The 56,993-nt window shown below is 60.5% G+C and carries 54 protein-coding genes (1 of these 54 only partly in view); 31 read left to right on the top strand and 23 right to left on the bottom strand.

Features of this window, described 5'->3' with window-relative positions; all coding sequences use genetic code 11:
- The 3 genes in view from flgA to D2N39_RS15265 are tightly spaced (at most 27 nt apart) and all read left to right on the top strand, a layout consistent with a single transcriptional unit that may run on beyond the window.
- A protein-coding gene (gene flgA, locus D2N39_RS15275) for a flagellar basal body P-ring formation chaperone FlgA (RefSeq protein WP_119135643.1) crosses the window boundary here: on the top strand, positions 1–178 show its final stretch. Its footprint begins 233 nt before the window's first position; the window shows 178 of its 411 coding nt (coding positions 234–411); the start codon falls outside the window, past its left edge; its stop codon occupies positions 176–178.
- Between the two features lie 8 nt (positions 179–186).
- On the top strand, positions 187–906 hold the full coding sequence (gene flgH, locus D2N39_RS15270; protein WP_119135642.1) for a flagellar basal body L-ring protein FlgH: 720 nt from the start codon (positions 187–189) through the stop codon (positions 904–906).
- Positions 907–933: 27 nt separating this feature from the next.
- Positions 934–1,410 carry a flagellar basal body-associated FliL family protein gene (locus tag D2N39_RS15265; RefSeq protein ID WP_407645583.1) on the top strand — a complete coding sequence of 159 codons (477 nt, stop codon included), beginning with the start codon at positions 934–936 and terminating at the stop codon, positions 1,408–1,410.
- A 41-nt stretch (positions 1,411–1,451) separates the two neighbouring features.
- Here D2N39_RS15265 and pnp read toward each other — a convergent pair whose 3' ends face one another.
- The 3 genes from pnp to D2N39_RS15250 form a co-directional block, all read right to left on the bottom strand.
- The gene (gene pnp, locus D2N39_RS15260; protein ID WP_119135640.1) at positions 1,452–3,602 is read right to left on the bottom strand and encodes a polyribonucleotide nucleotidyltransferase; all 2,151 of its coding nucleotides are present in this window, start codon (positions 3,600–3,602) and stop codon (positions 1,452–1,454) included.
- A 216-nt stretch (positions 3,603–3,818) separates the two neighbouring features.
- Positions 3,819–4,373 (bottom strand): ActR/PrrA/RegA family redox response regulator transcription factor, encoded by a 555-nt coding sequence (locus D2N39_RS15255; RefSeq protein ID WP_119135639.1) that lies wholly within the window; start codon positions 4,371–4,373, stop codon positions 3,819–3,821.
- 56 nt (positions 4,374–4,429) lie between these two features.
- Complete coding sequence (locus D2N39_RS15250; protein ID WP_119135638.1) at positions 4,430–5,062, bottom strand: SCO family protein; 633 nt, start codon at positions 5,060–5,062, stop codon at positions 4,430–4,432.
- 87 nt (positions 5,063–5,149) lie between these two features.
- Between D2N39_RS15250 and regB the strand changes: the two genes are divergently transcribed.
- The 7 genes from regB (at position 5,150) to addA (ending at position 16,631) form a co-directional block, all read left to right on the top strand.
- Positions 5,150–6,508 carry a sensor histidine kinase RegB gene (gene regB / locus D2N39_RS15245; RefSeq protein ID WP_119135637.1) on the top strand — a complete coding sequence of 453 codons (1,359 nt, stop codon included), beginning with the start codon at positions 5,150–5,152 and terminating at the stop codon, positions 6,506–6,508.
- Between the two features lie 97 nt (positions 6,509–6,605).
- Positions 6,606–8,180: a PAS-domain containing protein gene (locus D2N39_RS15240; RefSeq protein ID WP_119135636.1), complete on the top strand. Its 1,575-nt coding sequence runs from the start codon at positions 6,606–6,608 to the stop codon at positions 8,178–8,180.
- Positions 8,181–8,221: 41 nt separating this feature from the next.
- Positions 8,222–8,695, top strand: a complete 474-nt coding sequence (gene tsaE / locus D2N39_RS15235) for a tRNA (adenosine(37)-N6)-threonylcarbamoyltransferase complex ATPase subunit type 1 TsaE (protein ID WP_119135635.1) — start codon at positions 8,222–8,224, stop codon at positions 8,693–8,695.
- 29 nt (positions 8,696–8,724) lie between these two features.
- Positions 8,725–9,711 (top strand): aminoglycoside phosphotransferase family protein, encoded by a 987-nt coding sequence (locus D2N39_RS15230; protein WP_233557196.1) that lies wholly within the window; start codon positions 8,725–8,727, stop codon positions 9,709–9,711.
- Positions 9,687–10,394, top strand: coding sequence for a nucleotidyltransferase family protein (locus tag D2N39_RS15225; protein WP_119135633.1), 708 nt, complete (start codon positions 9,687–9,689; stop codon positions 10,392–10,394). Before D2N39_RS15230 ends, D2N39_RS15225 begins: the two co-directional genes overlap by 25 nt.
- A complete protein-coding gene (gene addB / locus D2N39_RS15220) occupies positions 10,387–13,314 on the top strand; it encodes a double-strand break repair protein AddB (protein ID WP_119135723.1) in 2,928 nt (975 codons plus the stop codon). Before D2N39_RS15225 ends, addB begins: the two co-directional genes overlap by 8 nt.
- Entirely contained in the window at positions 13,311–16,631 is a 3,321-nt protein-coding gene (addA, locus tag D2N39_RS15215) for a double-strand break repair helicase AddA (protein WP_119135632.1), read from the top strand. The genes addB and addA overlap by 4 nt, the downstream gene beginning before the upstream one ends.
- On the opposite strand, the gene D2N39_RS15210 is transcribed toward addA, so the two are convergent.
- Positions 16,628–17,497: a ribokinase gene (locus D2N39_RS15210; RefSeq protein ID WP_119135631.1), complete on the bottom strand. Its 870-nt coding sequence runs from the start codon at positions 17,495–17,497 to the stop codon at positions 16,628–16,630. The two genes, addA and D2N39_RS15210, sit on opposite strands and share 4 nt — an antisense overlap.
- Positions 17,498–17,513: 16 nt before the next feature.
- Positions 17,514–19,769, bottom strand: a complete 2,256-nt coding sequence (locus D2N39_RS15205) for an NADP-dependent malic enzyme (protein ID WP_119135630.1) — start codon at positions 19,767–19,769, stop codon at positions 17,514–17,516.
- A 129-nt stretch (positions 19,770–19,898) separates the two neighbouring features.
- On the opposite strand from D2N39_RS15205, the gene mutS reads away from it, so the two are divergent.
- Entirely contained in the window at positions 19,899–22,538 is a 2,640-nt protein-coding gene (gene mutS / locus D2N39_RS15200) for a DNA mismatch repair protein MutS (RefSeq protein WP_119135629.1), read from the top strand.
- 36 nt (positions 22,539–22,574) lie between these two features.
- Here the strand turns inward: mutS and D2N39_RS15195 are convergent, their stop codons facing one another.
- Both D2N39_RS15195 and hrcA read right to left on the bottom strand, forming a co-directional pair.
- Entirely contained in the window at positions 22,575–23,108 is a 534-nt protein-coding gene (locus D2N39_RS15195; RefSeq protein WP_119135722.1) for a nucleotide exchange factor GrpE, read from the bottom strand.
- A 20-nt stretch (positions 23,109–23,128) separates the two neighbouring features.
- Positions 23,129–24,202: a heat-inducible transcriptional repressor HrcA gene (gene hrcA, locus D2N39_RS15190; RefSeq protein ID WP_119135721.1), complete on the bottom strand. Its 1,074-nt coding sequence runs from the start codon at positions 24,200–24,202 to the stop codon at positions 23,129–23,131.
- A gap of 118 nt (positions 24,203–24,320) precedes the next feature.
- On the opposite strand from hrcA, the gene rph reads away from it, so the two are divergent.
- The 4 genes from rph to D2N39_RS15170 are packed head-to-tail and all read left to right on the top strand — an operon-like array spanning position 24,321 to position 27,192.
- A complete protein-coding gene (gene rph / locus D2N39_RS15185) occupies positions 24,321–25,034 on the top strand; it encodes a ribonuclease PH (protein WP_119135628.1) in 714 nt (237 codons plus the stop codon).
- The gene (gene rdgB, locus D2N39_RS15180) at positions 25,034–25,639 is read left to right on the top strand and encodes an RdgB/HAM1 family non-canonical purine NTP pyrophosphatase (RefSeq protein ID WP_119135627.1); all 606 of its coding nucleotides are present in this window, start codon (positions 25,034–25,036) and stop codon (positions 25,637–25,639) included. Before rph ends, rdgB begins: the two co-directional genes overlap by 1 nt.
- A complete protein-coding gene (gene hemW / locus D2N39_RS15175; RefSeq protein ID WP_119135720.1) occupies positions 25,636–26,838 on the top strand; it encodes a radical SAM family heme chaperone HemW in 1,203 nt (400 codons plus the stop codon). The genes rdgB and hemW overlap by 4 nt, the downstream gene beginning before the upstream one ends.
- Complete coding sequence (locus tag D2N39_RS15170) at positions 26,839–27,192, top strand: YbaN family protein (RefSeq protein ID WP_119135626.1); 354 nt, start codon at positions 26,839–26,841, stop codon at positions 27,190–27,192.
- On the opposite strand, the gene D2N39_RS15165 is transcribed toward D2N39_RS15170, so the two are convergent.
- From D2N39_RS15165 to hemJ, 7 genes are all read right to left on the bottom strand, one after another.
- Positions 27,167–28,060: a ParB/RepB/Spo0J family partition protein gene (locus D2N39_RS15165; protein ID WP_119135625.1), complete on the bottom strand. Its 894-nt coding sequence runs from the start codon at positions 28,058–28,060 to the stop codon at positions 27,167–27,169. The genes D2N39_RS15170 and D2N39_RS15165 overlap by 26 nt on opposite strands.
- Positions 28,061–28,062: 2 nt before the next feature.
- Positions 28,063–28,878, bottom strand: coding sequence for a ParA family protein (locus D2N39_RS15160; RefSeq protein ID WP_119135624.1), 816 nt, complete (start codon positions 28,876–28,878; stop codon positions 28,063–28,065).
- A complete protein-coding gene (gene rsmG / locus D2N39_RS15155; RefSeq protein ID WP_267899582.1) occupies positions 28,871–29,488 on the bottom strand; it encodes a 16S rRNA (guanine(527)-N(7))-methyltransferase RsmG in 618 nt (205 codons plus the stop codon). Before rsmG ends, D2N39_RS15160 begins: the two co-directional genes overlap by 8 nt.
- Complete coding sequence (mnmG, locus tag D2N39_RS15150) at positions 29,485–31,350, bottom strand: tRNA uridine-5-carboxymethylaminomethyl(34) synthesis enzyme MnmG (RefSeq protein ID WP_119135719.1); 1,866 nt, start codon at positions 31,348–31,350, stop codon at positions 29,485–29,487. Before mnmG ends, rsmG begins: the two co-directional genes overlap by 4 nt.
- 11 nt (positions 31,351–31,361) lie before the next feature.
- Positions 31,362–32,654, bottom strand: a complete 1,293-nt coding sequence (gene mnmE / locus D2N39_RS15145; protein WP_119135622.1) for a tRNA uridine-5-carboxymethylaminomethyl(34) synthesis GTPase MnmE — start codon at positions 32,652–32,654, stop codon at positions 31,362–31,364.
- Between the two features lie 24 nt (positions 32,655–32,678).
- Positions 32,679–33,950, bottom strand: a complete 1,272-nt coding sequence (gene rho, locus D2N39_RS15140; RefSeq protein ID WP_119135621.1) for a transcription termination factor Rho — start codon at positions 33,948–33,950, stop codon at positions 32,679–32,681.
- A 126-nt stretch (positions 33,951–34,076) separates the two neighbouring features.
- Complete coding sequence (hemJ, locus tag D2N39_RS15135; protein WP_119135620.1) at positions 34,077–34,526, bottom strand: protoporphyrinogen oxidase HemJ; 450 nt, start codon at positions 34,524–34,526, stop codon at positions 34,077–34,079.
- 402 nt (positions 34,527–34,928) lie between these two features.
- On the opposite strand from hemJ, the gene D2N39_RS15130 reads away from it, so the two are divergent.
- Genes D2N39_RS15130 through dnaQ form a run of 4 tightly spaced genes read left to right on the top strand, consistent with a single transcriptional unit; the run spans position 34,929 to position 37,645 of the window.
- Complete coding sequence (locus D2N39_RS15130; RefSeq protein WP_119135619.1) at positions 34,929–35,528, top strand: Maf family protein; 600 nt, start codon at positions 34,929–34,931, stop codon at positions 35,526–35,528.
- Positions 35,525–36,364 (top strand): shikimate dehydrogenase, encoded by an 840-nt coding sequence (locus tag D2N39_RS15125; RefSeq protein WP_119135618.1) that lies wholly within the window; start codon positions 35,525–35,527, stop codon positions 36,362–36,364. The genes D2N39_RS15130 and D2N39_RS15125 overlap by 4 nt, the downstream gene beginning before the upstream one ends.
- Positions 36,361–36,954 (top strand): dephospho-CoA kinase, encoded by a 594-nt coding sequence (gene coaE / locus D2N39_RS15120; protein ID WP_119135617.1) that lies wholly within the window; start codon positions 36,361–36,363, stop codon positions 36,952–36,954. The genes D2N39_RS15125 and coaE overlap by 4 nt, the downstream gene beginning before the upstream one ends.
- The gene (gene dnaQ / locus D2N39_RS15115; protein ID WP_119135616.1) at positions 36,947–37,645 is read left to right on the top strand and encodes a DNA polymerase III subunit epsilon; all 699 of its coding nucleotides are present in this window, start codon (positions 36,947–36,949) and stop codon (positions 37,643–37,645) included. The genes coaE and dnaQ overlap by 8 nt, the downstream gene beginning before the upstream one ends.
- On the opposite strand, the gene secB is transcribed toward dnaQ, so the two are convergent.
- Both secB and D2N39_RS15105 read right to left on the bottom strand, forming a co-directional pair.
- On the bottom strand, positions 37,646–38,164 hold the full coding sequence (gene secB / locus D2N39_RS15110; RefSeq protein ID WP_119135615.1) for a protein-export chaperone SecB: 519 nt from the start codon (positions 38,162–38,164) through the stop codon (positions 37,646–37,648).
- 73 nt (positions 38,165–38,237) lie between these two features.
- Positions 38,238–38,711: an FxsA family protein gene (locus D2N39_RS15105; protein WP_119135718.1), complete on the bottom strand. Its 474-nt coding sequence runs from the start codon at positions 38,709–38,711 to the stop codon at positions 38,238–38,240.
- Positions 38,712–38,832: 121 nt separating this feature from the next.
- Between D2N39_RS15105 and D2N39_RS15100 the strand changes: the two genes are divergently transcribed.
- The 3 genes from D2N39_RS15100 to D2N39_RS15090 are packed head-to-tail and all read left to right on the top strand — an operon-like array spanning position 38,833 to position 41,132.
- Positions 38,833–39,498, top strand: a complete 666-nt coding sequence (locus D2N39_RS15100; protein ID WP_119135614.1) for a Tim44/TimA family putative adaptor protein — start codon at positions 38,833–38,835, stop codon at positions 39,496–39,498.
- Positions 39,498–40,526, top strand: a complete 1,029-nt coding sequence (gene mltA / locus D2N39_RS15095) for a murein transglycosylase A (protein WP_119135613.1) — start codon at positions 39,498–39,500, stop codon at positions 40,524–40,526. Before D2N39_RS15100 ends, mltA begins: the two co-directional genes overlap by 1 nt.
- A 3-nt stretch (positions 40,527–40,529) precedes the next feature.
- Positions 40,530–41,132: a Smr/MutS family protein gene (locus D2N39_RS15090; RefSeq protein ID WP_119135612.1), complete on the top strand. Its 603-nt coding sequence runs from the start codon at positions 40,530–40,532 to the stop codon at positions 41,130–41,132.
- Here the strand turns inward: D2N39_RS15090 and D2N39_RS15085 are convergent.
- Together D2N39_RS15085 and hslU are read right to left on the bottom strand one after the other, a co-directional pair.
- Positions 41,129–42,253, bottom strand: a complete 1,125-nt coding sequence (locus D2N39_RS15085) for an alpha/beta hydrolase (protein ID WP_119135611.1) — start codon at positions 42,251–42,253, stop codon at positions 41,129–41,131. The two genes, D2N39_RS15090 and D2N39_RS15085, sit on opposite strands and share 4 nt — an antisense overlap.
- 57 nt (positions 42,254–42,310) lie before the next feature.
- Positions 42,311–43,609 carry an ATP-dependent protease ATPase subunit HslU gene (gene hslU, locus D2N39_RS15080; protein WP_119135610.1) on the bottom strand — a complete coding sequence of 433 codons (1,299 nt, stop codon included), beginning with the start codon at positions 43,607–43,609 and terminating at the stop codon, positions 42,311–42,313.
- 124 nt (positions 43,610–43,733) lie between these two features.
- Here hslU and D2N39_RS15075 point away from each other — a divergent pair, with 124 nt between their 5' ends.
- On the top strand, positions 43,734–44,318 hold the full coding sequence (locus tag D2N39_RS15075; protein ID WP_158589850.1) for a WYL domain-containing protein: 585 nt from the start codon (positions 43,734–43,736) through the stop codon (positions 44,316–44,318).
- Positions 44,319–44,321: 3 nt separating this feature from the next.
- On the opposite strand, the gene hslV is transcribed toward D2N39_RS15075, so the two are convergent.
- Entirely contained in the window at positions 44,322–44,879 is a 558-nt protein-coding gene (hslV, locus tag D2N39_RS15070) for an ATP-dependent protease subunit HslV (protein ID WP_119135608.1), read from the bottom strand.
- 122 nt (positions 44,880–45,001) lie between these two features.
- Here hslV and D2N39_RS15065 point away from each other — a divergent pair, with 122 nt between their 5' ends.
- Positions 45,002–45,988: a glycosyltransferase gene (locus D2N39_RS15065; protein WP_119135607.1), complete on the top strand. Its 987-nt coding sequence runs from the start codon at positions 45,002–45,004 to the stop codon at positions 45,986–45,988.
- On the opposite strand, the gene nagA is transcribed toward D2N39_RS15065, so the two are convergent.
- From nagA to D2N39_RS15045, 4 genes are read right to left on the bottom strand one after another with little or no spacing between them, the layout of a single operon-like run.
- Positions 45,985–47,112 carry an N-acetylglucosamine-6-phosphate deacetylase gene (gene nagA / locus D2N39_RS15060; protein ID WP_119135606.1) on the bottom strand — a complete coding sequence of 376 codons (1,128 nt, stop codon included), beginning with the start codon at positions 47,110–47,112 and terminating at the stop codon, positions 45,985–45,987. The genes D2N39_RS15065 and nagA overlap by 4 nt on opposite strands.
- Positions 47,112–48,137: an SIS domain-containing protein gene (locus tag D2N39_RS15055; RefSeq protein WP_119135605.1), complete on the bottom strand. Its 1,026-nt coding sequence runs from the start codon at positions 48,135–48,137 to the stop codon at positions 47,112–47,114. The genes nagA and D2N39_RS15055 overlap by 1 nt, the downstream gene beginning before the upstream one ends.
- The gene (locus D2N39_RS15050) at positions 48,134–48,904 is read right to left on the bottom strand and encodes a GntR family transcriptional regulator (protein ID WP_119135604.1); all 771 of its coding nucleotides are present in this window, start codon (positions 48,902–48,904) and stop codon (positions 48,134–48,136) included. The genes D2N39_RS15055 and D2N39_RS15050 overlap by 4 nt, the downstream gene beginning before the upstream one ends.
- Positions 48,904–49,734, bottom strand: a complete 831-nt coding sequence (locus D2N39_RS15045; protein WP_119135603.1) for a BadF/BadG/BcrA/BcrD ATPase family protein — start codon at positions 49,732–49,734, stop codon at positions 48,904–48,906. The genes D2N39_RS15050 and D2N39_RS15045 overlap by 1 nt, the downstream gene beginning before the upstream one ends.
- A 153-nt stretch (positions 49,735–49,887) precedes the next feature.
- Between D2N39_RS15045 and D2N39_RS15040 the strand changes: the two genes are divergently transcribed.
- The 7 genes from D2N39_RS15040 to D2N39_RS23690 all read left to right on the top strand — a co-directional run.
- Positions 49,888–50,772 (top strand): N-acetylmuramic acid 6-phosphate etherase, encoded by an 885-nt coding sequence (locus tag D2N39_RS15040; protein WP_119135602.1) that lies wholly within the window; start codon positions 49,888–49,890, stop codon positions 50,770–50,772.
- A 42-nt stretch (positions 50,773–50,814) separates the two neighbouring features.
- Entirely contained in the window at positions 50,815–52,065 is a 1,251-nt protein-coding gene (locus D2N39_RS15035) for an ABC transporter substrate-binding protein (RefSeq protein WP_407645580.1), read from the top strand.
- An 88-nt stretch (positions 52,066–52,153) separates the two neighbouring features.
- Complete coding sequence (locus D2N39_RS15030; protein WP_119135600.1) at positions 52,154–53,074, top strand: carbohydrate ABC transporter permease; 921 nt, start codon at positions 52,154–52,156, stop codon at positions 53,072–53,074.
- A 10-nt stretch (positions 53,075–53,084) separates the two neighbouring features.
- Positions 53,085–53,924 (top strand): carbohydrate ABC transporter permease, encoded by an 840-nt coding sequence (locus D2N39_RS15025; protein WP_119135599.1) that lies wholly within the window; start codon positions 53,085–53,087, stop codon positions 53,922–53,924.
- The gene (locus D2N39_RS15020; protein WP_199725264.1) at positions 53,921–54,943 is read left to right on the top strand and encodes a Gfo/Idh/MocA family protein; all 1,023 of its coding nucleotides are present in this window, start codon (positions 53,921–53,923) and stop codon (positions 54,941–54,943) included. Before D2N39_RS15025 ends, D2N39_RS15020 begins: the two co-directional genes overlap by 4 nt.
- Positions 54,944–54,954: 11 nt before the next feature.
- Positions 54,955–55,953 carry an ABC transporter ATP-binding protein gene (locus D2N39_RS15015; protein ID WP_119135598.1) on the top strand — a complete coding sequence of 333 codons (999 nt, stop codon included), beginning with the start codon at positions 54,955–54,957 and terminating at the stop codon, positions 55,951–55,953.
- A gap of 232 nt (positions 55,954–56,185) precedes the next feature.
- Positions 56,186–56,993: BapA/Bap/LapF family prefix-like domain-containing protein (locus D2N39_RS23690; RefSeq protein WP_407645587.1), on the top strand; the 808-nt coding region annotated here is incomplete at its 3' end.

Genomic DNA, 56,993 nt, shown 5'->3' with positions numbered 1-56,993 from the left:
CAATCAGGTCGTGACCGTCGGATTCTCGTCCGGCCCACTGCGTATCCTGACCGAAGGGCGCGCATTGGAACGCGCCGGTCTGGGCGAGCCTGTGCGCGTAATGAACCTCGCCTCCCGCACCACTGTCACCGGACGCGTCCGCGCGGACGGCATCGTCATCGTCGGTCCGCAGCCCTGAGGAGCGCCATGAACCGCCTGATCCTTCTGACCCTGTGCTTCGCCGCCTGCTCCAGAATGGCCGCCGTGGGAAAGGCCCCCGATTTCTCGCCGCTGGAGGGCAGCTATCAGCACCATGCGATGTATTCTACTCCGCTACCGCATGACATCCCGGCTGCGACCCCTGCCGATGCTTCCTCGCTTTGGTCGGCCAACCGCGAGTCGCTGTTCGGTGAACGGCGGGCGGCTCGGCGGGGTGATATCCTGACTGTCGTGATCGAGATTGATGACGGCGCCGAGATTTCCAACTCCTCGGGACGCAGCCGCGCGGGCAGCGACAAGATGGGAATGCCCTCGCTGTTCGGGGTTCCTGAGCGACTGAACGAAAAACTGCCTGAAGGCGCCAGCATGGGGGATGCGGTCGATACGCATTCAAGTTCTGCTTACCAGGGCCAAGGATCTGTGTCCCGCAAAGAAAAACTGACATTGCGCGTTGCTGCCACGGTGGTGGAGGAACTGGCCAATGGCGTGCTGCGGATCGAGGGGCAGCAGGAGGTGCGGGTGAACTATGAACTGCGCGAACTGATCGTGACAGGCTATGTGCGTCCCGCCGACATCTCTCGCCAGAATGAAATCACCTACGACAAGATTGCGGGCGCGCGCATTTCCTATGGCGGCCGCGGTCAGATCACCGATGTGCAGCAGCCCCGCTATGGCCAGCAGATCGCCGATGTCCTCTTGCCGTTCTGACACGCCATGAAACGCGTCCTTCTTCCCGTGATCCTTGCCCTGGCCGGCCTGCTTGGGGGTCTTGCCGGTGGCTATTTTCTCCGTCCGGCGGAGCCCCTGCATCCAGAGGCTGTGTCGGACGCTCAGGCCGAAACCACGCATGAGGCGGTTCCTCAGCACCCTGATGACAATCACGCCATTGGGCCGGAATATCTGAAATTGAGCAGCCAGTTCATCGTGCCGATAGTCGAGGATGGGCGCATTACCTCGGTTGTCGTGCTGTTTCTGAGCCTGGAAATCACTGCCGGGACGCAGGAGACCGTTTACGCCCGCGAGCCAAAACTGCGCGACAGTTTCCTACAGATACTGTTCGATCACGCCAACAGCGGTGGTTTTCGCGGCACTTTTACCGAAGGCACAACCCTTGCCCCCTTGCGCCGCGCCCTGCTGGAGGCCGCTCAATCCATTTTGCAGGGCACGGTCACCGATGTGCTGATCACCGACATTACCCGGCAGGATGCCTGAAAATGAAAAGGCCCCGGACACTGCCGGGGCCTTTGGGAAGATCAGCCTTCGGAGGCTTCTTCCTTTTCCTTCTTTTCGGGCACGATCTCGGCCCCGGTCTCCTGATCGACCATCTTCATGCCAAGGCGCACCTTGCCGCGGTCGTCGAAGCCCAGAAGCTTCACCTTCACCTCTTGACCCTCTTTCAGGATCTCGTTCGGGTGGTTCAGGCGCTTGTTGGCGATCTGAGACACATGGACCAGACCGTCACGCTTGCCGAAGAAGTTCACGAAGGCGCCGAAATCGACCAGCTTCACCACCTTGCCGGTGTAGATCTGGCCTTCCTCCGGCTCTGCCACGATCGACCAGATCATGTCATAGGCCTTCTTAATGGCATCGGCCGACGAGGAAGCGATCTTGATCACGCCGTCATCATTGATGTCAACCTTGGCGCCCGAGGTTTCCACGATCTCGCGGATGACCTTGCCGCCCGATCCGATCACTTCGCGGATCTTGTCGGTGGGGATCGAGAGGGTCTCGATCTTTGGGGCGTATTCGCTGAAGCCCTGCGGGGCCGACAGCGCCTTGTTCATCTCGCCCAGAATGTGCATCCGGCCGTCCTTGGCTTGCGCCAGGGCCTGCTCCATGATCTCGGGCGTGATGCCCGCGACCTTGATGTCCATTTGCAGCGAGGTGATGCCCGCATCGGTGCCCGCAACCTTGAAGTCCATGTCGCCGAGGTGATCCTCGTCGCCAAGGATGTCTGTCAGCACGGCCCATTTGCCGTCATCTTCCAGGATGAGACCCATCGCCACACCGGCGACCGGCGCTTTCAGCGGAACGCCCGCATCCATCATCGACAGCGAACCACCACAGACCGAGGCCATCGAGGAGGAACCATTCGATTCGGTGATTTCCGACACCACGCGGATGGTGTAGGGGAAATCGGTCGGCGCAGGCAGCACGGCTTGCAGCGCGCGCCATGCCAGCTTGCCATGGCCGATCTCGCGGCGGCCGGGCGAACCCACGCGGCCCACTTCACCAACCGAATAGGGCGGGAAGTTGTAATGCAGCAGGAAGTTCGAGCGGTAGTTGCCGTTCAGCGCGTCGATGATCTGCTCGTCCTCGCCGGTGCCCAGCGTGGTGACGACCAAACCCTGCGTTTCACCACGGGTGAACAGGGCCGACCCATGGGCGCGCGGCAGGATGCCGGTTTCCGATACGATCGGACGCACGGTCTTGGTGTCACGGCCATCGATCCGGGCGCCACCGTTGATGATGTCGCCGCGCAGGATCGCACTTTCCAGCTTCTTGATCGCCGAGCCGAGGTTGATGTCGGCCTGATCTTCCTCCGACAGCGACGCGGTGATCGCCGCGACGGCGGCGGAGATGGCGTTGGTGCGTTCCTGCTTGTCCTTCAGCGCAAAGGCAGCGCGCATCTGCGCTTCACCCGCAGCTTTGACCTTGCCGTAAAGATCGGCAATATCGGGCGGCGAAAAGTCGAAGGGCTCTTTCGCGGAGGTTTCGGCCAGCGAGATGATCAGGTCGATCACCGGCTGCATCGCCTCGTGACCGAACTTCACGGCGCCCAGCATTTCTTCTTCGGACAGTTCGTAAGCTTCAGATTCCACCATCATAACGGCGGTCTTGGTGCCCGCGACCACGAGATCCAGACGCTGCTCCGGCTTGGTGCGGAGCTGGGTCATGTCGTCCATCGCCGGGTTCAGCACATATTTGCCATCGACGAAGCCGACGCGCGCGGCGCCGATCGGACCCATGAAGGGCACGCCCGACAGAGTCAGGGCAGCCGAAGCCGCGATCATCGCCACGATGTCGGGGTCGTTGACCAGGTCACAGGACAGAACGGTGGCCATCACCAGCACTTCGTTCTTGAAACCCTCGACGAACAGCGGGCGGCACGGGCGGTCGATCAAACGGGAAACCAGCGTCTCTTTTTCGGACGGCCGGGCCTCACGTTTGAAGAAGCCGCCGGGGATCTTGCCGGCGGCGTAATATTTTTCTTGGTAGTGAACGGTCAGCGGGAAGAAGTCTTGACCGGGTTTCGCCTTCTTGGCGAAGGTCACGTTGGCCATGACGCTGGTTTCGCCCAGCGTCGCGATGACCGAACCATCGGCCTGCCGCGCAACCTTCCCGGTTTCCAGCGTGAGCGTTTCACCGCCCCACTGGATCGACTTTTTCGTGATATTGAACATCTGTCATCCTATCCTGAGAGCCCGACCGGGCGCATCCCGGAGTCTCCCGATGTCTGGCGGCCCCATTGCCGCCGCCCCCAATCCTCACGCATGCGGCCCGGGGCATGGCCACACGTCTCAGATGGGCGCCCCATTAGCGCAAAACCGGCGGTTTGGAAAGCATTCGTTCTGGGTGCACAGAATTGCCCGGCGACAGACAACCGAGGCCCCAACAGGTTATTTGGGGCTGCGCTTGGCCAGAATGCGCTGGAGTGTGCGGCGGTGCATGTTCAGCCGCCGCGCGGTTTCCGAGACATTGCGATCGCACATTTCGTAGACACGCTGGATATGTTCCCACCGCACGCGGTCCGCCGACATCGGATTTTCCGGCGGGGCGGGCAGCAAATCGCCGCGCGCCAAAAGTGCGTTCGTGACTTCGTTCGCATCGGCGGGCTTGGCGAGATAGTCGATGGCACCGATCTTCACTGCCGCAACCGCAGTAGCGATGGCGCCATAGCCGGTCAGCACCACGACGCGGCAATCAGGGCGGCGTTCGCGCAGCGCCTCGACCACATCGAGGCCATTGCCGTCTTCCAGCCGCAGATCGACCACGGCGAAAGCGGGCGGGCGGCTTTGCGCGATGGCCTTGCCCTCGGCCACAGTTTCGGCGGTTTCGGGGATAAAGCCCCGCTTTTCCATCGCCTTGGCAAGGCGCTTCACGAAGGATTCGTCATCATCCACCAAAAGAAGCGAACGGTCCGGCCCGATTTCGGCGCTCAGATCCTCTGCCATGGCGATGCTCTCCGTCGTGAAAATCCTACCGAACCTAGGGCGGATTCACAGGAAGGTCAATTTTGCCCGGCGGCTTTTGCGGCATCGACGAAACAGGCCACGCTGTCGGCCATCTGCTCGGGTGTCGCCTCGCGCTTGTAGAACTCGGCAAAGCCGCTTCCCGGCAGCATGAGGTAAGTAAAGGTCGAGTGATCAACGAGATAGAATTCGTCCTCGGCCTCCTGCTTCTTGAAATAGGTCTTGTAGGCCAACGACGCCGCCTTCACCTGTTCGGCTGACCCGGTCAGACCAATCATCCGCGGATGAAGGTTCGCTGCGAAATCCTTCACCACTTCGGGCGTGTCACGCTCCGGGTCAATCGAGATGAACACCGGCTGCACGTCATAGCCACGGTCCACCAGAAGGTCGATTGCCTCCGCATTGCGGGCATTGTCGAAGGGACAGACATCAGGACAGAAAGTATAGCCGAAATAGACCAGCGAGGGTTTGGTGAGGACATCCTTGTCGGTTACCGTGCGGCCATCGCCATCGACCAGCGTGAAGGGACCGCCGATTTCACCGCCGCCAACCGCCCCGGCGCGGCATTGGGCGAAGGGATCGGACGCCTTGTTCGACATGACCCAGAGCGCGCTGCCACCCACCAGACCAACAACAACCGCCACCGCGAGACCTGCATAAAGCTTGGACATGGTTTTCCCCTTCTTTGCGTGGCGCATTGATCCCGCATCACGGGGCTTTTAACAATGCCAAAACACCCCTCTGCGACAGCAAGGACCATGGCCCAACAGCCCGATCTTACCGAAGACACCCCGTTTCCGGGCAGTCAGGCCCCCGGTGACCTGCTGCGCCTTGGCACACTGAACCTGTTGCGCTGGGTCGCAATTGGCGGCCAGATCATCGCGCTTCTGGCCGCGCAGTTCTGGCTGGAAATCCGGCTGCCGCTGGGGCTTTGCCTGCTGGTGGTGGGCGCATCCGTCATCGTCAACCTGATCTCGGTCTTCATATTTCCCGAAAGCACCCGCCTGACCGAACGGCAGGTGTTCTTCACCCTGCTGTTTGATCTGACGCAGCTTGCAACACTGCTGATGCTGACAGGCGGGCTGACAAACCCCTTCGCGCTGCTGTTTCTGGCGCCGGTCACGATTTCCGCAACGGCGCTGGAGGGACGGGCGACGCTGGTTCTGGGCACCGTGGCGCTGGTGCTGGTGTCGGTGGTTGCCCTTTTCGCCGTGCCAATGAGCATGGGGGACGGGACGATCTTCGCCCTGCCCCGATTGTTTTCCTTCGGCTTCTGGCTAGCCATTGTCATCGGCATCGTCTTCCTCGGGATCTATGCACACCGCGTCGCGGCGGAAATCCATGCGATGCAGGATGCGCTGCTGGCGACGCAAATGGCGCTGGCGCGGGCGCAGAAACTGACCGATCTGGGCGGTGTGGTGGCGGCGGCGGCGCATGAGTTGGGCACACCACTGGCGACGATCAAACTGGTCAGCGCCGAGCTGATGGAGGAACTCGAAGATCAGCCCGACCTGCGCGACGATGCGCAGCTCATCCGCGATCAGGCAGACCGTTGCCGCGACATCCTGCGGTCCATGGGTCAGGCGGGCAAGGATGACCGGCTGATGCGTCAGGGACCGCTGAGCCTTGTGCTGCGCGAAGCTGCCGATCCGCATCTGAAGCGCGGCAAGAATGTGCATTTCAGCCTGCCGGAAAGCGACCCTCTGGTGCAAAGGCAGCCCGAAATCCTGCATGGCCTGCGGAATCTGATTCAGAATGCGGTGGATTTTGCCGCGGCAAATGTCTGGGTCGATGCGGAATGGCGTGCCGACCGATTGGTGCTGCGCATCGTGGATGACGGACCGGGCTATCCGACGCATCTTCTGGGCCGCGTAGGCGAACCTTTCCTTCGCAACCGCAAGGCCGAACCGTCACAGCGGCCGGGGTATGAGGGCATGGGTCTTGGCATGTTCATCGCAAAGACCTTGCTGGAACGGACAGGCGCGCGCCTGTCTTTTGCCAATGCACAGCCCGAAGCGACATCGGACCAACATGGGGCGATTGTCGAAGTGATCTGGCCGGCAAACCGCATCCTGGCCGAAACCGGCGCACTGGGAGACAACCCGTTGAACACCTGAGGTGCCCTGGCGCTTTTGTGTCACCCCCTAAGCCTTAACCAAGCCTTAACCATCGCCCGCCATGGTTGCGAAAAGGCCTGTTATCTTGGGGAATTTGATGGCGTTTGACTGGGCTTTGGCCTTCATGATGCTCGTCGTATCGACGCTTGCCGCTGCGGGCGGCCTGTTTGCCGTCGCTGTTTTCGATCCGCAATCGGGCCGGGGTCAGCGTTCCATCTTCGCTGACAAAAGCGGGGGAACGCGCTTTCTGTTCGATGGCGAAACCCTTGTCGATGCGACACCCGCAGCCCGCGCATTGATCGCCCAAAGCCCACTTCGGGGGCCGCCGTGGCTGCGGCTCCGGTCTTATCTGGGGGCACGCTTCCCCGATTTCGAGGATCGCTTCACCAAACTGGCTGAGGAAGGTGCGCTGGCCCTAAGCTCCTGTGATTCCAACGGTGCGCCGATTCTGCTACGCGCGGAGTTAAGCGGCGGTCTGACCCGGATCAGCCTTGAAGACCCGGAACAGCAGGCCACCCTACCCATTCAGGATTCGTTGACCCGGAAAGCCACCGAAGATGAACTGGCGCAATTGCGTAACACGCTGGCGCTGGCCCCGATGCCGGTCTGGCGCGAAACGACGCAGGGCAAGCTTTTGTGGGCGAATGCCGCCTATCTGCACCGCGTCGCAGATGGCCTGCCCCCCGGACAGGATTTGAGTTGGCCCCTGCCGCGCCTGTTTGAGCAGGATGTCGCCGCGGTCGGCACCCCGTTACGGCACCGGCTGGTCCAGCAGGGGCAGCAAGAAAAGTGGTTCGAACTTCATCCCTATCAGGATGGGGCCGACCGGCTGATCTTTGCCTTTCCCGTCGATACACTTGTGCAGGCAGAGGCTTCCTTGCGCGATTTCACGCAAACGCTGGTGAAGACCTTCGCGCATTTGCCAATCGGGCTTGCGATCTTTGACCGGCAACGCCAGTTGGTGCTGTTCAATCCCGCGCTGCTGGATCTGTCTGGCCTTCAACCAGACTTTCTGTCAATGCGCCCCACGCTGTTCGCGTTTCTGGACGCGATGCGCGAGCGCGACATGATCCCCGAGCCGAAGGATTATCGCACATGGCGGCGTCAGATGGTTGCGCTGGAAGAGGCTGCGTCCTCTGGTCTTTTTGAAGAAACCTGGAGCCTGCCCTCTGGCCTGACCTACAAGGTTGTCGGTCGCCCGCATCCCAATGGAGCACTGGCCCTGCTGATCGAGGATATTTCAACCGAAATCAGCCGGATTCGCCGCTATCGCGCGGATCTTGAACTCAGTCAGGCCGTGGTCGACTCAGTCGATCAGGCGCTCGCGGTCTTTTCGCCCGCCTCGGTGCTTGTGATGGCAAATGCGGCCTATTGCAGGCTTTGGGGGCACGATCCGGCCAGCACGCTTTCCGAAGGCAGCTTCGCGGTTCTTTGCGCGCATTGGCAAAGACAGAGCGCCCCAGGCACGTTCTGGGCCGAAGCCGAAGAATTTGTCGCAGCGCATGAACGCGACGCTACGGCCTTGAACGGTGAGGCAAGGCTTCTGGACGGGCGATTGGTCGAATGCCACATATCGGCTTTACCGGGGGGCGCCACCCTTGCCCGATTTGAAGTTGTCACCCGCGTTGAAGACATGCAAAGCGCCTTATCGACGGGGCGTCTGCGGGCCTGAGCCGGGTTGCAGCGGCCGCAAGGGCGGATAAAACTGCGGACATGACCAACGGCGCCCAACTTACCTTGTTTCTGCCCGACGATGCCGCCACGAACCATCTGGCACGGCAATTCGCGCACCACGCCTATCCGGGCATGGTATTGCTACTGGAAGGTGGTATCGGCGCGGGCAAGACCCACTTCGCGCGCGCATTCATCCGTGAAAGGCTGGGCGCCGAGATTGATGTGCCGTCGCCCACCTACACACTGGTGCAGACCTATGAAGATGACGCCGGCGACATCTGGCACGCCGATCTTTATCGCCTTGGCCACCCGGATGAGGTGGCAGAGTTGGGTCTGGTCTCGGCCTTCGAAACGGCGATTTGCCTGATCGAATGGCCTGACCGCCTTGGCAACCAGATCCCCCTTGGTGCAATCCGCATCACCCTGCGCCCCGAAGCCGAAGGCCGCAATGCCATACTGGACTTCGGGCCGAATGATGAATTGCGCGCGGAAATCGGGGCGACAGGCACATGACCGGTGATCGTGCATATCGGGCGGACCTCATGCTTGATCAGGCTGGCTGGAAAGCGGCCGTTCGGCAGCACCTTTCCGGCGATGCCTCGGATCGCAGCTATCTGCGGCTGATCCTGAACCAAAAAACTGCGATCCTCATGGATGCCCCCCCCGGAAAGGGTGACGATCCGCGTGATTTCGCCCGGATCGCCAGCCATCTGCGCGCGTTGGGCCTTTCGGCGCCAGAAGTGATTGCGGCCGATTTCGATCATGGTTTTCTGCTGCTGGAAGACTTGGGCGACGGCATCTTTGCCCGGCTTGTGGCTGAGGATCCTGCCCGCGAACTGCCCCTGTATCAGGCAGCATCAGGGGTTCTATTGCACCTTCAGTCCGCCCCCGCGCCAGAATCGCTGCCCGATCTTTCTGCGGCGGACTGGGCCGAAGCGGCAACCTTTGCGCTCGACTGGTATCGACGCGCTATTCTTGGCGATCCGGGCGATCGGGAGGCATTTATTCAATGTCTGACCGAAACACTGGTCCGGCTTGCCGACGGCCCGCGTGTGCTGATCCTGCGGGATTATCACGCGGAAAACCTGCTGTGGATGGATCAACGGACGGGTTTGGCACAAGTCGGACTGCTGGATTTCCAACTCGCCCAGATGGGCCAGCCCGTCTACGATCTGGTGTCGCTTTTGCAGGATGCCCGCCGTGATGTAGCGCCGGAAACCGAGGCGGCGGTCCGGGAGGAGTTCCGCAAGGCGCTCCACCTGCCCGCCGACAGCTTTGCCGCCGGATACGCCGCTTTGGGCGCGCAGCGCGCCTTGCGTATCCTCGGGATCTTCGCAAGGCTGTGCATGGTTGCAGGGAAACCCGGCTATCTGCGCCTCGTGCCCCGGGTCTGGGGCCAATTGCAGCGCAATCTTTCCCACCCGGAACTGGCGGAGCTTGCCCGGCTTTGTGCGCGGCTTTTGCCAGAACCGACACCTGAGGCCCTTGCAAGGATCGAAAGCCGATGCCCCGAACTCCCGAAGCCGTGATGCTGTTTGCTGCCGGGTTGGGTACGCGGATGGGCGCGTTGACAGCAGACCGGCCCAAACCGATGATCGAAGTTGCGGGCCGCCCGCTCATTGATCATGCGCTGGATCAGGTGGATGCGATCGCGGCAAAGCGGATCGTCGTCAACCTGCATTACCGGCCCGAAGCAATCCGCCGCCATCTGGCCGACCGTGCCAATATTGCCTTTTCCGACGAAAGCGGCAGCATTCTGGAAACTGGCGGCGGTTTGAGGGCCGCCCTGCCGCTGCTGGGTCCGGGGCCCGTATTCACCCTGAACAGCGATGCCGTCTGGACCGGGTCGCCCGCATTGGCGCAGTTGGCCGCGCATTGGGACCCGGATCGGATGGATGCCCTGCTGCTCTTGCTGCCGGCCCCGCATGCAACCGGATTTCGCGGCAATGGCGACTTTTTTCTGGATACAAACGGGCGGATCGCCCGCGCCTCAGGTGCGTCAGGCTATGCCTATCTGGGTGCGCAAATCCTGTCCCCGACAAGAATTTCCGCAATATCAGACACTGTTTTTTCATTGAACCGTCTTTGGGACATCGCGATTGCCGAAGGGCGTGCCTATGGCCTTGTCCATCAGGGTGGCTGGTGCGATGTCGGGCGGCCTGAAGGAATTGCCGAAGCCGAGGCGCTGCTGGCGCGAACCGCAGATGTTTGAGTCCGGACAGCCGCGTATTTTCGCCCTCCCTCCGGGTGCCGACTTTCCGGCAGAGCTGGTTCGTGGCTTGCGGGAAAGGCTGGCAGGTTCGCCCCCCGAAGCGATGGCCAATGTCCAACTTTTCGTGAACACACAGCGCATGCGCCGTCGGATTACCGAAATTTTTGCGGCCTCCGGCCCCGGTCTATTGCCACAGATCCGCCTGATCACCGATCTTGATACAGAGGCGGCACTGGAGGGGATTCCGCCCGCAGTTTCACCGCTGCGCCGACGTCTGGAGCTGACACGCCTGATTGCGCATCTGCTTGATGCTGCCCCGGATCTTGCCCCGCGTGCCGCGCTTTACGATCTTGCCGACAGCCTTGCGACCCTCATGGACGAAATGCAGGGCGAAGGCGTGCCGCCCGAGGCGATTGCGGCGCTGGATGTTTCGAACCATTCCGCGCACTGGACGCGAACACAGCAATTCCTGAGCATCGTCCAGCCATTTTTCGGCACGGATGAGGCCCCCGACCCAGAGGCCCGTCAGCGCCGGACAGTCGAGGCGCTGGCGGCGCGCTGGGCTGTTGCCCCTGCGGAAGGTCCGGTCATTGTCGCCGGTTCCACCGGGTCGCGTGGCACGACGCTGCGCTTCATGCAGGCGGTCGCGGCGCTGCCGCAGGGCGCGCTGGTGCTGCCGGGATATGACTTTGATTTGCCTGTTCCGGTCTGGGAGGGGATGTCCGACGCGCTGACAGCAGAAGATCATTCACAGTTTCGTTTTCGCCGGATGATGGATGTTCTGGGATTTCAGCCGACAGATGTGATGCGCTGGACGGCAACACGCGCCCCGAACCCGGCGCGGAATGCATTGGTGTCGCTTTCCTTACGGCCTGCGCCAGTCACAGATCAATGGCTGAGCGAAGGACAGGGCCTGAAAGATCTGGCCAAGACGACCGCGGAATTGACACTGATCGAGGCTGAGTCTCCACGCGATGAGGCATTGGCTGTCGCGCTGATCCTGCGCAAAGCGGTTGAGGATGGCCGAACAGCCGCATTGATCACGCCCGACCGCAACCTGACGAGACGCGTTACTGCCGCGCTGGATCGCTGGGGCCTCGTGCCCGACGATTCCGCCGGACGACCACTTGCGCTATCAGCACCGGGACGCCTGCTGCGCCATGTGGCGCGCATTCTGGGCGAAAAACTATCCGGCGAAGCACTTCTGACCATTCTGAAACACCCGTTGGCGGCAAGCGGCGGCGATCGCGGAAGCCATCTTCGACTGACCCGCGATCTGGAGCTTCATCTGCGCCGCTATGGACCGCCCTTCCCGGACAGCACGATGCTGCGGCATTGGGCGGAGGCACGGAACGACCCATTGGCGGAACCTTGGGCCGCATGGATCTCAGAGTTTCTCGGCCTTGCTGAACGGACATGCGGCGGACCGCTATCGAGCGTTCTGTCTCAACATCTGGCCATAACAGAGACTGTTTCGCGTGGTCCATGGGGTATGGATACCGGCGAGCTATGGCGGGAAGCCGCAGGTGAGGCCGCCAGCACCCAGATTGCTGCCTTGCAGGCCGAAGCAGATGCAGGAGGCGATCTTGCGCTGCACGACTACCGTAATCTGTTTGAAGCCATCCTGAACCGTGGCGACGTGCGGGACGAGGTTTTGGGGCATCCCGGACTGATGATCTGGGGCACGCTGGAGGCACGGGTCCAAGGTGCTGATCTGGTGGTCCTCGGCGGATTGAATGACGGTATATGGCCGCAACTGCCCCCGCCCGACCCATGGCTGAACCGCAAGATGCGCAAGGATGCGGCTCTGTTATTGCCGGAACGGCGTATTGGCCTTGCCGCGCATGACTATCAGCAGGCGATTGCGGCGGGCGAAGTTTTTCTGACCCGTGCGCGCCGCGATGCGGATGCGGAAACCGTTCCGTCACGCTGGCTCAACCGGCTGACGAATCTGCTGGATGGTCTACCCGAGGCCGGCGGACAAGCCGGGCTTGTTGACATGCGCGCCCGTGGCCGCACCTGGCTTGCGCTCGCACGGCGCTTGGAACGGCCAGAGACACAAGTTCCCTCCGCCCCGAGGCCAGCCCCCCGTCCGCCAGTTACGGCCCGGCCAAAAGAACTGGCACTGACGCGTATTTCCACACTGATCCGCGATCCCTATGCGATTTATGCCCGCTATATATTGCGGCTCCATAAACTAGACCCACTGCATCGTGAATCTGATGCGCGATTGCGTGGATCTGTCTTGCACAAGATCCTGGAGCGTTTTGTGAAAGACCGCACCACGGAAACCCCTGAGGCCGCCGTTTCGCGGCTAGTCACCCTCGCGGCGGAAGTTCTGGAGGCGGAAGTACCATGGCCAGCGGCACGGGTGTTGTGGTTGGCTCGGATCAGCCGCGCTGCGAATTTCTTCATCAGCCACGATGGCGCCGATGGAGGCGTGCCCGTCAGCCTGGAACAGCGCGGGCGCATCAAGCTGGAGCCGATGGATTTCGAGTTGTTCGGCACACCCGACCGCATCGACCTGCTCCCCGATGGTCGCTTGCACATTCTGGACTACAAGACCGGCACGCCCCCGACAAAGAGACAGCAGGAACAATTCGACAAACAGTTGCTGCTGGCTGCGGCCATGGCCGAACGCGGGGCCTTTGGCGAAATTGGCCCGGCCGAGGTTGCGCGGATCACCTATGTCGGACTCGGCACCAACCCAAAACTGGAGACCACGGCACTGACTCCTGCCGATCTGGGTAAAGTCTGGGAGGATCTGCATCGCCTGATTCAGCGCTATCAACGCCGCGATACAGGTTACACAGCGCGACGCGCCGTCTTTGCCAGCCGTTTTCCGGGTGACTACGACCATCTCGCCCGCTTCGGCGAGTGGGATATGACAGATGCCGCGACCCCGGAGGATGTGGGATGAGCCGCAATGCTGCCAGCGAGCGCCAAGTCCAGGCCGCAGACCCAGGCTGGTCAACGTGGCTTTCCGCAAACGCCGGGTCCGGCAAGACCCGTGTATTGACGGATCGTGTCGCCCGGTTGCTGCTATCCGGCGTGGAACCGGGCCGCATTCTGTGTCTCACCTATACCAAGGCTGCCGCATCGGAAATGCAGAACCGGCTGTTTCAGCGTCTGGGTGAATGGGCAATGAAGCCCGATGCAGAGTTGCGGGAAGCCTTGCAAAATCTGGGAGCGGCGGCGCCCGTTTCACGTGAAACACTTTCCGAAGCACGCCGCCTGTTCGCTCGGGCAATCGAAACCCCCGGCGGCTTGCGCATCCAGACCATCCACAGCTTTTGCGCCAGCCTGCTGCGCCGCTTTCCGCTGGAAGCCGGCGTATCACCACAGTTCACGGAACTGGATGAGCGCGCGGCGAAACTACTGCGCGACGAAATCGTCGAGGATATTGCTGCGGGGCCCCATTCGGATGCTGTTGCGGCACTGGCAGCCATTTACACCGGGGAGGATTTTGCAAGCCTCACCGCAGAAATCGCCCGCCATGCCGGGGGCCTCTCGCGCCCGCTGGATGATGCCGGTTGCCTGTCATTATTTGGCCTTCCGCCGAATTTCACCCATGACCGCTTGCTGGCAGAGGTTTTCCTGGGCGCAGAGGCCGATCTGCTGACTGAAACGGCCCGCATCCTGCTGACAGGATCGACCAATGACCAGCGCGCCGGGGCAAAACTTGCCTCCATCGACCTTGACAAGCCTGACGCAAAGACCTTGGCCGCGCTGGAGGACGTGCTGCTGTTCAGCGGAACCGTAAAGGAAGAAAGCAAGAGGTTTACCGCAAAAGGCGATCAGATCGCCACGAAGGCGACACAGCCAAAACTCGCCCCGCTCTCTGCCGCTCTGAATGCACTCATGCTGCGCATTGAAATGGCAAGACCCAGGCGGCTTGCGCTTTCTGCGGCAGATCGCACCACGCGGCTGCACCGTTTCGCTGCAAGCTTTCTTCCGGCATATGAACGGCGCAAGGCACTGCGTGGCGCGCTGGATTTCGATGACCTGATTTCGCGCGCCAAGGCTTTGCTCACGGACCCATCGGTCGCACAATGGGTGCTGTTCCGGCTGGATGGAGGAATCGACCACATTCTCGTCGATGAAGCGCAGGATACTTCACCCGATCAATGGAAGGTGATCGAGCTTCTGGCGCAGGAATTCACCGCGGGCACAGGTGCACGCGATCTGGAGCGGACAATCTTTGTCGTTGGCGATCAGAAGCAGTCCATATACTCTTTCCAAGGCGCGGACGTGTCGGCTTTCGCAGAAATGCGCGAAGCCTTTGCAGGTCGTTTGCGTGCCGCTCAGGCCCCTTTCAATGCGCTGGATCTGGAATATTCCTTTCGGTCTTCGCAGGCGATCCTGCGGCTGGTTGACCAGACCTTCCCCCCGCATCTGCACCCTGATCTGGGCGGACCGTCGCATCACATTGCCTTTCGGGACAGCATGCCCGGCTGGGTGGAAATCTGGCCCCACATTGCACCCGCGGACACGCCGGAGGATGGCGACTGGGCCGACCCCGTTGATCTGGTAAGCCACGAACATCACAACGCCATTCTTGCGCGCCAGATTGCCGGGCGCATCGGCGAGATTTTGGCCAGTGGCACCATGATCCCGGAAGGCAACGGCGCCCGACCTGTGCATGCCGGTGACTTTCTGATTCTAGTGCGCCGCCGATCACCGCTGTTCTCTGAAATCATCCGGGCCTGCAAGGCAGCCCAGCTACCGATTGCCGGTGCAGACCGGCTTCATCTTGGTGGCGAGATCGCGGTGAAGGACCTGACCGCGCTTTTGGCATTTCTGGCGACACCAGAGGATGATCTGGCACTGGCGGAACTGTTGCGCTCACCGCTTTGCGGCTGGACCGAACAGCAGCTTTACGCATTGGCGCAGCCACGAAAAGGCTACCTGTGGGAGGCGCTTCGGGCGGAAACAGAGACCTGTTCCGATACGCTTTCCATGCTGCACGATCTGCGCGATCAGGCGGATTTCCTGCGCCCCTTCGATTTGATCGAACGGGCTCTGACGCGCCATGACGGGCGACGCCGACTCTTGGCGCGGCTTGGCGAAGAAGCCGAGGACGGCATTGATGAACTGTTGTCGCAGGCGCTGGCCTATGAACGAAACGATGTGCCCAGTTTGACCGGCTTTCTGACCTGGCTCCAGACGGATGACATTCAGGTAAAGCGTCAGATGGAAACCGGCGGGCGCAAGATCAGGGTCATGACGGTGCATGGCTCCAAGGGGCTTGAGGCGCCGATCGTGATATTGCCGGATACGGCGGATATGACCGCGAATGACCGCGACGAGTTGTTCCTGCTGAACGATACCGCGATCTGGCGCACACCAACTGACGCGAGCCCCCCGGAAATCACCCGCCTCCGCAGCGAGCGCGCGCGCCGTAGCCGCGCCGAGGAAATGCGGTTGCTTTACGTTGCCATGACGCGGGCACAATCCTGGTTGATCGTCGCCGCAGCCGGCAAGCTGGCGTCACAATCCGCAAAACCCGAGACAGACAGGCTACCCGCCTGGTATGATCTGATCCGCGCAGGTGCCGAAAAGATTGGCGCCATGCCCTCTGGTCGCGGTCGCCTGATTTATGAGTTCGGCACATGGCCCGCGTCGGAACCGGCTTCAGCGGCCCACACCGCAGAAGATACCACCATAGACTTGCCGGATTGGGCAAGGCGCCCCGCACCACCTGCGGCCCGCGCCCCTCAAGTGCTGAACCCCAGCAAGCTTGGTGGTGCAAAGGTCTTGTCCGGGGATGTTGAGGGCGAAAGTCACGATGCCAAGACCCGCGGAACCTTGCTCCATGCATTGTTCGAACACCTGCCGGGTCTTTCTCCTGAACGCCAGATACGGTTTGCCGAGGCCCTTGTGCCGGCCCCACTCCTGCGTGATGCCTTGCTGGCCGAAGCCCTTGCTGTCATTGGCAGACCTGAATTCAAGCAGATTTTCGCATCAACGACACTTCGTGAAGTCTCTGTCGTTGCGGAAATCGAGGGTCAACGAATGGCTGGTGCGATTGATCGGCTGATCGTTTTGCCCGAACGGGTTATCGCTGTCGATTTCAAATCAAATATGATCGTGCCACAATCTGCTGCGGAAATCCCTGAAGGGCTCATCCGTCAGATGCGCGCCTATCGGGCCGCACTTGCCCAGATCTACCCAGACCGCAGCATTGAAACGGCGCTGCTTTGGACGCGCAGCGCCTGTCTGATGCAGGTGGATTAGGTGCCCAGGTTAGTCAGAAAAGCCGTAACTTCAGCCGCCGTTGGTATCGCCTGCGCGGCGCCTGTGCGGGTAACTTGTATGGCCGCCGCCGCCGCCGCGCGCCGCATGGCCTCTGCGCGATCCATTCCCAGATCCAGCGCCGCAATCAATGTGCCAATGAAGGTGTCTCCAGCGCCAGTAGTATCAACGGGCTCCACCCGGAAGGACGGCATGAAAAGAGGCTCTGCACGGGCGGAAATCCACTCTGCGCCCTCTGCACCACGAGTGATGATGCAATCGACGGAGGGCAAGCTGCCAAAGGCAGCATGCAGCTCGGCCGCCTCACCCTCATTCATGACCAGCAAGGATACATGATCCAAAACGGCGCGCACGGCCTGAAGGTCGAATGGGGCAGCGGAATAGACGACACGCAGCCCCTTGGCATTGGCCAGCGCCGCAGCCTCGACCTGTGCTGAAGTTTCATTTTGCAGCAGCAGGCTGTCGCCAGCCACGGCCTGACCCAGTGCTACCGTGACAAGCTCCGCAGTCATCATCCGGTTGGCGCCGGGGTAGATCACAATGCTGTTTTCCGCCTCTGGATCAACATTGATCACCGCATGGCCGGTCGGTTCGGTCAATCGCGTGATGGACCCTGTGTCCACCCCGTATTCAGCCATCAAGGCCAGCAACCAGTCACTTCCCGGTCCCACGGCCCCAATGTGGCGGCACATGGCTCCTGCCCGCGCCGCAGCGACGGACTGGTTCGCCCCCTTACCGCCCAGCCCTTGCGAAAAGGTCAATGCAGACAGCGTTTCGCCCGGTTTGGGTAGATGCGGCACCTGATACACAAGATCGATATTGATCGAGCCCAGATTGTAGATCGCCATGCCGCACCCCGCGCCTTTAGCCGATATTACAGGCAGCCAGCGCCGCCATGTTCAGGATGTCATTCACCGTCGAATTGGTCGAGCAAATCTGGATCGGCTTCTTCACCCCGGTCAGGATCGGCCCGATGACCGTGGCACCAGCCATCTCCTGCATCAGCTTGACCGATATCGAAGCCGAATGCCGCGCCGGAACGACAAGGATATTTGCCGGGCCAGACAGGCGGCAGAACGGATATTGCGCCATCGTCTGCGCATTCAGCGCGACATCCACGGTCATTTCGCCATCATATTCGAAATCGACCTTCATCTGGTCCAGAACCTTCGGCGCTTCGTGCATCTTGGTCGCACGTTCCGAGACCGGATAACCGAAGGTCGAAAAACTCACGAAGGCCACGCGCGGCTCGATGCCAAGGCTGCGCGCCACTCCGGCCGAGCGAACCGCAATCGTGGCGAGGTCCTCCGGCTCTGGCCATTCATGCACCAGTGTATCGCTGATCAGGATGATACGGCCCTTGTGCAGAAGCGCGGTCACACCAACGGCCCCGTCTGCGGCCTTCGCATCGAAGACATGATTGATCAGGCTCAGCACATGCGCGGATTTCCGGGTAGCCCCGGTTACCAGCGCATCGCCATGTCCATGCGCCAGCATCAGCGCCGAGAAAACATGCCGGTCGCGGGTTGCCAGGCGCCGGATGTCGTGGCTGTCAAACCCTTGCCGTTGCAGCCTTTTGTAGAGGAAGTCACGATACTGATCGAGATGCCGGGAATTGGCGGCATTCACCACCTCAAGCTCACGCACGGCATCCTGCAGGCCCGATGTCTCCAGCTTTTCGCGCACATCCGCTTCGCGTCCGACCACCAGCGCCCGACCAAGGCCAGACCGCTGGTAGGCAACAGCCGCGCGCAGAACACGCGGATCATCGCCTTCCGCGAAGATCATCCGCGCCTGGGCTGCCTTGGCGCGGGCGTGCACACCCTGAAGGATCGAGGCCGTCGGGTCCATCCGGGCCTTCAGGCTTGCCTCGTACCCCCTCAGATCAATGATCGGACGACGCGCAACGCCGGTATCCATCCCCGCTTTGGCTACGGCAGGGGGGATGACATGAATCAGGCGGGGGTCGAAGGGGGTCGGGATGATATAATCGCGCCCGAAGCTGAGTTTGCGGCCATAGGCCATCGCCACCTCATCCGGCACGTCTTCGCGCGCGAGGGCGGCCAACGCCTTGGCGCAGGCAATCTTCATCTCGTCATTGATGGCGCGGGCGTGAATGTCCAGCGCGCCCCGGAACAGATAGGGGAAGCCCAGGACATTGTTGACCTGATTGGGGTAGTCGCTGCGCCCCGTCGCCACGATGGCATCGGCACGCACCGCGTGCGCCTCTTCGGGGGTAATTTCGGGGTCCGGATTGGCCATGGCGAAGATCACCGGATTGTCAGCCATCGAGGCCACCATTTCCGGCGTCACCGCGCCCTTGGCCGAAACGCCAAGGAACACATCGGCGCCCATCATTGCCTCTTCCAGCGTCCGGGCATCCGTACGCGCGGCATGGGCGGATTTCCACTGGTTCATGCCCTCGGTCCGGCCTTGCCAGATCACACCCTTGGTGTCGCACATGATGCAGTTGTCATGCTGCGCGCCCATTGCCTTCAGGAGTTCCAGACAGGCAATCCCCGCTGCCCCGGCCCCGTTGAGGACAATCTTCACATCCTCGATCTTCTTGCCGCTGATCTCCAGCGCGTTGAGCAGACCGGCAGCACAAATAACGGCTGTGCCGTGCTGATCGTCATGGAACACCGGAATGTCCATGATCTCTTTCAGCCGCTGTTCGATGATGAAACACTCGGGCGCCTTGATGTCCTCGAGATTGATGCCCCCGAAAGTCGGCCCCATCAGGCGGACAGCCTGAATGATTTCATCCGGGTCTTCAGTATCCAACTCGATGTCGATGGCATTCACATCGGCGAAGCGCTTGAACAGGACGGCCTTGCCTTCCATCACCGGCTTGGAGGCCAACGCGCCCAGATTGCCCAGACCGAGGATCGCCGTGCCGTTCGAGACGACCGCGACCATATTGCCCTTCACCGTATAGTCATACGCGGTTTCCGGCCGTTCCGCGATGGCCTGCACGGGCACGGCCACGCCAGGACTGTAGGCAAGCGAAAGATCGCGCTGGGTTGCCATCGGGGTCGAGGCGACGATGTCGTATTTGCCGGGGCGCGGTTCCAGATGGTAAGCGAGCGCCTCTTCGGGGGTGATCTTGGTCTTGGTCATCAGGGGGCCATCCTGTGGGGTTATCCTGCCCTCTTACCGCCCTCGTGTCCTTGTGCCAATTGCGGTTTGTCGCTTTTCGCCGCGTTTCGCCTTTTGTAGGGTCACCCTTGCCGATGGAAGGGGACGAGTGTGACCGACGACAGCGTAACGCCGATGATGGCGCAATATCTGGAGATCAAGGCGCAATATGCCGATGCGATCCTGTTCTACCGGATGGGCGACTTCTACGAGATGTTCTTTGACGATGCCGTCGCAGCGTCAGAGGCGTTGGACATTGCGCTGACCAAACGCGGCTTTCATCTGGGGGAGCCGATCCCGATGTGCGGCGTGCCCGTTGTGGCCGCCGAAGGCCATTTGCTGTCGCTGATCCGCAAAGGGTTTCGCGTGGCGATTGCCGAACAGATGGAAGATCCGGCCGAAGCCAAGAAGCGCGGATCAAAATCCGTAGTCCGGCGCGATGTGGTGCGGCTGGTCACTCCCGGAACGCTGACCGAGGATTCCCTGCTGGAGGCACGGAGGCACAATTTCCTGTGCGCCTGGGCCGAAATCCGGGAAGAAGGGGCGCTGGCTTGGACTGATATTTCCACTGGCGAATTGCGCGTAATGCCCTGCACGAGGCCGCGGCTGGCGCCGGAACTTGCCCGCCTGATGCCACGCGAAATTCTGGTGGCAGAAATGGCAGAGGCGTCTGTGCGCGATGTGGCTGCGGATCTTGGCGCGGCTGTAACTGAGATTGCCCGTGCGGCTTTCGACTCGGCTGGCGCCGAGCGCCGTCTTTGCACCCTTTGGCAGGTTGCGACTCTGGATGCCTTCGGCGCCTATGGACGCGCCGAAATTGCCGCAATGGGCGCGCTGGTCGATTATCTGGATCTGACCCAACGCGGCAAGCTGCCATTGTTGCGCCCGCCGGTCCGCGAAGCATTGGGCGGCGCCATGCTGATTGACGCGGCGACACGACGCAATCTTGAGATTACGACCTCCATGTCCGGCGGCCGCACGGGATCCTTGTTAGAGGCTGTGGATCGCACCGCAACAGCAGGCGGCGCGCGCCTGTTGGAGCGCAGGCTGTCCGCACCGTCGCGCGACCTGTCGGTGATTGATGCCAGGCTGGACTCGGTTGCCTATCTGATCGAGCACTCCGCTTTGCGCGCCAGCCTGCGCGAAGCATTGCGCCGCGTGCCCGACATTGACCGGGCCCTTTCGCGTCTTGCCCTTGACCGGGGCGGCCCTCGCGACCTTGCAGCCATCCGCAATGGCCTGTTTCAAGCACAATTGATTGCGGAACGGATGGCAGGCAACGGGGATGCAGTTCTGCAAGAGGCAGCTGAGTCCCTGATCGGAAATGACGAGGTAATTTCCATTTTAAATCAATCCCTTATCGAGGACCCTCCCCTTCTCGCCCGTGATGGCGGCTTCGTGGCTGCGGGTTTTGATCCTGATTTGGACGAAACCCGGAAGCTCAGGGACGAAGGCAGAGCCGTCATTGCGGGAATGCAGGCACAGTATGCGTCAGAAACTGGCGTACAGAGCCTGAAAATCAAACATAACAACGTGCTCGGATACTTCATCGAAGTTACCGCAACCCATGCGGAAAAGATGATGTCGCAGCCATTGTGCGAGACGTTCATACATCGGCAAACCACAGCAAATCAGGTACGCTTTACAACACTCGCCCTAAGCGAGTTGGAAACCCGCATCCTGAATGCGGGAAATCATGCGCTTGAACTTGAGAAGCAACACTTCAACCGCATGCGCAATCTGGTTCTGGCAACGGCGGGCACCATAGGCATCGCAGCGCGAGGGCTTGCCGAACTGGATGTTGCTGCCGCATTTGCCGATCTGGCATCCGGTGAAGGCTGGGCCCGCCCTAAGGTAGACGCCACACATGCGTTCCATATCGAAGCTGGCCGGCACCCTGTCGTGGAACGCGCGTTGCGCCGTCAAGGCGCAGCCGCATTTGTGGCAAACGACTGTGCATTGACTGCACAAGACGCCCCAGCGATCTGGTTGTTGACGGGCCCGAATATGGCGGGCAAATCTACATTTCTACGCCAAAACGCGCTGATCACCTTGTTGGCACAATGCGGCTCATTCGTGCCCGCGGCAGCCGCCCATATTGGGTTGGTCAGTCAGTTGTTCAGCCGCGTAGGAGCATCAGACGATCTTGCACGCGGGCGCTCGACCTTCATGGTCGAAATGGTCGAAACTGCTGCGATTCTTAATCAGGCGGATGACCGTGCATTTGTGATTCTGGACGAGATCGGCAGAGGAACAGCAACTTACGACGGGCTTTCCATCGCTTGGGCAACTCTGGAGCATCTGCATGACGCGAACCGCTGCCGCGCCCTTTTTGCCACGCACTATCACGAGATGACCTCTCTGGCGCAAAAACTTTCAGGTGTTGAAAATGCGACAGTCAGCGTGAAGGAATGGAAGGGCGATGTAATCTTCCTTCACGAGGTACGACGCGGCGCGGCGGACCGATCCTATGGGGTACAGGTCGCGAAACTGGCCGGGCTACCGGAGCCAGTTATTGAAAGAGCCAAGGTCGTTCTGGAAGCCCTCGAATCCGGGGACCGCGATGGCGGAGCCAGACGGAAGACGCTGGTCGATGATCTGCCATTGTTTCGCGTAGCGCCTCAGGCCACGATCACACCTGCCCGGACTTCAGTTCTGGAGGATCGGCTCAAGGACATCAACCCTGACGAACTGTCTCCTATTGCAGCACTAAATCTTGTTTACGAACTGAAAAAGGCGCTGGCGGAATAGCCAGCGCCCATTGTTTCACGTGAAACACATATCTGCTCAGGATGCAGTATTGGAGCTGACCCCAACCTGAGCCGGGCGGAGAAGCCGGTCATGGATCATGAATCCTTCGGTCATCACCTGTATGATCTGGCCAGCCTTTGTTCCGGGCAAAGGCGCCTCGAACATAGCCTGATGCAACTGCGGGTCGAAAACCTGGCCAATCTCGGGGACAACCAGAGAAATCCCATGTTTGTTGAGAACTGCCAGCAACTCGCGCAGGGTCAACTCGATCCCTTCTATAAGGGCAGCGGATTGATCACGCGACTCCTCAGGCACCGCATTGAGTGCCCGCCGCAGATTATCATAAACCGGAAGCATATCGCGCGCGAGCTTCGAGCCGCCATATTGCTCGGCCTCACGGCGATCACGCTCCCCACGCTTGCGCGCATTTTCCGCATCCGCAAGGGCACGCATGAACTTGTCACGGAAGGCGTCACGCTCGGAGCGGATCGCCTCAAGCTCGTCCGCACCAATGAACTCTTCGAGTTCGTCAAGATTTAGCTCAGGGCTCGATGCACGTTCATCAGCCATCTTCATATCCTTTGTCGCTTCTAACCCCGGTTACGGTCTGACATCAATCGACTTACCAACTGCGCCGTATAATCGACAACCGGAACGACGCGCCCGTAATTCAACCGCGTCGGACCGATCACACCAACCGCACCGATGATCTTCCGATCAGCGTTCATATAGGGAGAGACCACCAGAGAGGAACCCGAAAGTGAAAAGAGTTTGTTCTCAGACCCAATAAAAATCTTAACCCCATCTCCCGCTTCAGTCAGATCGAGAAAATCCGCCAGATCGCGCGTCCTTTCCAGATCGTCAAAAAGGCGCCTTACCCGTTCAAGATCGTCGGCTTCCTGGGTTCCGTCCAGAAGATTGGCCCGGCCGCGAACAATCAGACGCTCACCGCTTTCACCGGCGTTTTCCCAAAGTGCGATACCGCTTTCGACCAAAGCCTGTGCAAGCGCGTCGATTTCTCGTCTGCGCAGCTCCAGGTCTTGACGCACGGTGCTTCGCAAGGCGCTCAGTGTCTTGCCTCCCGCAAGTGCGTTCAGAAGGTTTGCGGCCTCCCGCATCGCCGATGGTGTCAAGCCCGGCGGCGGCGTGAAAACCCGATTTTCAACCTGACCATCGGAAAGAACCAACACCACCAACGCACGGTCCGGCCCAAGATTGACAAACTCGATATGTCGGATCTCCGCCTCGTCGTGCTTCGGGGCCACAACAATGCTGGCCCCTCGCGTAATACCCGACAACGCGGCCCCAACCCGATCGAGCGTCGCTGTCATATCTGGCGCTTCATACCCAAGGGTAGATTCCAGAATTTCACGATCCGCGTGCGTGACGGCCCCAAGTTCCAGAATGCCATCAACAAACATGCGCAACCCAAGCTGGGTCGGAATCCTGCCGGCGGAAACGTGAGGGCTGTTCAGAAGCCCTAGAAACTCCAGATCCTGCATGACGTTCCGGATCGTTGCGGCGCTTATACTCTCCGAAAATCCGCGCGTCAGCGTACGCGAGCCGACCGGATCTCCCGACTCCAGATAGGCCTCAACCACGCGGCGAAAAACTTCACGCGAGCGCTGGTTTAACTCCGTCAGGAGATTGCTGTTCGGTCCCATTTCCATATCCGCTTTGCACCAGACCCAATTAAGGAGCGGAACGCCGCAGCGTCAATAATAGTTGCATCCTCCATATAGGTGGCGATAGCTGAGGGCGCAAATTCACAGGATGACAATCATGCGGCCCTCCGGACGAAAGCTAGATCAACTTCGCGCAGTGAGCATCGAGACGAACACTTCGCTTCATGCAGAGGGATCCTGCCTGATCCGCATGGGGAATACCCATGTCATCTGCACCGCGACCATCGAGGACAAGACGCCACCGTTTCTCAAGAATACCGGACTGGGCTGGGTTACGGCGGAATATGGGATGCTGCCGCGCGCTACCACAAGCCGCACGCGGCGAGAAGCTGCCGCCGGCAAACAGGGCGGGCGTACGCAGGAGATACAGCGACTTATCGGCCGTGCCCTGCGCGCTGGCATAGACCGCTCGGCCCTTGGTGAAAGGCAGATCGTTATCGACTGTGATGTGATCCAGGCCGATGGCGGTACGCGTTGCGCATCCATTACTGGTGGGTGGGTCGCCTTGCGGTTGGCAGTCAATAAGTTGCTGAAGGCTGGCATCATTACGAGCGACCCTCTGATCGACAATGTCGCTGCGGTTTCCTGCGGGATCTATGCCGGGCAACCCGTTCTGGATCTGGATTACCCTGAGGATTCCGTAGCGGGCACGGATGGGAACTTTGTCCTGACAGGATCTCGCCGGCTGATCGAGGTTCAGATGTCGGCTGAAGGCTCTACTTTTACACGCGATCAAATGGCAAGTCTCCTTGACCTTGCTGAAAAGGGCATCGCAGAACTGGTTCATACACAGAATACGGCCGTCGGCTGATGCGGGCGTTTGAAGGAAAAAGGCTTCTTGTTGCAACACACAACAAGGGAAAGCTTGAGGAAATCGCAGATCTTCTGCGGCCTCTAGGCATTGAAGTTGTGTCCGCGGCCGAGTTTGGCCTGCCTGAACCCGCAGAGACAGAAGATACCTTCATCGGGAATGCCCGGATCAAGGCACATGCCGCAGCGAAAGCCACGGGTCTGCCGGCACTGGCAGACGATTCGGGGCTTTCGGTGGATGCGCTGGATGGTGCCCCCGGTGTCTATACCGCCGACTGGGCCGAGACACCTTTAGGCCGCGATTTTGAAATGGCGATGGATCGCGTTTGCAATGAGCTTGCCAGAGCACTGGCTACTCCGCCCTTCCGTGCAAGCTTCTGCTGCACATTGGTTCTCGCTTGGCCAGATGGCCACGACGAAGTCTTCGAAGGGCAGATGGCAGGACAGCTAACCTGGCCGGCAAGGGGAAGCCAAGGTCATGGCTACGACCCGATCTTTGTTCCAGACGGTTACGACCAAACATTTGGTGAAATGGATCGCTGGGAAAAGAACCGCATCAGCCATCGCGCGCGCGCATTCCAGAAGCTGATGGAGTGTTTCACGTGAAACACTCCGAAGCCACTCCCAGACCCGCTACGCAGCAACACGACGTCGAGGATTGGCGTACGGGTGGCTTCGGGCTCTATATCCACTGGCCGTTTTGCCAGTCGAAATGTCCTTACTGCGACTTCAACAGTCATGTTGCGACAAGCATCGACCAGCAAGATTGGGCAAAGGCCTATGTGCAGGAGCTTGAGAGAACAGCCGAACTGACCGGGAAACGATTGCTGAACTCGATCTATTTTGGCGGTGGCACTCCGTCTCTCATGCGTATGGATACCGTCGAGCGGATATTGGTACATGCCTCAAAGCACTGGACTTTCGCAAACGACATTGAAATTACGCTCGAGGCCAATCCCGGCTCTGTCGATGCAGCTAATTTTCGCGGCTATCACGCCGCTGGCGTAAACCGCATTTCTCTCGGGTTGCAGGCGCTTGATGACCTTGCTTTGCGCATGCTTGGCCGTATGCATACGGTAGATGAGGGCTTGCGCGCACTGTCCACGGCGCAATCCACCTTTGATCGTGTATCCTTTGACTTGATCTACACACGCCAAAATCAAACCATGGAAGGCTGGCAAAAGGAACTGGAGCGCGCCCTTTCACTCGGATCGTCCCACATGTCGCTTTATCAACTGTCCATCGAAAATGGCACGGTGTTTGGTGAGCGCTTCGCACGGGGTCAGTTGCTTGGCCTGCCTGATGAGAACCTCGGCGCGGATTTCTTCGATCTTACGCAGGACGTGATGGAGGCAGCAGGATTGCCTTCCTACGAAGTTTCCAATCATGCCCGCCCAGGATCAGAGTCACGCCACAATATGATATACTGGACAGCCGGCGACTACGCCGGTATCGGACCCGGCGCGCATGGGCGGCTTACGATCGGCGCATCACGTTACGCGACAACGATGCAGCCCTCTCCCGCTCCATGGCTTGCTCAAACACGGACCTCAGGCAATCTCGAAATGGAGAAGCTCGTCGATACTGACTGCGCGCTGGAATATCTTCTGATGGGCTTGCGACTACGGGCCGGGATCACCCTATCTCGTCTTGAGAAGATGGCCGGAAAGCGGCTTCCCCGAAATCAACTTGGCGACTTGGTTGATATGGGAATGCTTCATATCGACGAGGACATGCTTCAGGTAACCCGAAGGGGTCGTCCTTTGCTCAACGCAGTAATCGAGCAGATTGCGAGGCTGCTCTAGATGCGCATCCTATGGCTACTGATCGGGATGCTTGCCCTTGCCCTTGGATTGATCGGGATCGTCACCCCGATACTACCAACCGTTCCCTTCTTGCTTCTGTCGGCATTCTGCTTCTCCCGATCATCGGAAAGACTGCATAACTGGTTGATTACACACCCGAAATATGGGCCGCCCATCAATGCATGGCGCGAGCGTGGTGCAATCAATGCCAGAATAAAGCGTATCAGCAGCGCCTCGATGCTGGCTTCAGTGCTCTTGGCGCTCTTACTGAATTTACCTTATCTGGTGATCGCTGCACAGACTGTCGCAATGTCCCTGGCGGCGCTATTCATATGGACGCGTCCCGACGCATGACGGAAAGTGTCTGACACAGGATGTCAAGATCATCGAGTGACCGATAGCGGATGGACAATGTGCCTTCACCATCCACGCCGTGCGTAATCGTAACACTCATCCCAAGATTGGCCGAGAGATCCAGTTCCAGCGCTCTGGTGTCTGCATCCTTCTCCGCGCCCTGCGGTACCCGGCGCTTTTGCGCAGGCGCCTCCGATTTACGAACCAGATCCTCAGTCTCTCTAACCGACAGGCCCTTTGCAATAACCTCTTGCGCGACCCTTGCGGCGTCGGGATGCGTAACCAGCGCCCGGGCATGTCCCGCACTCAGCCGTCCATCCCGGACATGGCGCTGCACATCTTCCGGCAAATTGAGCAGACGTAGAAGATTGGCAATATAGCTACGGCTTTTCGACAGCGCTTCTGCCAGTTTTTCCTGCGTATGGCCAAAGCGGTCCATAAGTTGACGAAACGCCTGAGCTTCCTCAATCGCGTTAAGATCTTCGCGTTGGATGTTCTCGATTATGGCGATTTCGAGCACTTCCGTATCGTCAAAATCACGTATCAGAACAGGAAGCTCGTGCAGGTTTGCGAGTTGGGCTGCACGCCAGCGACGCTCGCCAGCAACGATCTCATAACCCGATTGCACAGCACGCACGATCAGGGGCTGCAGAACACCCTTCTGACGAATCGATGCGGCAAGATCTTCAAGATCACCATCCACAAAGCTACGCCTGGGCTGGTCGGGATTCGGGCGAATTGCCTCAATCGGCAGAACATCGGGCTTGCGGTTCGCCGTGCTCGCCTCTTGTGGATTTCCGACTGCAACGTCAGCCATAAGCGCGGACAGGCCACGGCCAAGACCACGGCGTTCAATCTTCTTTTCCATGGTCAGGCCCTTTCCTGCGCAATTCCGTGTCTTACAGCCAGCTCCAGCGCAAGCGCCCGATAGGCTTCACTACCCTTTGAGGCAGAATCATAACTCAGCACTGGCATTGCAAAGGATGGCGCCTCACTGACACGCACATTGCGAGGCACGATTGTCTTGAAAACCAGATCACCCAAGGTAGCACGCGCATCCGCCTCTACCTGCTGCGACAGGTTGTTGCGTGCGTCATGCATCGTCAGAACCACGCCTTCTATCCTCAAACCCGGGTTTGCTGCTTCTCGGACCTGCCGAATGGTCAACATGAGTTGAGACAGCCCCTCGAGCGCAAAAAACTCACTTTGCAGTGGGATAAGAACAGAATGCGCAGCGCAAAGCGCGTTCACTGTGAGCAAACTTAGGGACGGAGGGCAATCAAGAAGTACATAGTCAAGCGCGAGAGCATCAATATCGATCGCCCTCAGTGCGTCATGCAGCAGAAAGCTGCGCTTTTCGTTTGCCACAAGTTCGATATCCGCAGATGCGAGATCGGCATTTGCAGGGCAAATAAGCAGGTTCTGAATAATCGTTCCCTGAATGGCTTCCGAAATCGGCACATCATCCAGCAAGACATCGTAGGTCGTGACGGTCCGGTCCTGCGCTTCGATACCGAGTCCGGTGGATGCGTTTCCTTGCGGATCAAGGTCCACAACAAGAACGCGCGCACCAAGTTCGACCAAAGCAGCCGCGAGGTTGATGGCTGTCGTTGTTTTTCCAACGCCACCCTTCTGATTGGTGACTGCGACAATTCTTGGAAGCTTCGGTCGGCTGGGGTCAGACATGACGGATCTTCGAGAGTTTCAGGATTTCCGAGTTTGGACTCGTGATACTCGGGAAACGCTCAAGATCAAAGTGCCAATGCTGCAACGCAACCTCAATCTCTTGCGAAGCCATTGCACCTTTTGGAAAAACACCAATTCCTCCCGAACCCAGCAGTCGTTCGGCCATTCCACAAAGATCGGTCAGAGGTGCAAGCGCCCGCGCGGAAACCACATCTGCTTTCAATTCTGGCAGATCTGCAATCCTGCACGAGTGAATCGACACAGGAAGTGAAAGCTCCATAACCACTTGTCGCAGAAATGTTGCCTTGCGTTGATCTGCTTCGACAAGATCAAACGCAATACTCTGCTCCAGATCCTTGCTGAGTATTGCGACAACCAGACCAGGTAAACCACCACCGGAGCCAATATCCACCCAGCGCCGCGCAGATGCAGGCAAGAGCTTGATCAACTGCGCGGAATCCGCAATGTGCCGCGACCAGATTTCCGAAATTGTACCACGCGCAACAAGATTGATAGCCTTGTTCCACTTTTCCAGCATTGCGACATACCGGACAAGCGCATCAGATGTTTCACGTGAAACATCAAAGCCAATATCTATCGGGATGCTCAAGACGCAATCCGGGCGGGTTTCGCCTTTGAAACCATAGACATGATCAAGACCAGTGCCGCAGGTGTCATTCCCTCTATCCTGCTCGCCTGCCCAATATTCGCGGGTCTTACCCTGCAAAGTTTGTCTGCAAGTTCGTTGGACAAGCCGGAAATGGCCCGATAATCGAGCGATTCAGGGATGAGGTTTTCTTCATCCTGCCGGATCGCAGCCACGTCTGCCCTCTGACGATCTGCAAAAGCATCGTAAAGTGCATCGACCCGAATCTGCGCCTGTATATCTTCTGGCAAAGTGTCAAATTCCGCAGACAGCCCGCGTAAATGTTCTGGCCCGACATCGGGGAAGGTCAGCAATTGTAGCGCCGAGCGCCGCCCCCCATCCGGGCTAACAGAAATACCCAAGGCAGCAGCCTCCCTCGGCGTCATCGAACGGTTGGAAAGTGCCTCTTTGCCTTGTGACAACTGCAATGCCTTGGCAGCATACATATTCCAACGCGCATCCGACACACAGCCAATATTGCGACCTTTCTCCGTAAGCCGTTGATCTGCGTTATCTGCCCGCAACAACAAACGAAACTCAGCACGCGAGGTAAACATGCGGTAGGGCTCTGTAACTCCAAACGTGAGAAGATCGTCGATCATCACGCCAATGTAGCTGTCAGTACGAGAGAATATCACTGGATCTTGATTCTGCGCCGCAGCGGCAGCATTCAAACCCGCAACCAAACCCTGAGCGGCCGCCTCTTCATAGCCGGTCGTTCCGTTGATCTGGCCAGCAAAATACAACCCATCCAGCGCGCGTGTTTCAAGTGTGGGTTTCAATCCTCTTGGATCGAAGAAATCATATTCAATCGCATATGCTGGCTGAAGAATTCGAGCCTGCTCCAAGCCCTTGATGGACCTGACGTAAGCCTCCTGAACTTCGACTGGAAGCGAACTCGAAATTCCGTTCGGGTAGACAGTATGATCCTCTAAGCCTTCTGGTTCCAAAAAGACCTGATGACTGATCTTGTCTGCAAACCGTACGACCTTGTCTTCGATCGACGGGCAATACCGCGGGCCGACACCCTCTATATGACCGCCATACATCGCTGATCGGTCAAGATTCTGCCGAATGATGTCGTGCGTCCGTTCGTTTGTGTGTGTGATTCCACATGAAATCTGCCTCACAAACGGTTTTTTGTGAGAAAATGAAAACATTACGGGATCAGCATCGCCGTCTTGCCGATCCAGATCGGACCAATCGATACTGCGCCCATCCAACCGGGGCGGCGTGCCTGTCTTGAGTCTGCCGCGCGGCAAATCAAAAGCGGCCAACCGTTCCGCCAACAGAACAGATGGCCTATCCCCCATCCTCCCGGCGCTACGCTGGATATCTCCGATATGGATGATGCCGTTCAGAAATGTTCCAGCCGTAAGAACGACCCGGTCTGCAGATATCTCGCTTTGATCTGCAAGCACGACACCACGCACCCTGCTGTTTATGGCTTGGATGTCAGCAACTTCACCTTCAATAATCGAAAGATGCTCATAAGCAGAAAGCGCCGCGCGCATCTCGGTGCGATAGATTTGCCGGTCCGCCTGCGCGCGCGGTCCCTGCACCGCAGGCCCCTTCCGTCGATTCAACAGCCGAAACTGGATGCCTGCACGATCGGCGATGCGGCCCATAACGCCATCCATCGCGTCAATTTCGCGCACGATATGGCCCTTGCCCAAGCCACCTATCGCCGGGTTGCAGGACATCGTGCCGATGTCAGCCATCCGCAACGTCACCAAAGCCGTGCGTGCACCCATGCGGGCCGCTGCCGCAGCCGCTTCACATCCGGCATGCCCCGCGCCGATAACGATGACATCGAAATGTTTCACGTGGAACACTCCTACTTCCCGATGCAGAAACTCGAGAATATCTCCCCGAGAACATCTTCAACGCCGATCCTGCCGATCAGCATATCCAAAGACCTGCTTGCCGCGCGAAGAGATTCGGCGACCAGCTCAACGCGGCTATCATACCCGCTCAGCCAGCCGAGTGCGACCGTCAAAGAATCGACCGCATTCATCAGAGAAAGCCTCTGCCGCTCCCGTATCAGAAGCGATTCGCCATCGTAACGACCGCTTAGATTGGAGCCAATCAACTCGACCAGTTTGTCCAACCCTTGCCCGGTTTTACCTGACACAGACAGAGCGTCTGTATCGCCATGCAGATCTGCCTTACCAAGAATGACAATGTCACCTTCCCGCTTCATAAGCGGCAGAATCTCTTCAGGCGTTTCCAGCAAAAAAACGCGAAGATCGGCCTGTGCAGCCCGATCCTTCGCACGCGCAATCCCGATGCCTTCAACCACGTCTTCTGTATCGCGTAAACCCGCAGTATCCAGCAACGTCACAGGAAGCCCGCGAATGTCCATGCGGACTTCGATCACATCCCGTGTCGTTCCTGCGACCTCAGAGGTAATTGCTGCGTCCCGCCCCGCCAGGGCATTCAGCAAAGTCGATTTTCCGGCGTTCGGTGCACCGACAATCGCAACCTCGAACCCCTGCCTGACCCGTTCCGCACCTACCGAGGCTGAAATTTCCTTCTTCATCTCAGAAAGAAGTACTTCGATCAGCCCACGCACCTCGGGCTCCACGTCAACAGGGACATCCTCGTCAACAAAATCGATCGTCGCCTCGATAAGCGCAGCAGCCCGAAGCAGTCGACCCCTCCACGCTTCGACACGCTGACCAATATGCCCAGAAAGAACTCGGACAGCCTGCCTCCGCTGCGCTTCTGTTTCCGCATCAATCAGATCAGCCAAAGCTTCGACCTGCGCGAGGTCAAGACGACCATTCTGGAGCGCGCGGCGGGTGAATTCTCCGGGCCCGGCAGGCCGCAGACCTTCGATTCCTGAAAGAGCGCGCAAGACGGCGGCCGTTACCGCAATAGATCCATGGATCTGAAATTCCGCGACGGGTTCGCCGGTAAAGCTGCGCTCGGCACCAAACAGTAGCAGCAGACCTTCATCCAGCACTTCGCTGCCCAACATGATCTTGCGCAGCGCTACCTGTCGTTCAATTGGCAACGCAACGCGGGTCAGAATCCGCGCAGCCTCAAATGCTGCCGGACCCGATACCCGAATGACAGCTACGCCCGCGCGCCCGCGGGCAGAGGCCAAAGCAAAGATCGTGTCCATACCGAACCCTGCACCGAAATCTGATCAGGTGTTCATAGAATCGAAGAATTCCGAATTGCTCTTGGTCTGCTTCAGTTTGCCGATCAGGAACTCGATGGCATCCGTGGTGCCCATCGGGTTCAGGATACGACGCAGCACATAGGTTTTTTGCAGATCCGCCTTCTCGACCAGCAGGTCTTCTTTCCGGGTGCCGGATTTGAGAATATCCATGGCCGGGAAGACCCGCTTGTCCGCAACCTTGCGATCCAAAACGATCTCGCTGTTGCCAGTGCCCTTGAATTCTTCAAAGATCACCTCATCCATCCGGCTGCCGGTGTCGATCAACGCCGTCGCAATGATGGTCAGCGAGCCACCTTCCTCGATGTTCCGCGCAGCACCGAAGAACCGCTTCGGTCGTTGCAGCGCATTGGCATCCACACCGCCTGTCAGCACCTTGCCGCTCGACGGTACAACCGTATTGAAGGCCCGGCCCAGACGCGTGATTGAATCAAGCAGGATCACCACATCCCGTTTGTGTTCAACCAGTCGCTTGGCTTTTTCGATCACCATTTCCGCAACCGCAACGTGCCGCGTCGCCGGTTCGTCGAAAGTCGAAGAGACCACCTCGCCCTTCACCGACCGCTGCATGTCGGTCACCTCTTCCGGCCGCTCGTCGATCAGCAGAACGATCAGATAGCATTCCGGGTGGTTCATCTCGATGGAATGGGCGATGTTCTGCAACAGCACAGTCTTGCCGGTGCGCGGCGGCGCCACGATCAACGCACGCTGACCCTTGCCGATCGGTGCGACCAGATCAATGATGCGGGCAGAACGATCCTTGATCGTCGGGTCCTCGATCTCCATCTTCAAGCGCTCATCAGGATATAGCGGCGTCAGATTGTCGAAATGGACCTTGTGCTTGGCCTTCTCCGGGTCGTCGAAATTGATCCGCTCGGCCTTCACCAGGCTGAAATAGCGCTCATTGTCTCGCGGCCCCTGAATAACACCGGAGATCGTATCCCCCGTGCGTAGACTGAACACGCGGATCATCTCGGGGCTGACATAAATGTCGTCTGGGCCGGGCAGATAGTTGGCCTCAGGGCTGCGCAGGAAGCCGAAACCGTCCTGCAACACCTCCAGAACGCCGTCGCCACCGATCTCCCAGCCTTCCTCGGCATGTTCCTTCAGGATCGAGAACATCATCTCGCCCTTCCGCATGGAAGGCGCGTTCTCAATCTCCCATTCTTCCGCCATCGCCAGCAGCTCTGCCGGGGTTTTGGCTTTCAGATCGGAAAGGTTCAGCCGTTCAAGGGTCATGGGAAATCGTCCATCCACGAAAGCCCCCTCGGGGGCCCGGATCGTTCTGTCATCGGGAAAGGCATCAGGCCGGACGGCCCTGCTCAGTCGCTCACATAAGCGGGCGACCCGCCAGAGTCAACAAAATCAGAACTTCACGATCACCGAGGCAACAATGATGATCATCAATAGCGTCGGAACCTCATTCATCATCCGATAGGTTCTGCCAGTGCGAACATTCGTGCTGGCGGCAAAATCCTTCCGGCGCGCGGCCAGCCACATGTGAAACCATGTCATCCCTAGCACACTTGCCGCTTTGCTCCAGGGCCAGACCATAGACCAGTCAATGATCCCTGGTGTGAAAACCAGGGCCAGACCAAAGATCCAGGTCGCAATCATTGCAGGGTTCATGATGGCTTTCAGCAACCGCCGTTCCATGACCTGAAACAACGCATCCGTGTCATCCCCGGCCTGCACCTTCTCGACATGATAGACATACAGTCGCGGCAGGTAGAACAATCCTGCCATCCAGCTGATGACCGAGATGACATGAAGAAATTTTACCCAAGGATAGGCCCCAGCCAGAAAGTCACCCATGCCTCTCTCCTTCTGTTGTTACCTCTTATTAATAAAAGAAAGAGAAAAAGGAATGATGTGATTGGTAGCGTGGATAACAGGATTGGCTACATGCCCCCCAGTCTTGTCCACATTTTTCCGGCCGTGGATAACTTGCCTGTTCACAGGGAATTCTTCTGCCAAGATCATTATTTTTTGTTTAATAACAATGTACTATATATTCACAGTCAGAAGCTGACTCTGTCCTGATCCTGTGGGTTGCAAAACTTTCCAGCGATGACCGAAGCCACTTCCCACAGGTGGACAAAACGTGCAGTTTGCTTGACAAACCGGCGTTGCAGCCGCCAATCCTTGCCAAGGCTGACGATGCCCCCAGTTTGGGCCTAGAGAACAAACCGAGATTTTCCACAGACACGCCCCCAGATGTCGCGCCCCATTCTTCTTGCTTCTGCTTCCGAGACCCGTCTTGCGCTCTTGCGCAACGCAGGTATTGAAACATCTGCCCTGCCTGCCCGGATTGATGAAGAAGCCATCCGCGCCGCGCTGGAGGCGGAAGGTGCCCATCCGCAGGACATCGCTGATGCTTTGGCAGAGATGAAGGCGCGAAAGATCGCTGAACGTCACCCCGAGGCACTGGTGCTCGGTTGCGATCAGGTGCTGGAATTCGACCGCCGTGCCTGGGGCAAGCCAGAAACACCGGCAGTCGCGCGCGCGCAACTTCTTGCCATGCGCGGCCAGACCCACCGTCTGCTTTCCGCCATCGTGCTTTACGACAAGGGTGCGCCGATCTGGCGCCATATCGGTCGCGTCGAGCTGACAATGCGCTCCTTCTCGGACGCTTGGCTTGACGGCTACATTTCCCGCAATTGGGATAGTCTGCGCCACTCTGCCGGCGGCTATAAGCTGGAAGAAGAAGGCGTGCGGCTTTTCACCGACATCCGGGGCGATTACTTTACAGTCTTGGGGCTACCGCTTCTGCCGCTGCTGGCCTATCTGGAACTTCGGGGGTTCATCGAGACATGACAGACCATCCGCGCCTTCCGCTGGCCGGCGTGATCGGTTCGCCCATCGCGCACAGCCGCTCGCCCGCGCTGCATGGCTACTGGCTGCGGCGCTACGGGATCAAGGGTCACTACATTCCGATGGACATCGCACAAGCGGATCTGGCCGAGGCCCTGCGCCTGCTGCCGCGTCTTGGATTTGTCGGGCTGAACGTCACGATTCCGCATAAAGAGACCATTCTGGGCCTTGCCGATATCGTGACGGATCGCGCTGCCCTGATCGGAGCCGCAAATACGCTGATCTTCCGCAAGGATGGGCGTATCCATGCGGACAATACCGATGGTGCGGGCTTCATTGCCAATCTCCGGCAAAACGCACCCCAGTGGAATCCGGCTGCTGGTCCGGCCGTGGTTTTTGGTGCGGGCGGTGCCGCGCGTGCCGTCGTCGCGGCCCTGATCGAGGTTGGCGTTCCCGAAATCCGGCTTGCAAATCGCACCCGTCCCCGGGCCGAGGTCTTTCGCAGCGACTTTGGCGCCAAGGTCACGGTGCATGACTGGATTCAGGCCGGAAATATGCTGGAAGGTGCCACAACCGTGGTTAATACAACCTCGCTCGGCATGACCGGCAAGCCGGAGTTCCGCGTGCCCCTTGATGCGATGGAGCCCGGTGCCCTTGCCACGGATCTGGTCTACACGCCGCTCAGAACGCAATTCCTGATAGAGGCCGAGGCGGCGGGCGCTACCATTGTCGATGGTCTGGGGATGTTGCTGCATCAGGCGGCCCCCGGCTTCGAACGCTGGTTCGGTCACCGCCCCGAGGTTGACGAGGCGACCCGTCAGGCGGTGCTTTCGGCATGACCCTGTTTCGACTAGGTCTCACCGGATCCATCGGCATGGGAAAATCCACGACAGCCGGATTTTTCCGTGCCGCAGGTCTGCCGGTCTGGGATGCAGATGCGGCTGTGCATCGGCTTTACAGTGCAGGTGGTGCCGCCGTTGCGCCGATTGGCGCGCTGTTGCCCGATGCGGTAATCGGCGGCGCAGTTTCGCGTGACAGGTTGAAACAGGCGCTGGCGCGCGATGCGAAACTGCTGCCAAAGCTTGAACACATCGTGCACCCTTTGGTCGCGGCAGACCGCGAGGCATTTGCGGCCAAAACAGTCACTGATATTGCCGTTTTCGATATTCCCCTGCTGTTCGAAAAGGGCACCGAGACGGACATGGATGCCACGCTTCTTGTTACCGCTCCGGCTGCATTGCAGCGTGCCCGTGTGCTCGCCCGGCCCGGCATGACCGAGGCACAGTTTGCCCTCATCCTGTCACGCCAGATGCCCGACCGGGACAAACGCGCCCGTGCGACGCATATCATCGAAACACTCAGCCTGCCCTCGGTCGAATCCGGGGTGACTGCGCTGATCGCCTATATCCGGGGGACGCGTGATGCGTGAAATCGTTCTGGATACCGAAACCACGGGGTTTGAACCGTCAGAGGGACATCGCATCGTCGAGATCGGCGCCGTGGAACTGTTCAACCACCTTCCCACAGGCCGCACCTTTCACGTCTATCTGAACCCGGAACGCCCGATGCCGAAAGAGGCGTTCGAGGTTCATGGACTGGGCGATGATTTCCTGCGCGACAAGCCTCTGTTCCGGCAGGAAGCTCAGAATTTCCTCGATTTCGTGGGCGAGGCGAAACTGGTCATTCACAACGCTGCCTTCGACATGAAGTTCCTGAACTGGGAGTTGCGCGTCCATGGGTTTCCGCAACTTCCGAATAATCAGGCCATCGACACGCTGATGATTGCGCGGTCGAAATTTCCCGGTTCTCCGGCGTCGCTGGATGCGCTGTGCCGTCGCTTTGGCATCGACAATTCAATGCGCGAAAAACATGGCGCATTGCTGGACAGTGAAATTCTGGCAGAGGTCTATCTGGAACTGATCGGGGGTCGGCAACCTGATCTTGTGCTTGCACCCGTCAGCACGGCGCCGCGCAAGGATGCGGTTCAGCAGGATAGCACCTGGCGTCCGCGTCCGCGCCCCGCTCCCCTTGCCCCACGGATCACCGCTGGGGAAGCCGCCGCCCACGAAGCCTTTGTGGCCAAGCTGGGCGACGGCGCGATCTGGCTCAAGCGCGGCTGATTACTGAACCGGCGTCGCTTCGGCGGTTTGCGCTTGCGCACGGCGCGCCAGTTCCTGACGATAGAGCGCCAGATAATCCACGGCGTCGATGTTCAGCGGCGGGAAGCCACCGTCGCGCGTGATGTCCGAGATGATGCGGCGCACGAAAGGGAACAGCAGGCGCGGGCATTCGATCAGCAGGAAAGGATGAAGCTGCTCGTCCGGCACACCCTCCACATGGAAGATCCCGCCGTAATCCAGCTCCAGCAGGAACAAGGTATCACCATTGGCCTTGTTTTTCGAAGTTACCCGGAACTTGTGCGTCACCTCATACTGGTGATCCGCCGGGCGTTTGCGCGCATCAAGGCTGACCGCCACCTGCACGTCGGGCTGCACATCGCCACCCTGAAGTCCTTTTTGCGCCACGACATTTTCGAAAGACATGTCACGAATGAACTGGGCAAGCACGCTCATCCGCACCTGCGAACCGGCATTCTGCGCTTCGCCCTGGCCCTGGGTTTCGCCATTGGCTTCGGTCATTGCAAATCTCCTGTTGGAACGGCCCTCCCGGCCGTCTTGATCCTGCCCTTCCTAACACCGGGGGAGACGCGCCTCAATCCTGCGTCCAGCCGGAACGGCGTCCAGGCTGCGGTCCGGGCGGTGTATCGGGGTCCAGTTCCACGAAATCGGCGTCGATCACGACGCCATGCCGGTGTGTATCGTGCATCGGAGGGCGCCGCACCTGCACCCGACGACCGACCATTGAGATGATCATATGCCGGATGGGCGGCAGCAGCAGCAGTAACCCCAGCGTATCGCCCAGAAAGCCGGGCAGGATCAGAAGAACCGCGGCGATCATCACCAGACCATGCTGTGCCATCGGCGACAGCGGGTCACCGATCCCGTTCATTGCCTGTCGCAAATCCAGTGCCATCCGGCGCCCTTGCAGCCGCAGCAGCGCAGAGCCCAGCACCGCCGTGCCAAGGATCACCAGCAATGACAAGCCAAGGCCCAGCCAGCCACCCACCGTGATGAACAGCGCGATTTCGATCAGCGTCAGCACAAGGATCGGGCCAAACAGCCGCATCTTCCAATCTCCCGTCAGGAACTTCATGGTGTGAAGGTAGACTTGTCCACACCCCTTCCCTACATAAGGGCGGAGGGGCCATGTTACCAACCCCAGCCATCAACCGACCTGCCGAGGCCATATGAACAACGCGCTGATCCAACTTCTTGTCCTTGCCGGGATCGCGGTCTTCCTGATTCTCAAACTGCGCAGCGTTCTGGGGACGCGCGAGGGTTTCGAGAAACCGCCCCTGCCGCCCGAGGATGCCCGGCCCGGCCCGGTTCAGCAGCGCAAATTCGATGTCATCGAAGGTGGCCCGGATCGTGACATTACCGATCATGTGGCCGAGGGTAGCCCGTCCGCTGCAGCCCTTTCTGCGATGAAGCAGGCAGAACCGTCGTTTTCCGTGAATACCTTTCTGCAAGGTGCGCGCGGCGCCTATGAGATGATCCTGATGGCCTTCGAGCGGGGCGATCTTTCGCAGGTCAAGGCGTTCCTGTCGCCGGAGGTCTACGAAAGCTTCGCCTCGGCTGTTCGCGCCCGCGAGGAACAGGGCCTGACGGTAGAAGCGAGTTTCGTGGGTCTGCGCGAACTGGCTTTGCACGATGCGACCTTTGATCAGGCCACGCGCGAGGGCGAGGTGACCGTGCGCTTTGTGGGCGAACTGACTTCGGTGGTGCGCAACAAGGCTGGCGAGGTGATCGAGGGCAGCCCGACCGAGGTAAAGCGCCAACGCGACGTCTGGACCTTTGCACGCCGTATGGGCGCGGCCGATCCAAACTGGCAATTGGTTGCGACCGGGGAGTGATGGGTGCCGCTCGCGCCATCCTGCTTGCGGCAGCGCTTGCCGTTGGTGCGGCGATGAGCGCGCAGGCGCAGATCCTGTCGTTCCACGATCTTGACGGTTGGGAAGAGGATGACCAGCGCGCCGCCCTGAAGGTGTTTCAGGACAGTTGTGATCTGCTGAAAGAGCCTGAATGGGGACCGATCTGCAAATTTGCAGCGCAGGCGGGGGAAAGCCCGGCTTCGGCCCGGAAATTTTTCGAACTGTTCTTCCGCCCCCTGCTCATCGGCACGCCCCCCGCCTTGTTCACGGGTTATTATGAACCGGAATTGCGCGGTTCGCTGACGCGTTCCCCGCGCTATGCTTGGCCGATCTATGCGCGCCCGCCCGAGTTGCGGGATGGTATGCAATACCACAGCCGCGCCGTGATTGAGGGCGGCGCCCTGCGTGGCAGAGGGTTGGAACTGGCCTGGCTGGAAGACCCGGTCGAGGTATTCTTCCTTCAAATTCAAGGATCTGGCCGTATCCGGCTGCCCGATGGGCGGGTAATGCGGGTTGGATATGCAGGCAAGAACGGCCATCCCTACAGGTCTGTCGGAAAGGAACTGATCCGCCGGGGCACCCATACGCCCGATCAGGTTTCTGCGCAGGCGATCCGGTCATGGGTGCGGTCCAACCCCGGCACCGGCATGAACCTGCTGGAAACCAACCCCTCTTACGTCTTCTTTCGTCGCCTGCCGGATCTGCCGCCTGAGAAAGGACCGATTGGCGCCATGGGCCGGTCGATTACCGGAATGCGGTCTGTGGCGGTCGATCCCGCGCATAATCCCCTGGGCGCGCCGATCTGGATTGAAAAAGCGGGCCGCAACCCGCTGCACCGGCTGATGGTGGCACAGGATACCGGCGGTGCGATCAAGGGCGCGCAGCGGGCTGATATCTTCTTCGGCACTGGCGATGCGGCGGGTGATGCGGCGGGCACGGTGAAGGATGGCGGGCGCATGGTTGTGCTCTTGCCCATCGACCTTGCCTATGCGCTTTATCCCGAGGGCTGAGCCATGGCGCGCCGTCGCAACCTTCGCCCGGAAGATCACGAGCTCTGGCAGGCCGTCGCCCGCACCGCGCGGCCGATGCACGGCTCCAGCCACCTGCCGCCGACCGATGACGCCCCTGTCCCGCCGCTGCACCGCCCCGAAGTGCAGTCTACCCCGCCCGAACCGGGCCTGAACCGTTTCCGCATCGGCGAGCGCAGCAAGACCGAGGCGCGGTACGATCTGCAACCGGCCCTGCCTGACCGGCTGGCGGCGCAGCCGGTGCAGATGGATCTGAAACAGCATGGGCGCATGATCCGCGGCAAACTGGTGCCCGAGGCACGGATTGACCTGCACGGCATGACGGTTTCCGAAGCTCACCCCGAGTTGATCCGCTTCGTGATGAACAGCTGGTCGCAGGGGCTGCGTCTGGTGCTGGTGATTACGGGCAAGGGCAAGCAGGGCCCAGACTTTGGCCCGATCCCGCAGCGCTATGGCGTATTGAAACATCAGGTGCCGCATTGGCTGCGCCTGCCGCCGCTGGGGCCATGCGTGCTTCAGGTGACCGAGGCGCATCTGAAGCACGGGGGTGCAGGGGCCTATTACGTTTATCTGCGCCGCGGTCGCTAGTTCGCCAACTCCTCGGCCACCGCTCCGACCGGGCTCAGCACGATCTGGGTTGCGCTTTGCACGGTCAGCACCACGCCGGGTAACAGGCCAACCTTGCCGCGCTGGTCCGATCCGAAGGCCGCGTCCACGTCGCCGATCCGGTTCATCAACTGGATCAGCGCGGGGCTGTCACCAAGGTTGAAGTGGCCCGTCCCTTCCGAAAACGCCTCGGTATCAAGGAAGGTGACTTTCAGATCCGCGACCCGCGAAATATCGCGCAGGTTGCCCAGCCGCTCGGGTGCGCCTGTGAGCTTGGCTGAAATGTTCAGCAATGTATCTCGATCCGATCCGAAGATCAGGAAGGGTTGCGGCAGGGCGCCATAGGCGCGCGCCTGCATGCGAAACAGATCAACGTCAATGTCAGGTGAAATAAGGATCACGCCGGAAATCCGGCGCATCAGATCTGTATTTCGCCGGATCGAGACCTGCCGAAGCGTTTCCATCGTCAGCGCCGATCCCATGGAATGCGCGACAAGAACGATCCGTTCCGCCCCGGCATCGGCCGCTTGATCCAGCAATTCTTCCAGACCGTCGCGCGCGAACATCGCGGAGTCGCGGTCCGCAACATAGCCCAGCGGGTTCCCGGCCGAGGGCCAGGAATAGTGCAGCGTCACGCCTGGCATGTTCAGATCATGGCTGAGCTGTGCGATCCGATACAACCCCTCGGCAAAAGTGTTATTGAAACCATGCACATAGACCACAGCATCCCGTTTGCCGCGCGGCAGCTTCTGTAGGGTTGCCACCAGATCCTTGCGGAAGGCGGCGACATCGGGCTGGATGCGCTGTTCTGTCGTCAGAAAATCGGTTGACGGGTCGGGCTTGCCGCCGCGCCTTGGGAAGGTGATCGTGCCCAGTTTGCGTTCCGGTGGCACCGAAATCTCGAACCGGGCAAAATGCTCTTGTTCGGAGCGTTGCTTGCCGAAAGTGCCGGTTTCGGGGTCGATCTGCCGCGTTGTGGCAACGAAAATTTCCTCGACGGCACCAACCTGTGCGGCCGCCGGATCCAGCATGATGGCGCCACGCGGCGAACAGGCGACGATCAGTGTCAGCGCGAAACCAAGGACTATACGATGGACGGGCACCGGGAACCTCCTGCTACGCCCAAGGCATTGCCGATTTGGCCGGGCAGGCCAAGGGGGTCAGAGGACGTAGCGGCTCAGATCGGCGGATTTCGCCAGCGCACCGACATTCTGTTCCACGAAGGCATCATTTATGACGACCGTTTCACCGCTCCGGTCGGGCGCGGTGAAGGACAGATCCTCAAACACCCTTTCCAGAATGGTATAAAGCCGCCGCGCGCCGATATTCTCGACGCTGCGGTTCACATCTGCGGCGATACGGGCCAATGCCGCGATGCCGTCTTCGGTGAAGCTGACGGTGACCGCTTCGGTTGCCATCAGCGCGGAATACTGTCGGGTCAGCGCATTGTCCGTCTCGGTAAGGATGCGAACAAAATCGCCTTCGGTCAGGGCCTGCAACTCGACCCTGATTGGCAGACGACCCTGCAATTCCGGCAACAAATCCGAAGGCTTCGCCACATGGAACGCCCCCGAGGCGATGAACAGGATGTGGTCGGTCTTGACCGGCCCGTATTTGGTGGAAACGGTGGTTCCCTCGATCAGCGGCAGCAGATCGCGCTGCACGCCCTCGCGGCTTACATCGGCGCCACGGGCATCGGCGCGGGCGCAGATCTTGTCGATCTCGTCCAGAAAGACGATGCCGTTTTCCTGCACGGCTTCCAGAGCGGTGGTCTTGACTGCCTCGTCGTCCAGCAGCTTGTCGGCTTCCTGCCCCAGCAGGATGTCATAGCTGTCGGCGACGGTCATCTTCTTGCGCGTGGTGCGGCCGCCGAATGCCTTGAACAGGTCTTGCAACCCCTGCATCTGCATTTCCATGCCATTGCCGCCGCCCATCATCATCGGGAAAGGCGCGCTGTCGGCCACATCCAGTTCGATCATGGTCTGATCCAGTTCGCCGGACTTGAGCTTCTTGCGAAACATCTCGCGTGTCTGTTCGCGGGCATCCTTGCCGGCGATGGCCTCGATCACCCGGTCCTCGGCGGCTTTCAGGGCGCGGGCTTTCACATCATCGCGCATCCGTTCGCGCGTTTCGATCATCGCCGCATCGACCAGATCACGGATGATGCTGTCAACATCACGGCCGACATAGCCGACTTCGGTGAACTTCGTGGCCTCGACTTTCAGGAATGGCGCGCGCGCCAGCTTCGCCAGGCGGCGGCTGATCTCGGTTTTGCCGACGCCGGTCGGGCCGATCATCAGGATGTTCTTGGGGTAAACCTCGTCGCGCAGGTCATCGCCCAGCTGCTTGCGCCGCCAGCGGTTGCGCAGCGCCACGGCGACGGCGCGCTTGGCATCGGCCTGCCCGATGATGAAACGGTCAAGTTCCGAGACAATCTCGCGCGGGGTGAGGTTGGTCATGGCTGGCCTCCTGTCGCCTACGCGCATCACTTAAAGCCGCAGATGCCGCGTTTCAAGCAATGCGCTTTGGGATCGGATGGTTTGCATGCATCCTGCAAGGCTTATTTTGTTGATGGAGAGTGCCATGCGACCCGCCCTTCTGCTGACCCGCCGTGCGCTGGCATCCGGTCTGATGACCGGTGCTGCTGCCGGAGTCATGCCAGCACGGGCGGTTGCGGCGCCGATGATCGACCCCGATCTGCGCGAAGCGGCGCTGCGGGGCCTCGCACTTGCTGCACATCGCGGTGACCCGGTCGAGGCGGCCTCGGCCGAGGCCGCCATTGCCCGACTGGCACAAACCGATCCCGAAGCCGGCTTTCTGGCGCGGCTTTACAAGGCGCTGGATGTGCGCCCGGCCGCCTATTACCACGAAGATATGCCAGCCGCCGCAACCAAGGATCTGGCGCTGCTGCACAAGGCGATCCTTGCCTGCCAACCGGTTGTCTTCGGCTATACCGACCTGTCGGATCAGAAGTCCGAACGCCGGGTGCTGCCCTTGGCGTTGGTGCACCCGCCGCAGGGGGTCAAGCTGCTGGCCTGGTGCGAAAAGGCCGAAGGCTATCGGCAGTTCTTCATCCGTGCCATGACCGGCTTGACCGCTCAGCCCGGAGATTTTGCGGATCATCGCATGGCGCTGTTGCAGGGGCTGGTGGAAAAGGAAGGCGCCTGAGCGTCAGGCGCCGATCCGCTCTACCGTCAGATTCCCGTTTGTATAGACGCAGATGTCCGCCGCGATGGCCATGGCCTTGCGGGCGATGGTCTCGGCGTCGAAATCGGTCTGCATCAGCCCGCGCGCGGCGGCGAGCGCGAAGTTGCCGCCCGATCCGATGGCGGCGATGTCATGTTCCGGCTCCAGCACGTCGCCCGCGCCAGTGATGACGAACAGGTCCGCACCGTCGGTCACGATCAGCATCGCCTCCAGATTGCGAAGGTATTTGTCCATCCGCCAGTCCTTAGCCAGATCGACGCAGGCGCGGGCAAGCTGGCCCGGCGCGATTTCCAGCTTCTTTTCCAGCCGTTCCAGCAGGGTGAAGGCATCGGCGGTCGATCCGGCGAAACCGCAGACCACGTCACGTCCACCGGGCGAGAGCCTGCGCACCTTGCGCGCGGTGCCCTTGATGACGGTCTGGCCAAGGCTCACCTGCCCGTCACCCGCCACAACCACCTCCCCACCGCGTCGCACCGCCAGAATGGTGGTTCCGTGCCAGCCTGGAAATTTGTCGTCTGCCATAGCGCATCCTCCTGCGGGCAATATGGCGCCGTGCCGGGGTGGCCACAACCCCGGCACGGCGCTGCAAGTCTTTACATCCGGGCGATCTATGGTAGTGGCAGGCAAACGCCCCGCGCGCGGAGATGTATCAGTTGAACGTGGAAAGCCGGAAACCGGACAACAGTCTGTGTGCTGTTGTGGTGACCTTCAACCGATTTTCCCAGATCACAAAAACGGTGGAGCGGCTGCTGGCCGAGCCGCTGGATCGGCTGATCGTCGTGGACAATGGCTCGACCGATGGCACGCGCGAATGGCTGGTGGACCGCGGGGATGCGCGGCTGGACGTTCTTGAAATGGCGGAAAATCTGGGTGGCGCGGGCGGCTTTGAGGCTGGTCTGCGCCATGCGGTTGCCGCATACGATCCCGACTGGATCGTCGTGATGGATGATGATGCGCGCCCGGTTTCTGGCGCACTGGAAGCCTTTCGCGCGTCGGACACAACCGGATGGGATGCCGTCGCGGCGGCGGTTTATTATCCTGACGGTCGGGTTTGCGGCATGAACCGGCCGGTGCTGAACCCGTTCTGGCATCCGTCCATCTTTCTGCGCACTGTCGCGGGCGGTGGGCGTGCTGCCTTTCATCTGACCGATACGGATTATGAAAAGGACGGGCCGCTCCCGGTGGATGGCGGGTCCTTCGTCGGCCTCTTCCTGTCGCGCCGGGCGATCGGTCTTGCCGGTTTCCCCGACGGGCGGCTGTTCGTCTATGCCGAGGATGGGCTTTATTCCATGGCGATCAGCCGGGCGGGCGGGCGGATCGGGTTCTTTCCTGGCATCCGGTTCGAGCATGACTGTTCGACGATTTCCGCCAAGGGCCAGTTCACCCCGGTCTGGAAGACATACTTCTATCACCGCAACCTGCTTCTGCTTTACAAGCAGGCGGCTGGTCTATGGTTCTGGCCTGCGCTTGCGGTCGTGCTGCCGAAATGGTTGCTGCGTGGCATGGCGCAGGGTGAAAACCGTCGCACATTCCTGCGCCTGCTGGGCTGGGCGGTGCGCGACGGGTTGACCGGCCGTGTTGGCTGGCGGCTGGATGACCTGCTGGCCGAGATGCGTCGGCGCGGCGTCTAAAGCCAGGCGCCGCCGTGACAGGTGGCCGTCAGGCTGCCGTCCGGGCCAAGCAGCACAAGATCTGCCCCGCGCCCCGGCGCAATCGCGCCATAACGGTCTTTCAGACCCAGCAGTCTTGCCGGTTCTGCGCTGGCCATGCGAAAGGCCCGTTCGGGCGGGATACCGACATCGCGGATCAAGACCCGAATGGCATCGGCCAGCGTAAGATCGGCCCCGGCAAGCGTTCCATCCTCCAGCGTCAGCCGCCCGTCCCGCCGCAGCACACGGCGCCCGTTCAGCAGCATTTCCGTCGCATCCGTGCCCGCGAAGGCCATGCAATCGGTCACAAGGAAAATTCCCTCGTGCCGTGCCGCCAGCGCCATGCGCATCACCGCGGGATGGACATGGATGCCATCGGCAATCAGCCCCGCGAATACGTCACCATCAAGGATCGCCCCGGCCAGTCCCGGCGCGCGATTGCCGATCTGGCTCATGGCGTTGAACAGATGCGTGGCGCAATGCGCCCCGGTGGCAAAGCCCGCGCGCGCGGTATCATAGCTGCAATCGCTGTGGCCAAGGCTGACGACGGCGCCCGCCTTTGCCAGCGTTGCAATCTGGTCTGCCGTCGCACTTTCTGGTGCCAGCGTTACCATCAGCGCCGGTAGCCGCCGGGCGGCATCACAGAGCCGCGCGAGGTCTTGTGCTTCCATTGGCCGGATCAGCGCGGGGTCATGGGCGCCCTTGCGGCGCGGGTCCAGATGCGGACCTTCCAGATGCAGGCCGAGAAAGCCGGGCACCTGCGCCTCTGCCGCTGCGATGCCCGCAGCGATCACGCGCGCCGTAGTTTCGGCAGTATCGGTGATCAGCGTGGGCAATACCCCCGCAGTTCCCAGCCGCAGATGCGCGTCGCATACCTTTCGCAGCCCTTCGAGCGTGGTTTCCGTACCGACAAGATGCCCGCCGCCACCGTTGACCTGAAGGTCCAGAAACGCGGGTGCGATGGTTCCTTCTACATGCCGTGCATCTGAGGCTGCTTCGCCTGCCGGAATCAGTGCGGTGATCTGCCCGCCCTCGATCACCAGAGCGGTATCGTCCTGAAAGTTCTGGCCATCGAAGATCCGTGCACCCTTCAGAACCTGCCGCATCACACCGTCTCCGTCACCTTGCGCAGATGCGGCGGGGTGTCGGGGTCAAAGCCGCGCCGACGGGCCAGACCTTCGACAAAAGCATAGAACCCGGCAATCAGCACCAGAGGCGCCACCAGCGGATGCAGGCCACCGACCGAGGGCAACGTGGTTGCCCCCTCTACCTCGGCGCCGGTCACGAAGACATCGGCGCCTTGCGATGCGAGCCGTGCGGCGGTCGCCGTCAGTTGCGGCAGAGCGGCGTCATCGACCCCCAGCGCCAGCACCGGAAACTGTGCCTGCACGATGGCGGCGGGCCCGTGCAGCACCTCGGCCGCGCTGTAGGCCTCGGCATGGATACCCGAGGTTTCCTTGAACTTCAGCGCTGCTTCGCTGGCGACGGCGAAACCCGGCCCCCGGCCGAGCACGAAGGCCGAATTGGCCCGCGCCAGCCGCGCCGACAGTGGCGACCAGTCCAGCGCCACGGCCCGCGCCAGTGCCTCGGGCAGACTGGCGACCGCCGCGCGCAGCGCATCATCCTCGCGCCATTCCGCAAGCAGGGCCAGCCCGGCCAGCACACTGGTCACGAAGGTCTTGGTGGCGGCCACACTTCTCTCTTCGCCCGCTTGCAAAGGCAGACAATGCGCGGAAACCTGCGCCATCGGGCTGTCATCATGGTTGGTGATCGCGATGGACAGGCCGCCGCCCTCGCCCGCCGCGCGCATCATTTCCACGATGTCGGGGCTGCGGCCGGACTGCGAAATACCGATACAGGCGGCCTGCCGCAGCTTCAGCGGACGACGATAGATCGAGGCGACCGATGGCCCGACAGAGGCGACAGGCACACCTGCCTCCAGTTCGATCGCATATTTCAGATAGGTTGCGGCATGGTCGGACGACCCGCGCGCGACCGTGGCAACAAGCAGCGGATCGGTGCGCCGCAGGGCTGCCGCTGCGGCAAGGATGGCACCGTGCGACTTGTCCAGAAACCGGGCGGCCGCTTCAGGGATCTCGGCCACTTCGCGGGCCATGTGGCTGTCGGTCATTCGGTTTTCCTTTCGCCCTCGGGGGCAAGTTTCAGTTCCACGGCGAAGTCATAGGCATCGCCGCGATAAAGCGAGCGGGTGAATTCCACCACCTTGCCAGAGGGCAGATAGGAAATCCGTTCGATCCGCAGCCCGGCAACCCCGGCAGTCACGCCCAGAAGTTCCGCATCGCGCGGGGTCACATTCACAGCGGAAATTCGTTGCACGGCGCGCACCGGACGCAGGCCGCGGGCCTGTAATTCTGCATAGAGCGAGGTCGTCACCCGCTCCGGTTCGGGCAGGATTGCCTGCGGCAGCGAGGCGCGTTCGATGGCCAGCGGCAGGCCGTCGCTGCTGCGCACCCGTTCCAGCCGGGCCACACGTTCATCGGCCGCGAGACCCAGAGCCATGACCTCTTCTGGCGAGGGGTTGTGCAGCGCGCGCGATAGCCAGCGCGATTCCGAATTCAGCCCGCGTCGCCGCATATCCTCGGTAAATGATGTCAGCAGCGACAGCGCCTGTTCCAGTTTCTCGACTTTTGGCGCGACGAAAGTGCCAGAACCGCGCCGCTGAACCAGTTGGCCCGAAGCGACCAGCGCCTCCACGCCCTTGCGCACTGTGACGCGGGACAGGCCGGTCATGGCCGCCATCTCGCGTTCGGCGGGCAGGCTGTCACCCGGCTTCAGGCGACCCGAGGCGATGGCCTCGGCAATCCGGCGATGCAACTGCACATAGAGCGGCCCGGCGCCGGTATCGTCAAACCCCTCGGGAGAAAACAGGTGATCCATCACGCCTCCTCCAGCGCCAGCCGCACCGCCCCGTCCAGACCCGAGCCGATTGGTGTGCGGATTTCCCACAGATCCCGCAGGCGGTCCGCATAGAACGGACCCAACCCGCCCAGGAATACCAGCGGCAGGCTGTCGCCCGCCTGAAGAATGCGCATGAGATCGCGCAATTCGGTTACGGCGGCGTCGAACAACCGCCGCGCCGCAGGATCATCACCCTGCACGATACGCGGGGCAAAAGCCGCAAACTCGGCGGGGCTGGCGCGGAACCCAAAGGTGATGATGCCTTCGACCCCGCCAAGTTCGTCCAGAACTTCGGCAAGAAGCGGCGTCATTTCCGCAAACCCGTCATCGGCGCGCAGGGCTTCGGCCAACAGGGCACGGCCCAGAACCGCGCCGCTGCCCTGATCGCCCAGAACGAAACCGCGTCCGCCGAACTGACGCATGATGCCATTGCGCTGCACCGCGAAAACCGAACCCGTCCCCATGGCCGCGACGATCCCGTCAGACCCACCCAGCGCTCCGCGTGCTGCGGTCACCGCATCTGTGACGATGCGTATGCGCGCAAATGGCAGCATCTGCCGCAGTTGTGCGACCGCCATGCTGACATTGGCGCCGGCGAGGCCCAGCACTGCCACCAGATCCGTTTCCGGAATGTCGTGGCCGGTCAATGCCATTCGGGTTGCGGCCATGACATTGGCGAAAGTGCCCGCGACATCGCTGTTCACATTCGCAGGCCCGGCTGTGCCGAACCCCAGAATGGCACCGGACGCATCTGCCAGTGCCGCGCGGCATCCGGTGCCGCCACCATCGATTCCCAGAAAGACGACCATGCTCTCCCCCGTTGAAAATAACATACCAAAACAATACCAAATGAAAAGAGGAAAGTTATAATAGAGAGAAAACAAGGGTATATGCATATACAGAAGATTATTCTTTACAATTGGTATTGGTTTGGCATTATCTTGGTGCAAGGGAGGAATCACATGGCCACTGGCAGCACCGAAGCACGACACCCGGCATCCGAGGGGCTGCACAAGCGTCCCGGCGGCGAGGTGCTTTCCCTTCTGCTGGAGGCGCAGATTGCTGCTCTTTCCACGATACGCCCCGCTCTTGTGGCGCTGGAGGCGGTTGCCGATGCGGGGGCCAGGGCGCTGCGCGGCGGAGGCAGGCTTGGTTATGGCGGGGCCGGAAGCTCTGGCTTGATGGCGCTGGCCGACTGTCTGGAGCTTGCGGGCACATTTGGCCTGCCGCCCGACCGTACGCCCATGATGTTTGCAGGGGGCGCTGCTGCCCTCTTGCACATGACCGGCGCGGTAGAGGATGACCCGGCGCTTGCGCTTGCCGATCTTGAGGTGGCCCGGCTGGGTCGAGGCGATGCATTGATCGTCCTGTCAGCCTCGGGAACTACGCCCTATGCCCTGACGTTGGCCGATGCGGCGCGGGCCCGTGGGGTGACAGTGGCCGGCTTTGCCAATGTCGCGGGTTCCGCCCTTCTGGGAATGGCGGACCTGCCGGTCCTGCTGGAAACCGGGGCCGAGGTTGTTTCCGGTTCGACCCGAATGGGCGCGGGCACGGCGCAGAAGGTCGCGCTGAACATGGTATCCGTGTTGATCGGCTTGCGCCTTGGCCATGTTCATGACGGCTACATGGTGAATGTGGCTGCCGACAATGCAAAGCTTATCGACCGCGCCGCCCGGATCGTCTGTGCGGTTTCCCGTGTCACGCGGGCCGAAGCCGAAACTGCGCTGTCACAGACGGGTGGGGCGGTGAAGCCTGCCATCCTCGTGGCCCGAGGCTACAGCCCGGAAAGTGCCCATGCCGCCCTTGAATGGGCCGACGGACATCTGGGCGTTATTCTTGAAAAATAAAGATCACCGGGCCGGAAAAGGCCCGCAAACAGGGAGACGATGATGAAGAAAACCATGCGTTTCGCGCTGCTGGCAAGCACCGTGCTTGCCAGTGCCGCGCAGGCCGAGGATGTCACGCTGACCATCGAAAGCTGGCGCAACGATGATCTGTCGATCTGGCAGGACACCATCATTCCGGCGTTCGAGGCCGCAAATCCCGGCATCAAGGTGGTCTTTGCCCCTTCGGCGCCAGCGGAATACAATGCCGTTCTGAACTCGAAGCTGGATGCCGGTTCGGCGGGCGACCTGATCACCTGCCGCCCCTTCGACGCCTCGCTGGAGCTTTACAACAAGGGCCAGCTTGCCGACCTGTCGGGACTCGCCTCGATGGCGAATTTCTCGGATGTGGCGAAGTCTGCCTGGCAAACGGATGACGGCGCCGCCACCTTCTGCGTGCCGATGGCGAGCGTGATCCACGGCTTCATCTTCAATGCCGATGCCTTCGCCGAACTGGGCATCGAAGTGCCCAAGACCGAGGCCGAATTCTTTGCCGCGCTCGACAAGATCAAGGCGGATGGCACCTATATCCCGATGGCCATGGGCACCAATGACCAGTGGGAAGCCGCGACCATGGGCTATCAGAACATCGGTCCGAACTACTGGAAGGGTGAGGAGGGCCGCAAAGCGCTGATCGCAGGCACCCAGAAGCTGACCGACGAAGCCTGGGTTGCGCCCTATCGTCAACTGGCGAAATGGAAGGATTATCTGGGTGACGGGTTCGAGGCGCAGACCTACCCGGACAGCCAGAACCTGTTCACGCTGGGCCGCGCGGCGATCTACCCGGCCGGGTCGTGGGAAATCTCGGGCTTCAATGCACAGGCCGGGTTCAAGATGGGGGCCTTCCCGCCGCCGGTGCCGGCTGTCGGGGATGATTGCTATATCTCGGATCATACCGACATCGCGCTGGGCATGAATGCGAAGACCGCCCATCCCGATGCGGCGAAAGTGTTCCTCGACTGGGTGGGCTCGCCCGAGTTCGCGACGCTTTACGCCAATGCCCTGCCCGGCTTCTTCTCGCTGAATTCGACCCCGGTGGAGATGGAAGACCCGCTGGCCAAGGAATTCGTGGGCTGGCGCGAGACCTGCAAGCCGACGATCCGGTCCACCTATCAGATCCTGTCGCGCGGCACGCCCAACCTTGAGAACGAGACCTGGAATGCCAGTGCCAATGTGATCAAGGGCACCGAAACGCCGGAAGATGCCGCCAAGCGACTTCAGGATGGGCTTGCCAGCTGGTACGCGCCGCAGAAGTAAGCGCGCGCATCGTGGATGGGTCCGGGGGGGGCTGTCTGCCCCCCCCGGACCCCCCGAGAGTATTTTTCAAGAAGCAAAGGGGACGAAGATGGCGCAGCGGAAGCATGTTCGCTGGCATATCGCGGTATTTCTGGCGCCTGCGGTGCTGGTGTATACGGCGCTGATGATCGTGCCCTTGTTCGGCACGCTGAACCTGTCGCTGTTCAATCTTGACGAAACCAAGACGCGGGTTTTCGCGGGATTGGCGAATTTTGCCACGCTGTTTGGTGATCCACGCTGGTCGGGGGCGTTCTGGAACGCGCTGGCGAACAACGCTTGGTTCTTCGTGGTGCATATGCTGGTGCAGAACCCGGTGGGGATCTTGCTGGCGGCGCTGCTGTCTTCGCCCCGGTTGCGGTTCTCGGCCTTCTATCGCACGGCGATCTTCATTCCGACGATCCTGAGCTTCGTGATCGTGGGCTTCGTGTGGAAGCTGATCCTGTCACCGATCTGGGGGATCGCGCCGGGAATGCTGGATGCGGTGGGGCTGAAGAGCCTGTTCGCGCCCTGGCTGGGGAAAGAGGAATATGCGCTGACAACACTGGCGCTGATTTCGGTCTGGCAGTTTGTGGGTATCCCGATGATGCTGATCTATGCGGCGCTGCTGTCGATCCCGGACGAGGTGATCGAGGCGGCAGAGATGGACGGCGTGACTGGCTGGTCGCAGTTCTGGAAGATCAAGCTGCCGCTGATCCTGCCCTCCATCGGCATCATCTCGATCCTGACCTTTGTCGGCAACTTCAACGCATTTGACCTGATCTATGTGGCGCAGGGCGCGCTGGCGGGGCCGAATTTTGCCACCGACATTCTGGGGACGTTCCTCTATCGCACCTTCTTCGGGTTCCAGTTGCAACTAGGCGACCCGCATATGGGGGCGACGATTGCGACGGCGATGTTCGGAATCATTCTTGTCGGCGTCTGCTTCTATCTGTTCGCCATCCAGACGCGGCTGCGCCGCTACCAGTTCTGAGGGGACCATCATGAGCCAGGCCCGCCAATCCATCGCCCGCACTTTCGGGGCCCATGCCATCCTGATCACCTATACGGTCATCGCGCTGTTCCCGGTCTTCGTGACCGTCATCAACAGCCTGAAATCCCGCAAGGCGATCTTTGCCGATCCGCTGGCCCTGCCCGGCCCCGCAACCTTCGATCTGGTCGGCTATCAGACTGTGCTGAAGCAGGGCGATTTCTTCCAGTATTTCCTGAACTCGATGACGGTGACGGTGGCGAGCCTGTTCTTCGTGCTGATGTTCGGCGCGATGGCGGCTTTCGCCCTGTCGGAATACAGGTTCCGCGGCAATATGCTGATGGGGTTGTATCTGGCGCTGGGCATCATGATCCCGATCCGGCTGGGCACCGTGGCCATCCTGCAAATGATGGTGGCAAGCGGGTTGGTGAATACGCTGACCGCGCTGATCCTTGTCTATACCGCGCAGGGCCTGCCGCTGGCGGTGTTTATTCTGTCGGAATTCATGCGCAACGTCTCCGCCGATCTGAAGAATGCGGGGCGGATCGACGGGTTGAACGAATATACCATCTTCTTCCGCCTGGTGCTGCCGCTGGTGCGGCCCGCCATGGCGACGGTGGCGGTATTCAGTCTGATTCCGATCTGGAATGACCTTTGGTTTCCGCTGATCCTTGCACCGTCCGAAGCAACCAAGACCATCACGCTGGGCAGCCAGGTGTTCATCGGGCAGTTCGTCACCAACTGGAACGCGGTGCTGGCGGCGCTGAGCCTCGCCATCGTGCCGGTGCTTGTTCTGTATCTGATCTTCTCGCGGCAGCTGATCCGCGGCATCACAGCGGGGGCAGTGAAATGATCCGGGTTCTTGTTGCCGGTCTTGGAAACATGGGGCAAAGCCACGCTCTTGCCTACCACAACGATCCTGCTTTCCAGATCGTCGGGCTGGTGAACCGCTCGGTGCCGGATCTGCCCGAGGCGTTGCGCAGCTACCCGCTGAGCCATGATTACGCCGCGGCGCTGAAGCGGCTGAAGCCCGATCTGGTTTGTGTCGCTACCTATTCCGATAGCCATGCCGATTACGCCGTGGCGGCGATGGAGGCGGGAGCGCATGTCTTTGTCGAAAAGCCGCTGGCGACGACGGTGGCCGATGCCGAACGAGTGGTGGCGACCGCCATGCGACTGAACCGCAAGCTGGTGGTGGGCTATATCCTGCGCCACCATCCAAGCTGGCAACGGCTGATCGCCGAGGCGCGCGATCTGGGCGGGCCCTATGTGTTCCGCCTGAACCTGAACCAGCAATCCTCCGGTCCGACATGGGAGGTGCACAAGGCGTTGATGCAGACCACGCCGCCCATCGTGGATTGCGGGGTGCATTATGTGGATGTGATGTGCCAGATCACGGATGCCGCGCCGGTGGAGGTGCGGGGGATGGGGTTGCGCCTGTCGGACGAGATCGCACCCGACACATATAACTACGGCCATTTTCAGGTGCTGTTCGCAGACGGGTCTTGCGGCTGGTATGAGGCTGGCTGGGGCCCGATGATGAGCGACACCGCCTTCTTCGTGAAGGATGTCGTCAGCCCGCGCGGTGCCGTTTCGATCCGTATGCCCGAAAGCGCACGGTCAGATGATATCGACACCCATACCAAGACCTCCACTCTGCGCATTCATCGCGTGGGGCAGGGGGATCATGATCTCAACATGACCGATGAACCCGGCCATCAGGCGCTTTGCAACCGCGAACAGGCGTTCGTTGCGCGGGCGATCCGCGAAGACCTCGACCTTGGCCGCCATATGACCGATGCCGTCCGGTCGCTCGCCATCTGCCTTGCCGCGGATGAAAGCGTGCGCACCGGCCATCCCGTGAAACTGTAAGGAACAGCCCCGTGGGAACGCTCAATCTGACCAAAGTGACCAAATCCTTCGGCGCGACCGATGTGATCAAGGGTGTCGATCTGACGGTGAACGACGGCGAATTCTGCGTCTTCGTCGGTCCGTCGGGCTGTGGCAAATCTACCCTGCTGCGGATGATCGCCGGGCTGGAGGATGTGAGTTCGGGCGATGTGATGATCGACGGGCAGCGCATAAATGATCTGGCGCCTGCCAAACGCGAGATTGCCATGGTGTTCCAGAGCTACGCGCTTTACCCGCATCTGACCGTGCGCGACAATATGGGGCTGGCGCTGAAACAGGCCGGTGTCGCAAAGGCCGAGATCGCGCAGGCGACTGGCAAGGCCGCGGCCATGCTGTCGCTGGATGCCTTGATGGACCGGCGCCCGTCCGAGCTTTCGGGCGGTCAGCGTCAGCGCGTTGCCATTGGCCGTGCCATCGTGCGGCGGCCCAAACTGTTCCTGTTCGACGAGCCACTGTCGAACCTTGATGCGGCACTGCGGGTGCAGACCCGGATCGAGATTGCGCGCCTGCACCGCGAGCTTGGCGCGACGATGATCTATGTGACCCATGATCAGGTCGAGGCGATGACGCTGGCGGATCGTATCGTGGTGCTGCGTGGAGGCCGGGTTGAACAGGTCGGCGCGCCCATGGAGTTGTATAACAACCCTGCCAATACTTTCGTTGCGGGCTTCATCGGGTCACCGCAGATGAACTTTCTGAAGGGCGGGGCATTGGGGCTGAGGGCCGAGAGTGTCGGTGTCCGGCCAGAGCATCTCACCCTGCTGCGTGGTTCGGGCAAGCTTGCGGCGAAAGTCAGCCATCTCGAAAAACTGGGCGGCGAAACTCTGGTTTATGTGCTCAATCCGACACACGGTCTTATCACCATCCGGCTTTTTGGCGAGCATGACTTCGCTGTGGGTGAAGAAATCTCGCTCAACTATGACGAGAATAAATTGTTCTTCTTCGATGAAAGCGGACAGCGGTTGTATTGATCGCTGTGCAATTGTCTATATCTGGTGTGGTCTAGTTTGGATCGCCTATTTGGCATGCGAAGCAACAAATGTGGCCATAATATGGGGAAATTGGAAGAAAATGCGGCATGAGCCGCGGTGCCCCCTAGAAATTGTGCCCGGTCCCGCGTATTGATGGACGTAATCGGACCCCGATAACGGGGCCATAACCCATCATCCGGTCATTAACCCGGATTTGAGGCGGAGCGGTAAAATGGTGCAGGCGATTAAGTTCGCCGTCCGCAATTCTGCGGGCGGTGTCGTGCAAGGCACGGCGGGCGGTGACGCAAGCAATTTCATTCAGGTAGGGTCCGGCGAACAGGTTTCGCTGCACCTCGCGCATTCCAGCGTTGTCGGATACGAGCGCAAGGGCGCCGATCTGATCGTCAAGCTGGTGGATGGTCAGACCATCGACCTTGCAGGGTTCTTCGATGCGGACCCTGGCCGGATCAACCGGCTTTACCTTTCGGCAGATGGCGAAGTCAGTGAAGTGCTGCTGCAAGACAGCGGTGCCAATGGCGTGATCTATGCCAGCTATGGCCCGGTTGATGCATGGAACAAGTTTTCCACCCTTGATGACATCCGTTTTGCGGAGGCGGACAATTATGCGGCCGCTGAAATGGTCAGCGACGAACCGGCGGGCATGGGCTTCCTTGCGCCGGGTCTGCTGGCGGGCGGCGGTCTTGGCGCCGGTGCGCTTGCGGCTGGTCTGGTTGGCGGTGCGGCCTTGCTGGGCGGCGGCGGCGACGGCAGCAGCGGTGGTGACGGCGACGGAGATGGCGACGGCGACGGCGACGGAGATGGTGACGGCGACGGCGACGGCGACGGAGATGGTGACGGCGACGGAGATGGAGATGGCGACGGCGACGGAGATGGTGACGGCGACGGAGATGGTGACGGCGACGGAGATGGTGACGGCGACGGCGACGGAGATGGTGACGGCGACGGCGACGGAGATGGTGACGGCGACGGCGACGGAGATGGTGACGGCGACGGCGACGGAGATGGTGACGGCGACGGCG

The sequence above is a fragment of the Gemmobacter lutimaris genome (assembly GCF_003570715.1).
GTDB lineage: Bacteria > Pseudomonadota > Alphaproteobacteria > Rhodobacterales > Rhodobacteraceae > Gemmobacter > Gemmobacter lutimaris.
This window is presented reverse-complemented; position numbering and strand designations above follow the sequence as displayed.

What these genes read in the sequence shown, in the direction of transcription:
- regB (WP_119135637.1), top strand. Translation starts at nt 5,150, where the DNA reads ATGGCCCAACAGCCCGATCTTACCGAAGACACCCCGTTTCCGGGCAGT.
- hslV (WP_119135608.1), bottom strand. Translation starts at nt 44,879, where the DNA reads ATGGCAGACGACAAATTTCCAGGCTGGCACGGAACCACCATTCTGGCG.
- D2N39_RS15165 (WP_119135625.1), bottom strand. Translation starts at nt 28,060, where the DNA reads ATGGAAAAGAAGATTGAACGCCGTGGTCTTGGCCGTGGCCTGTCCGCG.
- mnmE (WP_119135622.1), bottom strand. Translation starts at nt 32,654, where the DNA reads ATGGACACGATCTTTGCTTTGGCCTCTGCCCGCGGGCGCGCGGGCGTA.
- nagA (WP_119135606.1), bottom strand. Translation starts at nt 47,112, where the DNA reads ATGCGGCAGGTTCTGAAGGGTGCACGGATCTTCGATGGCCAGAACTTT.
- D2N39_RS15050 (WP_119135604.1), bottom strand. Translation starts at nt 48,904, where the DNA reads ATGGATCACCTGTTTTCTCCCGAGGGGTTTGACGATACCGGCGCCGGG.
- rph (WP_119135628.1), top strand. Translation starts at nt 24,321, where the DNA reads ATGCGGCCCTCCGGACGAAAGCTAGATCAACTTCGCGCAGTGAGCATC.
- D2N39_RS15250 (WP_119135638.1), bottom strand. Translation starts at nt 5,062, where the DNA reads ATGTCCAAGCTTTATGCAGGTCTCGCGGTGGCGGTTGTTGTTGGTCTG.
- coaE (WP_119135617.1), top strand. Translation starts at nt 36,361, where the DNA reads ATGACCCTGTTTCGACTAGGTCTCACCGGATCCATCGGCATGGGAAAA.
- flgH (WP_119135642.1), top strand. Translation starts at nt 187, where the DNA reads ATGAACCGCCTGATCCTTCTGACCCTGTGCTTCGCCGCCTGCTCCAGA.
- dnaQ (WP_119135616.1), top strand. Translation starts at nt 36,947, where the DNA reads ATGCGTGAAATCGTTCTGGATACCGAAACCACGGGGTTTGAACCGTCA.
- mltA (WP_119135613.1), top strand. Translation starts at nt 39,498, where the DNA reads ATGGGTGCCGCTCGCGCCATCCTGCTTGCGGCAGCGCTTGCCGTTGGT.
- D2N39_RS15160 (WP_119135624.1), bottom strand. Translation starts at nt 28,878, where the DNA reads ATGTCTGACCCCAGCCGACCGAAGCTTCCAAGAATTGTCGCAGTCACC.
- D2N39_RS15035 (WP_407645580.1), top strand. Translation starts at nt 50,815, where the DNA reads ATGAAGAAAACCATGCGTTTCGCGCTGCTGGCAAGCACCGTGCTTGCC.
- D2N39_RS15100 (WP_119135614.1), top strand. Translation starts at nt 38,833, where the DNA reads ATGAACAACGCGCTGATCCAACTTCTTGTCCTTGCCGGGATCGCGGTC.
- tsaE (WP_119135635.1), top strand. Translation starts at nt 8,222, where the DNA reads ATGACCAACGGCGCCCAACTTACCTTGTTTCTGCCCGACGATGCCGCC.
- rho (WP_119135621.1), bottom strand. Translation starts at nt 33,950, where the DNA reads ATGACCCTTGAACGGCTGAACCTTTCCGATCTGAAAGCCAAAACCCCG.
- addB (WP_119135723.1), top strand. Translation starts at nt 10,387, where the DNA reads ATGTTTGAGTCCGGACAGCCGCGTATTTTCGCCCTCCCTCCGGGTGCC.
- D2N39_RS15205 (WP_119135630.1), bottom strand. Translation starts at nt 19,769, where the DNA reads ATGACCAAGACCAAGATCACCCCCGAAGAGGCGCTCGCTTACCATCTG.
- D2N39_RS15170 (WP_119135626.1), top strand. Translation starts at nt 26,839, where the DNA reads ATGCGCATCCTATGGCTACTGATCGGGATGCTTGCCCTTGCCCTTGGA.
- D2N39_RS15255 (WP_119135639.1), bottom strand. Translation starts at nt 4,373, where the DNA reads ATGGCAGAGGATCTGAGCGCCGAAATCGGGCCGGACCGTTCGCTTCTT.
- D2N39_RS15230 (WP_233557196.1), top strand. Translation starts at nt 8,725, where the DNA reads ATGCTTGATCAGGCTGGCTGGAAAGCGGCCGTTCGGCAGCACCTTTCC.
- D2N39_RS15055 (WP_119135605.1), bottom strand. Translation starts at nt 48,137, where the DNA reads ATGACCGACAGCCACATGGCCCGCGAAGTGGCCGAGATCCCTGAAGCG.
- D2N39_RS15240 (WP_119135636.1), top strand. Translation starts at nt 6,606, where the DNA reads ATGGCGTTTGACTGGGCTTTGGCCTTCATGATGCTCGTCGTATCGACG.
- D2N39_RS15130 (WP_119135619.1), top strand. Translation starts at nt 34,929, where the DNA reads ATGTCGCGCCCCATTCTTCTTGCTTCTGCTTCCGAGACCCGTCTTGCG.
- hemJ (WP_119135620.1), bottom strand. Translation starts at nt 34,526, where the DNA reads ATGGGTGACTTTCTGGCTGGGGCCTATCCTTGGGTAAAATTTCTTCAT.
- D2N39_RS15105 (WP_119135718.1), bottom strand. Translation starts at nt 38,711, where the DNA reads ATGCGGCTGTTTGGCCCGATCCTTGTGCTGACGCTGATCGAAATCGCG.
- D2N39_RS15065 (WP_119135607.1), top strand. Translation starts at nt 45,002, where the DNA reads ATGTATCAGTTGAACGTGGAAAGCCGGAAACCGGACAACAGTCTGTGT.
- D2N39_RS15020 (WP_199725264.1), top strand. Translation starts at nt 53,921, where the DNA reads ATGATCCGGGTTCTTGTTGCCGGTCTTGGAAACATGGGGCAAAGCCAC.
- D2N39_RS15090 (WP_119135612.1), top strand. Translation starts at nt 40,530, where the DNA reads ATGGCGCGCCGTCGCAACCTTCGCCCGGAAGATCACGAGCTCTGGCAG.
- D2N39_RS15225 (WP_119135633.1), top strand. Translation starts at nt 9,687, where the DNA reads ATGCCCCGAACTCCCGAAGCCGTGATGCTGTTTGCTGCCGGGTTGGGT.
- addA (WP_119135632.1), top strand. Translation starts at nt 13,311, where the DNA reads ATGAGCCGCAATGCTGCCAGCGAGCGCCAAGTCCAGGCCGCAGACCCA.
- D2N39_RS15075 (WP_158589850.1), top strand. Translation starts at nt 43,734, where the DNA reads ATGCGACCCGCCCTTCTGCTGACCCGCCGTGCGCTGGCATCCGGTCTG.
- hslU (WP_119135610.1), bottom strand. Translation starts at nt 43,609, where the DNA reads ATGACCAACCTCACCCCGCGCGAGATTGTCTCGGAACTTGACCGTTTC.
- D2N39_RS15210 (WP_119135631.1), bottom strand. Translation starts at nt 17,497, where the DNA reads ATGGCGATCTACAATCTGGGCTCGATCAATATCGATCTTGTGTATCAG.
- D2N39_RS15045 (WP_119135603.1), bottom strand. Translation starts at nt 49,734, where the DNA reads ATGGTCGTCTTTCTGGGAATCGATGGTGGCGGCACCGGATGCCGCGCG.
- pnp (WP_119135640.1), bottom strand. Translation starts at nt 3,602, where the DNA reads ATGTTCAATATCACGAAAAAGTCGATCCAGTGGGGCGGTGAAACGCTC.
- secB (WP_119135615.1), bottom strand. Translation starts at nt 38,164, where the DNA reads ATGACCGAAGCCAATGGCGAAACCCAGGGCCAGGGCGAAGCGCAGAAT.
- D2N39_RS15030 (WP_119135600.1), top strand. Translation starts at nt 52,154, where the DNA reads ATGGCGCAGCGGAAGCATGTTCGCTGGCATATCGCGGTATTTCTGGCG.
- D2N39_RS15125 (WP_119135618.1), top strand. Translation starts at nt 35,525, where the DNA reads ATGACAGACCATCCGCGCCTTCCGCTGGCCGGCGTGATCGGTTCGCCC.
- hrcA (WP_119135721.1), bottom strand. Translation starts at nt 24,202, where the DNA reads ATGGGACCGAACAGCAATCTCCTGACGGAGTTAAACCAGCGCTCGCGT.
- D2N39_RS15025 (WP_119135599.1), top strand. Translation starts at nt 53,085, where the DNA reads ATGAGCCAGGCCCGCCAATCCATCGCCCGCACTTTCGGGGCCCATGCC.
- D2N39_RS15195 (WP_119135722.1), bottom strand. Translation starts at nt 23,108, where the DNA reads ATGGCTGATGAACGTGCATCGAGCCCTGAGCTAAATCTTGACGAACTC.
- D2N39_RS15040 (WP_119135602.1), top strand. Translation starts at nt 49,888, where the DNA reads ATGGCCACTGGCAGCACCGAAGCACGACACCCGGCATCCGAGGGGCTG.
- rdgB (WP_119135627.1), top strand. Translation starts at nt 25,034, where the DNA reads ATGCGGGCGTTTGAAGGAAAAAGGCTTCTTGTTGCAACACACAACAAG.